General features: G+C 72.2%; 51 protein-coding genes, 1 tRNA gene and 2 pseudogenes (2 of these 54 running past the window's edge). 33 read left to right on the plus strand and 21 right to left on the minus strand.

Annotation, left to right across the window (positions count from 1 at the left end; genetic code table 11):
* Positions 1-1,076: the 5' portion of a class II 3-deoxy-7-phosphoheptulonate synthase gene (locus ACZ7M7_RS22820; RefSeq protein ID WP_472119725.1), read on the minus strand. The gene continues 538 nt to the left of window position 1, outside the view; only the first 1,076 of its 1,614 coding nucleotides appear in the window; the start codon lies at positions 1,074-1,076; the stop codon falls past the left edge of the window.
* A 270-nt stretch (positions 1,077-1,346) separates the two neighbouring features.
* Here ACZ7M7_RS22820 and ACZ7M7_RS22825 point away from each other — a divergent pair, with 270 nt between their 5' ends.
* The 7 genes from ACZ7M7_RS22825 (at position 1,347) to ACZ7M7_RS22855 (ending at position 8,099) form a co-directional block, all read left to right on the plus strand.
* On the plus strand, positions 1,347-2,918 hold the full coding sequence (locus ACZ7M7_RS22825) for a 4-hydroxyphenylacetate 3-hydroxylase N-terminal domain-containing protein (RefSeq protein ID WP_451172273.1): 1,572 nt from the start codon (positions 1,347-1,349) through the stop codon (positions 2,916-2,918).
* Positions 2,915-3,430 carry a flavin reductase family protein gene (locus tag ACZ7M7_RS22830; RefSeq protein ID WP_383623143.1) on the plus strand — a complete coding sequence of 172 codons (516 nt, stop codon included), beginning with the start codon at positions 2,915-2,917 and terminating at the stop codon, positions 3,428-3,430. The genes ACZ7M7_RS22825 and ACZ7M7_RS22830 overlap by 4 nt, the downstream gene beginning before the upstream one ends.
* A gap of 80 nt (positions 3,431-3,510) precedes the next feature.
* On the plus strand, positions 3,511-4,716 hold the full coding sequence (locus ACZ7M7_RS22835; RefSeq protein ID WP_472119729.1) for an FAD-dependent monooxygenase: 1,206 nt from the start codon (positions 3,511-3,513) through the stop codon (positions 4,714-4,716).
* A gap of 38 nt (positions 4,717-4,754) precedes the next feature.
* Positions 4,755-5,366 (plus strand): acyltransferase, encoded by a 612-nt coding sequence (locus ACZ7M7_RS22840; RefSeq protein ID WP_472119732.1) that lies wholly within the window; start codon positions 4,755-4,757, stop codon positions 5,364-5,366.
* 78 nt (positions 5,367-5,444) lie between these two features.
* Positions 5,445-6,206 carry an AfsA-related hotdog domain-containing protein gene (locus ACZ7M7_RS22845; RefSeq protein WP_383604279.1) on the plus strand — a complete coding sequence of 254 codons (762 nt, stop codon included), beginning with the start codon at positions 5,445-5,447 and terminating at the stop codon, positions 6,204-6,206.
* A gap of 28 nt (positions 6,207-6,234) precedes the next feature.
* The gene (locus ACZ7M7_RS22850) at positions 6,235-7,494 is read left to right on the plus strand and encodes a chorismate mutase (RefSeq protein WP_472119736.1); all 1,260 of its coding nucleotides are present in this window, start codon (positions 6,235-6,237) and stop codon (positions 7,492-7,494) included.
* Positions 7,491-8,099: a TetR family transcriptional regulator gene (locus ACZ7M7_RS22855; RefSeq protein WP_472119739.1), complete on the plus strand. Its 609-nt coding sequence runs from the start codon at positions 7,491-7,493 to the stop codon at positions 8,097-8,099. Before ACZ7M7_RS22850 ends, ACZ7M7_RS22855 begins: the two co-directional genes overlap by 4 nt.
* Here ACZ7M7_RS22855 and ACZ7M7_RS22860 read toward each other — a convergent pair.
* Genes ACZ7M7_RS22860 through ACZ7M7_RS22875 form a run of 4 tightly spaced genes read right to left on the minus strand, consistent with a single transcriptional unit; the run spans position 8,040 to position 11,981 of the window.
* Positions 8,040-9,092 (minus strand): LysR family transcriptional regulator, encoded by a 1,053-nt coding sequence (locus ACZ7M7_RS22860; RefSeq protein WP_472119742.1) that lies wholly within the window; start codon positions 9,090-9,092, stop codon positions 8,040-8,042. The two genes, ACZ7M7_RS22855 and ACZ7M7_RS22860, sit on opposite strands and share 60 nt — an antisense overlap.
* Positions 9,089-10,651: an MFS transporter gene (locus ACZ7M7_RS22865; protein WP_472119745.1), complete on the minus strand. Its 1,563-nt coding sequence runs from the start codon at positions 10,649-10,651 to the stop codon at positions 9,089-9,091. Before ACZ7M7_RS22865 ends, ACZ7M7_RS22860 begins: the two co-directional genes overlap by 4 nt.
* Positions 10,648-11,337 carry an O-methyltransferase gene (locus tag ACZ7M7_RS22870; protein ID WP_472119749.1) on the minus strand — a complete coding sequence of 230 codons (690 nt, stop codon included), beginning with the start codon at positions 11,335-11,337 and terminating at the stop codon, positions 10,648-10,650. Before ACZ7M7_RS22870 ends, ACZ7M7_RS22865 begins: the two co-directional genes overlap by 4 nt.
* Entirely contained in the window at positions 11,334-11,981 is a 648-nt protein-coding gene (locus ACZ7M7_RS22875) for a YczE/YyaS/YitT family protein (protein ID WP_472119752.1), read from the minus strand. Before ACZ7M7_RS22875 ends, ACZ7M7_RS22870 begins: the two co-directional genes overlap by 4 nt.
* 289 nt (positions 11,982-12,270) lie before the next feature.
* Between ACZ7M7_RS22875 and ACZ7M7_RS22880 the strand changes: the two genes are divergently transcribed.
* On the plus strand, positions 12,271-12,468 hold the full coding sequence (locus tag ACZ7M7_RS22880) for a response regulator transcription factor (RefSeq protein WP_472119755.1): 198 nt from the start codon (positions 12,271-12,273) through the stop codon (positions 12,466-12,468).
* A gap of 63 nt (positions 12,469-12,531) precedes the next feature.
* Here the strand turns inward: ACZ7M7_RS22880 and ACZ7M7_RS22885 are convergent, their stop codons facing one another.
* From ACZ7M7_RS22885 to ACZ7M7_RS22905, 5 genes are all read right to left on the minus strand, one after another.
* A complete protein-coding gene (locus tag ACZ7M7_RS22885) occupies positions 12,532-13,182 on the minus strand; it encodes a TetR/AcrR family transcriptional regulator (protein WP_472120249.1) in 651 nt (216 codons plus the stop codon).
* A gap of 83 nt (positions 13,183-13,265) precedes the next feature.
* Positions 13,266-14,468: an MFS transporter gene (locus ACZ7M7_RS22890; RefSeq protein WP_383604257.1), complete on the minus strand. Its 1,203-nt coding sequence runs from the start codon at positions 14,466-14,468 to the stop codon at positions 13,266-13,268.
* A 183-nt stretch (positions 14,469-14,651) separates the two neighbouring features.
* Positions 14,652-15,683 carry a lysylphosphatidylglycerol synthase transmembrane domain-containing protein gene (locus tag ACZ7M7_RS22895; RefSeq protein ID WP_472120251.1) on the minus strand — a complete coding sequence of 344 codons (1,032 nt, stop codon included), beginning with the start codon at positions 15,681-15,683 and terminating at the stop codon, positions 14,652-14,654.
* Between the two features lie 401 nt (positions 15,684-16,084).
* Entirely contained in the window at positions 16,085-18,424 is a 2,340-nt protein-coding gene (locus tag ACZ7M7_RS22900; RefSeq protein WP_472119758.1) for a hypothetical protein, read from the minus strand.
* A gap of 3 nt (positions 18,425-18,427) precedes the next feature.
* A tRNA-Pro gene (locus ACZ7M7_RS22905) sits at positions 18,428-18,499 on the minus strand.
* Between the two features lie 132 nt (positions 18,500-18,631).
* On the opposite strand from ACZ7M7_RS22905, the gene ACZ7M7_RS22910 reads away from it, so the two are divergent.
* The 3 genes and pseudogenes from ACZ7M7_RS22910 (at position 18,632) to ACZ7M7_RS22920 (ending at position 22,426) form a co-directional block, all read left to right on the plus strand.
* Positions 18,632-19,654, plus strand: a complete 1,023-nt coding sequence (locus ACZ7M7_RS22910; RefSeq protein WP_472119761.1) for an ABC transporter substrate-binding protein — start codon at positions 18,632-18,634, stop codon at positions 19,652-19,654.
* 70 nt (positions 19,655-19,724) lie between these two features.
* Positions 19,725-21,226 (plus strand): annotated as a pseudogene (locus ACZ7M7_RS22915) (glycoside hydrolase family 3 N-terminal domain-containing protein).
* Between the two features lie 168 nt (positions 21,227-21,394).
* Positions 21,395-22,426 carry an N-acetylglucosamine kinase gene (locus tag ACZ7M7_RS22920; protein ID WP_472119764.1) on the plus strand — a complete coding sequence of 344 codons (1,032 nt, stop codon included), beginning with the start codon at positions 21,395-21,397 and terminating at the stop codon, positions 22,424-22,426.
* A 68-nt stretch (positions 22,427-22,494) separates the two neighbouring features.
* On the opposite strand, the gene ACZ7M7_RS22925 is transcribed toward ACZ7M7_RS22920, so the two are convergent.
* Complete coding sequence (locus ACZ7M7_RS22925) at positions 22,495-23,379, minus strand: MurR/RpiR family transcriptional regulator (protein ID WP_427839420.1); 885 nt, start codon at positions 23,377-23,379, stop codon at positions 22,495-22,497.
* 130 nt (positions 23,380-23,509) lie between these two features.
* On the opposite strand from ACZ7M7_RS22925, the gene ACZ7M7_RS22930 reads away from it, so the two are divergent.
* Together ACZ7M7_RS22930 and ACZ7M7_RS22935 are read left to right on the plus strand one after the other, a co-directional pair.
* Entirely contained in the window at positions 23,510-24,274 is a 765-nt protein-coding gene (locus tag ACZ7M7_RS22930) for a sugar isomerase domain-containing protein (protein WP_472119767.1), read from the plus strand.
* A gap of 102 nt (positions 24,275-24,376) precedes the next feature.
* Positions 24,377-24,958, plus strand: a complete 582-nt coding sequence (locus ACZ7M7_RS22935) for an Rv1733c family protein (protein ID WP_383604237.1) — start codon at positions 24,377-24,379, stop codon at positions 24,956-24,958.
* A gap of 48 nt (positions 24,959-25,006) precedes the next feature.
* Here the strand turns inward: ACZ7M7_RS22935 and ACZ7M7_RS22940 are convergent, their stop codons facing one another.
* Together ACZ7M7_RS22940 and ACZ7M7_RS22945 are read right to left on the minus strand one after the other, a co-directional pair.
* Positions 25,007-25,756 (minus strand): DUF4142 domain-containing protein, encoded by a 750-nt coding sequence (locus ACZ7M7_RS22940; protein WP_383604234.1) that lies wholly within the window; start codon positions 25,754-25,756, stop codon positions 25,007-25,009.
* A 142-nt stretch (positions 25,757-25,898) separates the two neighbouring features.
* Positions 25,899-26,951, minus strand: a complete 1,053-nt coding sequence (locus ACZ7M7_RS22945; RefSeq protein WP_472119772.1) for an alpha/beta hydrolase family protein — start codon at positions 26,949-26,951, stop codon at positions 25,899-25,901.
* A 137-nt stretch (positions 26,952-27,088) separates the two neighbouring features.
* On the opposite strand from ACZ7M7_RS22945, the pseudogene ACZ7M7_RS22950 reads away from it, so the two are divergent.
* A pseudogene (locus ACZ7M7_RS22950) lies at positions 27,089-27,344 on the plus strand (ATP-binding protein); the annotation flags it as partial.
* Here ACZ7M7_RS22950 and ACZ7M7_RS22955 read toward each other — a convergent pair.
* The gene (locus tag ACZ7M7_RS22955; RefSeq protein ID WP_472119775.1) at positions 27,277-28,791 is read right to left on the minus strand and encodes an alpha/beta hydrolase; all 1,515 of its coding nucleotides are present in this window, start codon (positions 28,789-28,791) and stop codon (positions 27,277-27,279) included. The pseudogene ACZ7M7_RS22950 and the gene ACZ7M7_RS22955 sit on opposite strands and share 68 nt — an antisense overlap.
* A 151-nt stretch (positions 28,792-28,942) precedes the next feature.
* On the opposite strand from ACZ7M7_RS22955, the gene ACZ7M7_RS22960 reads away from it, so the two are divergent.
* The 10 genes from ACZ7M7_RS22960 (at position 28,943) to ACZ7M7_RS23005 (ending at position 40,498) form a co-directional block, all read left to right on the plus strand.
* Positions 28,943-30,199 carry an ATP-grasp domain-containing protein gene (locus tag ACZ7M7_RS22960; protein WP_472120253.1) on the plus strand — a complete coding sequence of 419 codons (1,257 nt, stop codon included), beginning with the start codon at positions 28,943-28,945 and terminating at the stop codon, positions 30,197-30,199.
* Positions 30,196-31,068, plus strand: a complete 873-nt coding sequence (locus ACZ7M7_RS22965; RefSeq protein WP_472119778.1) for a hypothetical protein — start codon at positions 30,196-30,198, stop codon at positions 31,066-31,068. The genes ACZ7M7_RS22960 and ACZ7M7_RS22965 overlap by 4 nt, the downstream gene beginning before the upstream one ends.
* Positions 31,065-32,150, plus strand: coding sequence for a PLP-dependent cysteine synthase family protein (locus tag ACZ7M7_RS22970; RefSeq protein WP_472119781.1), 1,086 nt, complete (start codon positions 31,065-31,067; stop codon positions 32,148-32,150). The genes ACZ7M7_RS22965 and ACZ7M7_RS22970 overlap by 4 nt, the downstream gene beginning before the upstream one ends.
* A complete protein-coding gene (locus tag ACZ7M7_RS22975) occupies positions 32,147-33,184 on the plus strand; it encodes a dipeptide epimerase (RefSeq protein ID WP_472119784.1) in 1,038 nt (345 codons plus the stop codon). Before ACZ7M7_RS22970 ends, ACZ7M7_RS22975 begins: the two co-directional genes overlap by 4 nt.
* On the plus strand, positions 33,168-34,430 hold the full coding sequence (locus ACZ7M7_RS22980) for an MFS transporter (RefSeq protein WP_472119787.1): 1,263 nt from the start codon (positions 33,168-33,170) through the stop codon (positions 34,428-34,430). Before ACZ7M7_RS22975 ends, ACZ7M7_RS22980 begins: the two co-directional genes overlap by 17 nt.
* A 311-nt stretch (positions 34,431-34,741) precedes the next feature.
* A complete protein-coding gene (locus ACZ7M7_RS22985; protein WP_472120255.1) occupies positions 34,742-35,563 on the plus strand; it encodes a class I SAM-dependent DNA methyltransferase in 822 nt (273 codons plus the stop codon).
* A gap of 24 nt (positions 35,564-35,587) precedes the next feature.
* The gene (locus ACZ7M7_RS22990) at positions 35,588-37,153 is read left to right on the plus strand and encodes an ABC transporter substrate-binding protein (RefSeq protein ID WP_472120257.1); all 1,566 of its coding nucleotides are present in this window, start codon (positions 35,588-35,590) and stop codon (positions 37,151-37,153) included.
* Positions 37,150-38,103 (plus strand): ABC transporter permease, encoded by a 954-nt coding sequence (locus ACZ7M7_RS22995; protein ID WP_383604212.1) that lies wholly within the window; start codon positions 37,150-37,152, stop codon positions 38,101-38,103. Before ACZ7M7_RS22990 ends, ACZ7M7_RS22995 begins: the two co-directional genes overlap by 4 nt.
* Positions 38,100-38,951 (plus strand): ABC transporter permease, encoded by an 852-nt coding sequence (locus ACZ7M7_RS23000; protein WP_472119790.1) that lies wholly within the window; start codon positions 38,100-38,102, stop codon positions 38,949-38,951. Before ACZ7M7_RS22995 ends, ACZ7M7_RS23000 begins: the two co-directional genes overlap by 4 nt.
* Positions 38,948-40,498, plus strand: a complete 1,551-nt coding sequence (locus ACZ7M7_RS23005; protein WP_472119793.1) for an ABC transporter ATP-binding protein — start codon at positions 38,948-38,950, stop codon at positions 40,496-40,498. The genes ACZ7M7_RS23000 and ACZ7M7_RS23005 overlap by 4 nt, the downstream gene beginning before the upstream one ends.
* 87 nt (positions 40,499-40,585) lie before the next feature.
* On the opposite strand, the gene ACZ7M7_RS23010 is transcribed toward ACZ7M7_RS23005, so the two are convergent.
* Positions 40,586-41,293, minus strand: a complete 708-nt coding sequence (locus ACZ7M7_RS23010; protein WP_472119796.1) for a DUF2470 domain-containing protein — start codon at positions 41,291-41,293, stop codon at positions 40,586-40,588.
* 64 nt (positions 41,294-41,357) lie between these two features.
* Entirely contained in the window at positions 41,358-42,722 is a 1,365-nt protein-coding gene (locus ACZ7M7_RS23015) for a hypothetical protein (protein ID WP_472119799.1), read from the minus strand.
* 113 nt (positions 42,723-42,835) lie between these two features.
* On the opposite strand from ACZ7M7_RS23015, the gene ACZ7M7_RS23020 reads away from it, so the two are divergent.
* Complete coding sequence (locus ACZ7M7_RS23020; RefSeq protein ID WP_472119802.1) at positions 42,836-44,116, plus strand: molybdopterin-dependent oxidoreductase; 1,281 nt, start codon at positions 42,836-42,838, stop codon at positions 44,114-44,116.
* Positions 44,116-44,553 carry a hypothetical protein gene (locus tag ACZ7M7_RS23025; RefSeq protein WP_472119805.1) on the plus strand — a complete coding sequence of 146 codons (438 nt, stop codon included), beginning with the start codon at positions 44,116-44,118 and terminating at the stop codon, positions 44,551-44,553. Before ACZ7M7_RS23020 ends, ACZ7M7_RS23025 begins: the two co-directional genes overlap by 1 nt.
* Positions 44,554-44,708: 155 nt before the next feature.
* Here the strand turns inward: ACZ7M7_RS23025 and ACZ7M7_RS23030 are convergent, their stop codons facing one another.
* From ACZ7M7_RS23030 to ACZ7M7_RS23040, 3 genes are read right to left on the minus strand one after another with little or no spacing between them, the layout of a single operon-like run.
* Complete coding sequence (locus ACZ7M7_RS23030) at positions 44,709-45,428, minus strand: FAD:protein FMN transferase (protein ID WP_472120259.1); 720 nt, start codon at positions 45,426-45,428, stop codon at positions 44,709-44,711.
* Between the two features lie 23 nt (positions 45,429-45,451).
* On the minus strand, positions 45,452-46,171 hold the full coding sequence (locus ACZ7M7_RS23035) for an FMN-binding protein (RefSeq protein WP_472119808.1): 720 nt from the start codon (positions 46,169-46,171) through the stop codon (positions 45,452-45,454).
* Between the two features lie 19 nt (positions 46,172-46,190).
* The gene (locus ACZ7M7_RS23040; protein WP_472119811.1) at positions 46,191-47,528 is read right to left on the minus strand and encodes a ferredoxin reductase family protein; all 1,338 of its coding nucleotides are present in this window, start codon (positions 47,526-47,528) and stop codon (positions 46,191-46,193) included.
* A gap of 152 nt (positions 47,529-47,680) precedes the next feature.
* Between ACZ7M7_RS23040 and ACZ7M7_RS23045 the strand changes: the two genes are divergently transcribed.
* From ACZ7M7_RS23045 to ACZ7M7_RS23055, 3 genes are read left to right on the plus strand one after another with little or no spacing between them, the layout of a single operon-like run.
* Entirely contained in the window at positions 47,681-48,379 is a 699-nt protein-coding gene (locus ACZ7M7_RS23045) for a response regulator transcription factor (RefSeq protein WP_383604185.1), read from the plus strand.
* Positions 48,376-49,845 carry a sensor histidine kinase gene (locus ACZ7M7_RS23050; protein ID WP_472119814.1) on the plus strand — a complete coding sequence of 490 codons (1,470 nt, stop codon included), beginning with the start codon at positions 48,376-48,378 and terminating at the stop codon, positions 49,843-49,845. The genes ACZ7M7_RS23045 and ACZ7M7_RS23050 overlap by 4 nt, the downstream gene beginning before the upstream one ends.
* A gap of 52 nt (positions 49,846-49,897) precedes the next feature.
* Entirely contained in the window at positions 49,898-50,908 is a 1,011-nt protein-coding gene (locus tag ACZ7M7_RS23055) for an NAD-dependent epimerase/dehydratase family protein (protein WP_472119817.1), read from the plus strand.
* Between the two features lie 31 nt (positions 50,909-50,939).
* On the opposite strand, the gene ACZ7M7_RS23060 is transcribed toward ACZ7M7_RS23055, so the two are convergent.
* Entirely contained in the window at positions 50,940-52,052 is a 1,113-nt protein-coding gene (locus ACZ7M7_RS23060) for a sensor histidine kinase (protein ID WP_383604177.1), read from the minus strand.
* Between the two features lie 2 nt (positions 52,053-52,054).
* Positions 52,055-52,810, minus strand: coding sequence for a response regulator transcription factor (locus tag ACZ7M7_RS23065; protein WP_472119820.1), 756 nt, complete (start codon positions 52,808-52,810; stop codon positions 52,055-52,057).
* A gap of 103 nt (positions 52,811-52,913) precedes the next feature.
* On the opposite strand from ACZ7M7_RS23065, the gene ACZ7M7_RS23070 reads away from it, so the two are divergent.
* The 4 genes from ACZ7M7_RS23070 to ACZ7M7_RS23085 form a co-directional block, all read left to right on the plus strand.
* Complete coding sequence (locus ACZ7M7_RS23070; protein ID WP_472119823.1) at positions 52,914-53,630, plus strand: glycosyltransferase family 2 protein; 717 nt, start codon at positions 52,914-52,916, stop codon at positions 53,628-53,630.
* Positions 53,631-54,126: 496 nt separating this feature from the next.
* Entirely contained in the window at positions 54,127-54,738 is a 612-nt protein-coding gene (locus ACZ7M7_RS23075) for a TIGR04282 family arsenosugar biosynthesis glycosyltransferase (RefSeq protein ID WP_472119826.1), read from the plus strand.
* Positions 54,739-54,908: 170 nt separating this feature from the next.
* Positions 54,909-55,685 carry a class I SAM-dependent methyltransferase gene (locus ACZ7M7_RS23080; protein ID WP_472120261.1) on the plus strand — a complete coding sequence of 259 codons (777 nt, stop codon included), beginning with the start codon at positions 54,909-54,911 and terminating at the stop codon, positions 55,683-55,685.
* Between the two features lie 153 nt (positions 55,686-55,838).
* A protein-coding gene (locus tag ACZ7M7_RS23085) for an ABC transporter ATP-binding protein (protein ID WP_472119829.1) crosses the window boundary here: on the plus strand, positions 55,839-56,469 show its 5' portion. Its footprint extends 560 nt past the window's final position; the window shows 631 of its 1,191 coding nt (coding positions 1-631); its start codon is at positions 55,839-55,841; its stop codon lies off the right edge, out of view.

The following is a 56,469-nucleotide window of genomic DNA, read 5'->3' on the forward strand; positions in this document are numbered from 1 at the left end:
GCGACCAGCGTCAGCCGGCCGGGCGTGCGCTGTGGATCGAGCCGGTCCAGCAGCCGCAGTACGTCGTCGACGGCGGCGTCCGGACCGAGCTTGACGCCGAGGGGATTGTGGACACCGGCGGCGAACGCCACGTGCGCGCCGTCGAGTTGGCGGGTGCGCTCGCCGATCCAGAGCATGTGCCCGGACAGGGCGTAGCGCCGCCCGGTGTCTGGGTCCGTGCGCACGAGGGCCGACTCGTAGTCGAGCAGCAGGGCCTCGTGGCTGGCGAACACCTCCGTGGTGCGCAGCGTCGAGGTGCTCATCCCGCAGGCCCGGATGAAGGCGAGCGCGGCGTCGATCTCGTCCGCCAGCCTCTCGTACCGACGTCCCGCGCCGGACAGGGCGACGAAGTCGCGGTTCCACTCGTGCACCCGGTCGAGGTCCGCGTGCCCTCCGGCGGTCAGTGCGCGCAGCAGGTTCAGCGTCGCCGCGGACGCGTGGTAGACGCGCCGCAGCCGGTCCGGATCGGGGGTGCGGGCCTCGGCGGTGAACTCCAGCCCGTTGACCGCGTCGCCCCGGTACGAGGGCAGGGTCTCGCCGTCGCGCGTCTCGGTGGGCCGGGAACGGGGCTTGGCGTACTGGCCGGCGATACGGCCGACCTTGACCACGGGCACCCCGGCCGCGTACGTCAGCACGGCGGCCATCTGGAGCAGGACTTCCAGCTTGCCGCGCACGGACTCGGCGCTCACCGAGTCCAGCGTCTCCGCGCAGTCGCCGCCCTGGAGCAGGAAGGCCCTGCCGAGGGCCACTTCGCCGAGCCGGTCGAGCAGCGCGTCGCATTCACGCGCGAACACCAGGGGCGGTGCGCAGGAAAGGGACGCGAGGGTGGCGTGCAGCGCGGCGGGGTCGGGCCAGTCGGGCTGCTGGGCGGCGGGGAGGGCGCGCCATGCCTCGGGTACCGCCCCGGGATTCGCCGACGCATTCGCTCCGGGAATGAGTGCGGGACCGGCCGCAGAATTCGCTGCGGCATCGGGTACCGGATTCGGCACGGCGTTCTGCACCGGATTCGATACGTCATTCGGTACCGCGTTCGGCATGGGCTTCGTTTCTGTTTTCGCTGCGGGGTTCTCTATGGCTTTCACGGATTTCACGGCGACAACCTCAACGCCTTCCGCTGACGACGGCACGGTGGGGGCAGGTGGTGGGCGCAGCCTGTCATGCGCGAAGTACCGGCGGGCAGTGCGTCGTTGTGGCTAGAAGGGCGGATCTACTACCCGAGTACTAGCCCCAGTGGCCGACTGTCGGCGCAGGTCGCGCTCCTGGAGCATTTCGGCAGGCGCAAAAGTCCGCTCGAAAGGTGATCCCGCATGAGCAACACCGTGAACCCGTCCGGATCCGTCTCCCGCCCACAGACCGGGGACGAGTATCTGGAGAGCCTCCGCGACGGCCGCGAGGTGCGGATCTACGGCGAGCGGGTGGCGGACGTCACCAGCCACCCGGGCTTCCGCAACAACTCCCGGATGGTGGCCCGGCTGTACGACGCGCTGCACGACCCCGAGCGCAACAGCGAGCTGGTCGTCCCCACCGACACCGGCAACGGCGGTTTCACGCACCCCTACTTCAAGGCCCCGTACACCACCGGTGATCTGCGCGCCTCCGCGCGGGCCATGACGGAGTGGGCCCGTATGACGTACGGCTGGCTCGGCCGCACCCCGGACTTCAAGGCCGCGTTCCTGTCCACGCTGGGATCGAACCGGGAGCACTACGCGCCGTTCGAGGACAACGCCGCCACCTGGTACCGCAAGGCCCAGGAGAACGTGCTGTTCATCGGCCACGGGATCGTCAACCCGCCGATCGACCGCAACCGGGGGCTCACCGAGCTCAAGGACGTCATGCTGACCGTCGACCGGGAGACCGACGCCGGCCTCGTCGTGTCCGGCGCCAAGGTCGTCGGCACCGGAGCCGCGCTCACCCAGCACATCTTCATCGGCAGCTACGGCGTCATACCGAAGGGCGCGAAGGAATTCTCCGCGTACTTCATCGTGCCGACGAACAGCCCCGGGCTGAAGGTCATCTCGCGGCCGTCGTACGAATTCTCGGCGGCCACCGTCAGCAGCCCCTTCGACCAGCCGCTGAGCAGCCGCCTGGACGAGAACGACGGCATTCTCGTCTTCGACCAGGTGCTGATTCCCTGGGAGAACGTCTTCTGCTACGACGTCGACAAGGCGAACAACTTCTTCTACGGCTCCGGATTCTTCTACCGGGCCATGTTCCACGCCTGCGTCCGCTTCGCCGTGAAGATGGACTTCCTCACCGGCCTGCTGGCCAAGTGCCTGGAGACGACGGGCACGTCCGAGTTCCGCGGAGTGCAGAGCCGGCTGGGTGAGGTGCTCGCCTATCGCAACATGTTCTGGGCGCTGGTGGACTCCATGGCCGAGAACCCGACCAAATGGCCCGACGGCACCGTCACCCCCAACGGCGAGACCGCGCTGGCGTTCCGCGTCCTGTCCTCCTCGATCTTCCCCAAGGTCCGCGAGATCTTCCTGCGGGACCTCGGCAGCGCCCTGATCTACAACAACTCCCACGCTGCCGACTGGTCCAACCCCGAGGTCCGGCCCTACCTCGACAAGTACGTCCGCGGCCTCGGCGTGGAGGCGGTCGACCGTGTCAAGCTGATGAAGCTGGCGTGGGACGCGGTCGGCACCGAGTTCGGTGCCCGCTGGGAGCTGTACGAGATGAACTACGCCGGCAACCACGAGCAGATCCGCTTCGAGGCACTGCACGCCCAGCAGGCGTCGGGGAAGTTCGAGGACTACAAGCGACTCGTCGACCGGTGCCTGTCGGAGTACGACGAGCACGGCTGGACCGTTCCCGACCTGATCAACCCCAAGGACACGACCGTGATCGGCGGCGGGACCCCCACCGAGGCCGGGCGGTGAGCAGCCGCGCCCTGCCGGACGCCACGCAACTGCGCAGTGTGCTCGGGCAGTTCGTGACCGGCGTGTGCGCGGTGTCCACCCGCTTCGACACCCCGTCCGGGGTCCGGCACGACGCCATCGCGGTGAACTCGTTCACCTCGGTGTCCCTCGATCCGCCCCTGGTGTCCATGTACCTGCGCGACGACTCCACGTTCCTGGAGCGGGTGCGCACGTCGGGACAGTGGGCCGTGTCGTTCCTCGGCAACCGGGCGCGGTCCCTGGTCGGTGTCCTGACCACACCCGCGGCCCGGCGCCCCGCCGTGGAGGACGCCGCGGACTGGACCGTCGGACCGCACACCGGCTGCCTGGTCCTGCCGGACGGGCCAGGAACGCTCGAATGCGCCCTGCACCTCACCCAACCCCTCGGTGACCACGTGCTCGTCGTAGGGCGGGTGCTCGGCGCCGTCGGCCGCGACCACGAGCCCCTGGTCTTCCACCGGGGCACCTTCACGGGGATCTCGCCGGCCCGGTGACCGTGTGCGGCCCCCGCGCACAGCGGTGTGCGGCACGGCCGCACACCGAACAGCCCGCACACAGAACAGGAGGAGGCGCCATGGCGCCCAAACGCCCGCACGTGGCCGTCGTCGGCGGTGGCATCGGCGGCCTGGCCGTCGCCATCGGACTACGGCGCCAGGGCATCGAGGTCGTCGTCCACGAGCAGGCCGGTGAACTGGCCCCCCACCGGGGCGCCGGCATCGCCATCGGCGCCAACGGCCACCGCGCCCTGAGGGACCTCGGTGTCGCGGGACGTCTGAGAGCGGCGGCCGTGGAGCCGGTGCGTGCCGACTTCCGGCACTGGCGCACCGGGCGGTCGATGGTGACGCACACCCTGACCGGCATGTACGAGGAGAGGTTCAAGGCGCCGTTCTGGACCGTCGAACGGGCGGCTGTGCAGCAGGCCCTGCTCGCCGAGCTGGGAGCGGACCGTGTCCAGCTCGGCGCGCGCTGCACCGAGGTGGCGCAGACCGGCGCCGGCGCCGTCCTCCGCTTCGCCGACGGCACCGAGAGCGAGGCCGACGCGGTCGTCGGCGCCGACGGCATCCACTCCGCCGTACGCGACAGCGTCTTCGGGCCGGACGAGGCCGTGTTCTCCGGCACCAGCGGATACCGCGCCCTCGTCCCGATGGACCGGCTCGGGCACATCCCCGAACTCGCCGAGCGGGTGCTGTGGCTGTGGCTCGGACCCGGCCGGCACTTCATCGCCTACCCGGTGGCCGACGGCGCGGCGCTGAACTTCCTCGCCGTCGTCCCCGACACCGAGTGGACGATCGAGTCCTGGTCCACCGAGGGCGACGGCGCCGACCTGCTTGCCGCCTTCGACGGCTGGCACCCGTTCGTCACCGAGATCCTTGCCGCGTGCGAACGGCCCGGCCGCTGGGCGCTGTACGACCGCGAACCCCGACGTACGTGGAGCGCGGGCCGGGTCACCCTGCTCGGCGACGCGGCCCACGCGATGCTGCCCCATCACGGCCAGGGCGCGAACCAGTCGCTGGAGGACGCGGTGGTGCTCGCGCACCTCCTCGGCCGCGCCGGCGCCGACGAGGTCGCGACGGCCCTGCGGTCGTACGAGCAACTGCGCCGGCCGCGCACCCGGCTGCTGCAGGCGGGCTCCCGCAAGAACGCCACCTGCTTCCAACTGCCCGACGGCGCCGAGGCCCGGGCCCGCAACGAGCGGCTCACGCGGCTGCCCGACGACCTCGCCTGGATCCACGGCCACGACGCACTCAGCCCGCTGCGCTCGGCGCCGACGCCGGTGTGAGCGACTCCGACGACCATCGACGAACGGTGAGAATGACCATGGCACGGACCTACTCCTTCGAAGGCAACGTCCCCGTCGTCCACCCCACGGCGTTCGTCCACCCGGACGCCGTACTGATCGGCTCGGTCGACGTCGGGCCCGGGTGCTACGTCGGCCCGCTCGCCAGCCTGCGCGGCGACTTCGGGCGCATCGAACTGCGCGCGGGCTCCAATGTGCAGGACGGCTGTGTGCTGCACTGCTTCCCCGGTGCGGACACGGTGGTCGAGGAGGACGGCCACGTCGGTCACGGCAGCGTGCTGCACGGCTGCCGGGTGGGGCGCGACAGCCTCGTCGGCATGAAGTCCGTCCTGATGGACGGCGTGGTCGTGGGGCGGCAGGCCTTCGTCGGCGCCGCCAGCTTCGTCAAGTCCCGCTTCCACGTGCCGGAACGGCACCTGGTGGCCGGCAGCCCGGCCAAGGTGCTGCGCGAACTCACGGCGGACGAGATCGCCTGGAAGGGCAACGGAACCCTCCAGTACCAGAAGCTGGCCCAGCGCTGCCTGACCGGCCTGCACCCGGCCGAGCCCGCGACCGCGCGGAGGCCCGACGAGGCCCTCGGCCACTCGGACGAGCCCGAGCACGTCACCCTGCACGACTACCGGGCCCGCTGAGGCGACTTCCCGGTCCCCCGGACGACTCCCGCGGCCCCACCGGCCGCGGTTCCCCACCCAGAGCCAGGAGGCACGATCATGACCAGCACGGCTACTTCCCGCCTCGTCGTCGGCGACCGGTTCCGCGACTTCGCCGAGGCCGTCGGGGCCGAGACGCTCACGGAACTCACCCACGCGCTCGACGCCGGTGACCTGGACACCGTGGAAGGTCCGGTGCACGTGGTCACCGGCCAGGGGATAGGGGAGTTCGAGCTCTCCTACCTCCAGGACGCGATCACCCGCCGGAACCTCGACGACCGGATCGTCCTGGTGCACTCCGCCGGGCGGCCGGCCCGCCGCCAGGAACTGCACAAGGCCCGCGAGGACAACGTCCTCGTCGCCGGACTCCGCCAGGTCGACGAGCGCACGTACGAGGCCGGGCTGCGCCTGCACGACCACAACGAACTCCTCGTCGACGTGCAGGACCGCGTCCATGTGCAGGGCATGGTGGCCGTCGAGGCCGCCCGCCAGATGTTCCTCACGGTGATCGAGCACTACTTCACCTCGCGCTGGCCGCAGCAGCGCTACTACATCGTCCTCAACTCCATGAACACCTCGTTCTCCAACTTCCTGTTCCCCGTCGGGGCCACGCTGCGGCTGACGGTGGACGAGTCCGACCTCTCGGAGCCCAGCAGGCTCACGGTCCGTACGACGGTGGAGGTGGAGCAGGCCGGACGGGTCGCCGCGAGTGTGACCATCGACGCCGCCGCCTTCGCCCCGGGACTTCTGGAGGAGAAGGAGCTCCGGCGCGCGAAGAGCGCCGTGGCGAGCACCATGGATGCGGCTCTCGCGGCCGTGTGACATGACACCGCCGGTACAGGACCCACGGGTGCACGACCCACGGGCGCGGCCCGCCGTGGACCGACCTCCGCGCCCGCAACGGCGGTTCGTCTATCTGGGGCCGCGCGGCACGTTCACGGAGCGGGCGCTGCGCTCGCTTCCCGAGGCCCAGGGTGCCCGGCTGACACCGGCCGCCACGGCCTCGCAGGCCCTGGCGCTGGTGGTCCGGGCAGACGCCGACGCCGCCATGCTTCCCGTGCACAACACGGTGGCGGGGATGGTCCCGGACACGCTGCGGGCGCTCGCCGAGTCGCCCGCGCCGAGCGTGCTGCGCGAGGTCGTGCTGGGCATCGAGTTCGCCCTGCTGGTCCGGCCCGGAACGCCCCTCGCCCGGATCCGTACGGTGAGCGGGCACCCGCACGCGCTGCGGCAGGTCGGCGGCTGGCTCAGCGGCCGGGTGCCACGGGCACACCGGCTGCCCGCGGCCTCCAACGCCGAGGCGGCGCGCCTGGTCCGGGACGGGGAGTGCGACGCCGCGGTGGCCGGAGAGTTCACCGCCGCCCCCTACGGTCTGCGGGTCGCCGCCTCCGGGATACAGGACACCGCGGGCGCCACCACCCGGTTCCTGCTGTGCGCGCGCTCCGGCGGGCGCGGTCTGCCCGACCTCGCGCCCGCCGACCGCACCTCGATGATCGGGCGGCTCGACGGGCGGCCGCAGGAAGCCGACGGGCTCCTGGCGGACCTGCGGCGCCACCCCTTTCTGCGGGCCGTGTCCCTGTATGCGGTGCACGACGGCGGGAGAGGGTCGCTCCTCTTCGCCGACTGCCCGGGCCGAGCCGACGAGCCGCCCACCGCACGCGCCGTCGGACTGCTCCGGCTGCGCGTACCGGGGCTGAGATCCCTGGGGTCGTACACGGCGGCGCAGGACCCGTCCCGGCCCCACGACCCGTGCCACCCCAACGACTTGTGCCACGTCTACGACTCGTACGAAGGGAGCAGGACGATGCCCACCGAGGCAGCCGACGAGACGACCACCGGGGCGCCCCGCCCCGCGCAGCCCACACCCGAGGACATCGCACAGCTGCGGGAGCAGATCGACGACCTGGACCGCTTTCTCATCGGCACGCTCAAGGAACGGCTGCGGACGTCCCGGGAGATCCAGCGCCTGCGCACCGGTCGTGGCGGAACGCACCTGGACGCCGGCCGCGAGCACGCGGTACGGGGCCGGTACGCCGAGGAACTGGGCGAGGGCGGCGCCGGACTCGCCGAGGCCCTGCTCCAGTTGTGCCGGGGGCGGTCGGCACGGTGAGCGCACCCCCGGGGGCGGCGCCGCCCCCGCCTCGTCGTCGCGGTCGTGAGGCCCTCCTCGCGGCCGCGACGGCGCTGTTCCACGAGCGCGGCTACGACGCGACGAGCATGAGCGACCTCGCCGACCGTCTCGGCGTCACCAAGGGCGCGCTGTACCGCCATGTGAAGAACAAGGCGGAGCTGCTGCACGCGGTGACGGCGCCGGCACGCACCAAGGTGCGGGCATTGCTCGCGGCGAGCGCGCCGCCGCACGGCCGGCCCGTGGAGACCCTCGCCGCACTGCTGCGCGCACTGGCCGACGCGGCGTCGGGCGACCCCGCGGGACATGCCCTTTTCTGGGGAACGCACCCTTGGACGGGCAGGGAAGACCCCGATGCCGTCTGCCGTGACGCGGTGGTCCGGCGGCTGACGGAGCTGCTGGAACTCGCCGCCGCCCAGGGTGACGTACGCGGTGACATCGCACCCGCACTCGCGGCCCGGCTGCTCCTCGGCGCCGTCGTCGGGCCCGGTGGTCCGTCGGACGCGCCGAGGGTGCCGCCGTCGGCCTCAGTCGTCGGTCTGCTGCTCGACGGTCCGGTCCGCCTCTCGCTCGCCGGGATCTCCTGAACCGCCCCGGACGGCGGGGCCCCCGGGAGTCTGCCGGGTGAGCGCCGCCCGTACGGCCTGCCTGAGCCACAGATGCACCGGCTCGGTGTCGTGCCGGGGATGCCACGCCTGACAGATGCTGATGGGCTCCGTCTCGACCGGGAGGTCGAACACCTCGACGCCCACGGCCCCGCGCGCGCTGCCGGCCAGCGAGCGGGGCATCGCTGTCACGAAGTCGCCGGCGGGGATCATCAGCAGCGCCTCGCCGTAGCTCGGCACGGCGGCCACGACGTCCCGGCTCAGGCCGCGGGCATGCAGGGCGGCATCGATCGGGCCCGTCATACGGCCCTTGCGGGAGACGCTGATGTGCCGCACCGACGCGAAGGCCTCCGCCGTCACCGCGCCGTCGAGGAGCGGATGACCGGCCCTTGCCACTCCTACGAACCGGTCGTCGAAGAGCGGCTCGATCCGCAGTTCGGGACTGGGCTCGTCGATGATGCCGACCTCGATGTCCACGGCGCCCTCCCGCAGCGGCGCGCTGCCGTGGGAGTTCTGCACGGTGAAGGTGAACCGGGCGAGCGGCACCTGGGTGCTCGCCCGGTTCAGCAGCACCGGCGCCAGGACCGCCGCGTAGGCCTCGTCCGCGACGATGGTCAGCGTCCTGTCGACCCGGGTGAGGTCCTGCTGCCTGCTCGGCGTGAGCAGTGACTCCGCCTCCCGCATCAACGCCCGTACCTTCGGCTGGAGTTCCAGTGCCCTGGGTGTGGGCACCAGACCGCGCCCGGCACGGACCAGGACGGGGTCGCCGAGGGCGCGGCGGATCTTGGACAGGGCGCGGCTCATGGCGGGCGGGGACAGCGCGAGCCGCTCGGCCGCCCCGGTGACGCTCCCCTCCTGGAGCAGGGCGTCCAGGGCCGGCAGCAGCCGCATGTCCACGGCCGGCCCGCAGGGGCCCGCAAGCCCGTCGGCCCACTCCCGGTCGTGGCCGGAGTCTTCGATGCCGGTGGCGCTCAATGCTTCTCCCGAGAAGAGTTCCGCTGTGCGTCGTGCGGACGCAGCCAGTTGACGACCAGCAGCGTCGCCAGCAGCAGCACGACGCCGATCACCCGCAACGACTCGGCCATGCCGGTGCTGAACGCCTCGCGCACCTGAGCGGCGAGCCGCGCGGCGTCGTCGGAGCCGAGGTGCCGCGCCCCGCGCAGGGTGGTCCCCAGGGCCTGCCCGCCGGCCGAGTCGTCCTGCAGATGCCGCAGCCGGGCGGGGAGGGCGTCGGTGAACCGGATGTTGAGCAGCGTGCCGAAGACGGCGAATCCGAGCGCTCCGCCGATCTCCCGGCTGAAGCTGTTGACGCCCGAGCCGACCCCGGCCTGCCGCGCGGGCACGGAGGTGACGACGGCGTTGGACAGCGGCGGATTGGACAGCCCCGAGCCGACACCGACCACGACGATGCACCCGGCGTAGAGCACATAGGGCGTGCCCGGTCCGCACAGGGAGAACAGCCCCAGTCCGGCGACCACGAGCAGCAGTCCGCAAGCGACGACGGGGCGGGCTCCGTGCCGGTCGGCCAGCCGGGCGGCACGCGGCGAGACGAGGAAGATCACGACGGCCAGGGGTGCCGTGCCCAGGCCTGCCAGCGCGGCCGGGTACTCCTTCACGTTCATCAGGTACTGGCCGTTGAGATAGAACACCGAGTACATCGCGATGAACGAGACGACGATGCCGAGGGTGCCCGCGCGCATGCCGGGACGGCGGAACACCCGGGGGTCCAGCATCGGTTCCGCTCGGCGGAGTTCGTGGCGGCAGAAGAGCAGGAGGAACGACGCTCCGGCGGCGAGGGCCAGGAGTACGGCGGGCGAGGCCCAGCCGAGTTCCGCGCCCTCGATGATGCCGAACAGCACGCAGAAGACGGCGACGACGAGGAGGAGCACCCCGCCCGTGTCGACGGGGTGGTGATGGCGTTCGACCCGGGGCAGGGACCTCGCGGCCACCGCGAGTCCGAACGCGGCCAGGGGAGCGGCGACCGCGAACAGGGCCTGCCAGTCGAAGTACTGGAGAACGGCACCGCCCACGACATTGCCCGCAACACCGCCGCCGCCGCTCAGCGCGGTCCACAGCGCGACGGCATGACCGCGTTTGTCGGCTGCGTAGCAACCGATCAGCAGCGGGAGGCTGTTGGGCAGGATCAGGGCGGCACCGGCACCGGTCACGGCTCGTGCCGCGAGCAGGAGGGGCACGGTGGGGGAGACGGCGGATCCGAGGGACCCCACGACCATCAGGGCCAGACCGGCGAGCAGGGCCCCCTTGCGGCCGAAGCGGTCTCCCAGGGCGCCGCTCGGGATCAGCAGACAGCCGAAGACGATGAGATAGCTGTCGACGATCCACAGGACCTGGGTCGGCGTCGGGTGCAGCGCGCTGGTGGCCAGCCGGCCGACCGCCAGGTTCACACTCGCGCCGAGGCCGAACACCAGCATGACGCACATCCCGAGGGCGGCGGCGGCCGTACGCGAACCGGGAAGTGCACCGCCCCGTGCGGCCGTGGACTGCACGGGGTCGGCCGACGGGGCGGCGGTCATGAGAGGGCCCGTTCGGACGGGCCCGTGTAGGTGGAGAGTTCGAGGCCCTGGCCGTCGGTGATGCCGAGGGAGACGTAGCCGTTGGCGGGATCGCGGACGTGGTCGAGATAGGGGCGGGCGCCGGCCGCGAACTTCTCGGTGTCGTCCGCGTGCACCAAGGCACCCGCACGGAGCCGGGGTTCGGCCGCACGGACGACGTCGAGATAGAAATCCACCCAGCCGTCCAGATAAAGGAAGTCGATCGGACGGGCGAACGAGGAGACCACGGCCACCGCCTCACCGGTGATGACTTCGGCGTATTCGTCGAGACCGGCGGACGTGAGATTGTCCCGGGCCGCCAGACACTTTCCGGCGTGCAGGTCCACGGTGTACAGCTTTCCCGATCCATTGTCGCGCAGGGCCGCCGCGATATGGATGGCCGTGAATCCGTACGAGGTGCCGAACTCGAATACGGTGTGCGGACGCATGGCGCGGACACAGGTGTAGAGCATCCGGCCGATGGTCGCCGGGGCGGCGTAGTAGCCGCCGGCGCACGCGGCCACGAGTTCCTCAGGAGTCCAGGGAATCTCTCGCTGCTTTATCTTTTCGAGCAGTTTCGGCTGTTCTGTTTCGTCGATCCGCAGTTGCTCGGACGCAATGTGATTCACCACGTCCTGAATGCGGGGCGAGAAAAGTGAGGAGGTCATGTCCGTACTTCCTTGAAGGGGCTTCCGAGGGTATCCGGAATATTGCTCCGGATCACCTTTGAATTGACTCTGATGAGGGGCTGGATGAGTAGATCCACCCCCACCAGAAAACAGATCGTCCCGATTCCCAGTGGTCCGCCCATAAGGAATCCGAGGGTCATGAGGGAGGCCTCAATGAGCCCTTTCGTCGTCCAGAAGGGCCAGCGCCATTTACTGGTCATGGTGAGGGCCAGCAGATCGATGGCCCGGATGCCGAAGCCGCTCATGATGATGAGGGCCGAGCCGTAGGCGCAGAGCAGGACCGCGCCCGCGAGGACTCCAGGGGAGGGAATCGGCAGGTCGCGAGCCGGGTCCGACCAGCGCAGCAGGTCGATGACGGTGCCGCAGAAGAAGAACGTGAACAGGGGGGACAGCAGGGGTCGGGTCCGGGTCCAGGCCGCCACGACGGCCAGGCAGATCGCGGCCACCGTGGCCTGGGAGAGGCCCACAGTGACGGGTACGTGCTCCAGCAGTCCGAGCGCGAACACGTCGAGGGGGTCGGTGCCCAGATCCGAGTGGATGAAGAGATAGGCGCCGGCGGAGAAGACGAGGCAGCCCGCCAGATAAAGTAAGTGATTGTTTCGCCGTTCGCGGTGAATGAGCATCGGCTCACCTCCGGGCTTCACTCTATTGACCACCCGGTTATTAATCCAGTGCGTTGTGTGCAACATACACTTTCACCGAATGGAATTTACCTCACCGCTAAGAATTTCAAGATACAACTTCAAGTGTGAGGTAACCCACGTTTGATGCCATGATTGAATCTCGGCCATATAATTATTCCGCAACGCGCAATCGTTGCCTGGGTGACTTATGACCATTGCATGACAGGGGGAACACATGTCTCGCGTATCCCGTCCGGGGTCCGAGGGGTTAGTGCCGAGGTCGGCTTCGATGCTCACACCGCGCGAGTGCCAGGTCCTTGACGGCATCAAGGAGGGATACTCCAACAGGATGGTAGGGAGGGTGCTCGGAATTTCCGAGCGCACCGTGAAGGTTCATGTGCACTCGATCTTCATCAAACTTGGCGCCGCTTCACGTACCGAGGCCGTCATCTCGGGAATCAGGAACGGTTGCATCAGCCTGCACTGAGCGTTGTATGTGAGAGTGGCCCCCGGCGCTTCCCGCCGGGGGCCACTCATGTGCAACGGTCCGTCAGGGGGACGCGGACGACGAGTCGCGGGCGAGGGTCAGCACGAGCCGGGCCGTGGTGTCCACGAGCTCCTGGTCGATGGCTGCGCCGAACACGAGCACGCGGTAGTACAGCGGGCCGAGCAGAAGGTCCACCAGGTGATCGAGGGTCCGTTCGTCCACGACCAGTTCGTGGTCGTGGGCGAGGAGCTCGCGCAGGCCGGTCACGTCGCGCTCGCGTTGCTCCTTCAGGAAGCCTTCCCGCAGCGACACGGCCGTGTCGCTCTCCAGTTGGGCCTGGCCGAGCAGGGCCTGGAGCACCTGGCCCGCCGGCTCCTCGAAGAAGTCGGCCACGCGCCGCAGATGGGACGCGAGGTTCTCCTCGGTGCTCGCGGACTCGTCCGTCCGCCACTCGAGGGCCTCGCGGGCGTCGTCGATGAGGGTGTCCAGAAGGATGTCGACCTTCGACTTCCACCAGCGGTAGATCGTCTGCTTGGCCACGCCGGCGCGCTGGGCGATGCCCTCGATGGTCAGGCCGGTGAACCCCCGCTCGACGAGGAGATCGTCGGCGGCGTGCAGAACCGCGAGCCGGACGCTCTCGCTGCGGCGTGGGCCGGTTCGGCTGATGACCGGGTTCTGTTCGCAGGCCGGCTTTGACTTCCGCGTGGCGCTGATGGTCCCGTCAACCTTTCAAGTCGTGCGTGTGGGGAGATTCTGGCACAGGGCCCCGGGGTGAACCGCTGTGCGGGGGAGTGGACTCAGGCGGTCTTCCGACCGGTGCGCACCAGGCTGAGCAGTACGCCGAGGGAGAGCGCGGCGACCACCGCGCTGAACGTCTCACCGGCGGGGCGCAGGCTGGTCTCGCGGATCAGGACGCCCACGCCGATCGCGGGCACGGCGAGCATCGAGTACAGGATGGCGAAGAACGTGGACACCGAGGCGCCGCGGTGCTGAGGAGCGCTGCGCGTGGTGATGCTGCCGATGCCGTGGCCGACGGCGATGCCGGTCGCCAGTCCGTTGACGGCGGCGCCGACGAGCAGGGGGGCCAGGGTGCCGGTGGCCATCGAGGTGGCGATCAGACCCGCGGCGACGATCAGGCCCAGGCAGGACGCGGGCAGGGCGGTGGCCGGCTTGAGGGTGCGCACCAGGAGCTGTCCGAGGGCGGTGCAGGCGAAGGCGACGAAGACCACGAGGCCGGTCAGCGCGTGGCTGGTCTCGTGCAGCACCGTGCCGAGGAAGAGGCCGGTCACGGCCGTCAGAACGCCGAGCACCGCGAAGCCCGAACCGGCCGCCATCGCGGAGCGCAGGAAGTCCGAGCGGATCTCGCTCGGCACGTGCAGCGGCTGGAACTGGAGAGAGAAGCCGGACCGGTGGGCGGAGCTCTCCCCGTTCACCATGACTCCGAGCATGCCGATGGCGGCCAGCGCGAGCATGACGACCCAGGGAGTGCGCAGTGGGGAGGGGGCGGCGTCGGCCAGGATGCCGGCCAGCAGCGTGCCGCAGGCCAGGCCGCCCATGTTGGCGAACAGTGCGACCGTGGCGGGCTTCACGCGGGCGTCCGGCCCGAGCCGTTCGGCGAGGGAGGCGGTGGCTGCGCCGGTCACCAGGGCCGCCGAGAAGCCCGAGATCACACGGGCGACGAGTATGGCCCCGAGGTTCTCGGCGATCAGGAAGACGGCCGCGGCGCACACGGACAGGAAGGTGGCCGCGATCAGTACGGGGCGGCGTCCCACCTGGTCCGAGAGCCGGCCGAAGACCAGCAGCCCGAGGACGACGCCGAGCGCGTAGACGGCGAAGACCACGGTGACGGTGAAGGGGGTGAAGCCGAACTCCTCGCCGTAGAGCGGATAGAGGGGGGTCGGTGCCGTGGTGCCCGCCATGGTGATCCATAAGGCGAAGGCCACGCTGAACACGGCGAGCCCGCCGCCCTTCACCCTCTCTGGTGCGTTGGTCCGGTCCATGGCGCGGACGGTCGGATTCCCCACGGGTGTGGCCTCTCATGAGCGGTTGTGAACAGGAGACGCACACAGGTCAGAGACGAGACTTACCGTTGCGTCTACTCAAGAGACTAGACTAGTCGTCGCGTCTATTCAATGGGCTGCGAGGATGCCGGGCGGCTGCGGCGGGCGCCCCCGGCGGGTGGGTCAGAGAAGCTTGCGCTGGACCATGACGGAGAGCACCAGGGCGCCCGGCAGCAGGGGCACCCAGACCGTCAGGACGCGATAGCCGATGACGGTGGCCGCGGCCAGGCTCATCGGGGCGCCGAACGTGACCATCGTGAACACCAGGGCCGCGTCCACGGGGCCGATGCCGCCCGGCGCCGGGACCGCGCCGACCGCGGTGCTGGCGAGGAGGAGTGCGAGGGTCACCTGCGTCCACGACAGCGGCAGACCCAGCGCGAAGCCGACCGAGGCGATCACGCTGGCCTGGAGCAGCGGGGTGGCGGCGGCGCCGCCCCAGAGGGCCAGCACGCGGCTGGGCCGGGTGTGCAGGATCCGCGCGTCGGTCAGGGCGGTGCGGACGAAGCCGAGGAGGGGGCGGCGCAGCGGTCGTACGGTCGTCACGAGCACGCCCGCCGTGACGAGGGCGGCCGTCACGCCTCCGGCGACCAGGAGCAACGTCCGCTCGTCCGGGACGAGTTCGCCCAGGTGCAGCAGCTCGGGGAAGGCCACGAGGAAGCCGAGCAGCACCACCGTCTTCGCGATCGGCTTGACCAGCGAGTACAGCGCGAGTGAGGCGGTGGCCCGGGCCAGGGGTATGCCGCAGTACTGCAGGAAGCGCAGGGTGACGGCGTGGGCGCCGATGCTGGCCGGCAGTACGTGGTTCGCGGCGCCGGCGGCGAACTGCGACGCGACCAGCAGGCCCGGCGGCAGGCGTTCCGGTATGGCTCCCTGGCGGACGACCGAGGCGGTCACCCAGCCCATGCACGTGAAGAAGAAGCCGGCCAGCAGCCACCAGGGGTCGGCGGAGGCGAGCCGGCGAGCGCCGTCCTGGACGGTGTGCCAGTCGGTCACCGCCCATGCCCCGATCAGCAGGAGCGGGAGCAGCGTCAGCACGTGGCGGACGAGGCGTGCGGGGGAGAAGCGGGGGCGGGGACGGACGGACGTGGGGGTGGCGGCGGGTACGGGGCAGGCGGGCAGCGGTCCGGGGAGATCGCTGAGCGGGAGCGAGGACACGGCGCGGTCGTCCTTCCGCGTCCCACCCGCGCGGACGCGGGCGGACGGCTTGAGGGCGAGGCAGGAGGGGACGTGGGAAACGTGCCCTTCCGGCATGACGCGGCGGTGTCCGGAAGCCGAAGCGACGTCGGCGGGCGGGCGACGCGACCGGGGATGCGGCCCTGCCGCCGCTCGCGCCGAGGGGCTCGCGGGGCTGCTGCGCCGCCCCACGCCGCCGGCATGAGCCGAACGACAGGCCCTGGGCCGTGTCCGCAAAGTCCCGCCTGCCCCGCGACGCCCGGCACGCCGAGAGCACGCACCGGACGCCGCGGGGCCCGCCCTCCGGGCGGACGACGGGACTTTGCGGACACGACCTAGCCCCCCGCTCCCGCGCTCGCCCCGCCTCCCGGGCGCCCCGCCCCTCACCGCATCCAGTGCCGTTCCGTGCTCCACCCCAGGAACCGGCGTGCGCGCCCCTCGTTCGCCGTGCCGTCCGTGTCGAAGCTGCCGCCGTCTGCGACCAGGGCCAGGCCCGTCAGGGCGGGTGCCAGTCGCGACCTGACGTGGGCGGGGTGGCGGGCCGTCTGCTCGTCCAGGGCGGCGAGGAACCGCCGGAGTTCGTCGGGCGGACACAGGGACAGGGCGAACAGCATCTGGCGCCAGGCGTACGCCGCGTCCTTGATGGTGGGGAGGGGACGCTTGTTGTTGTGCACCTGTGCGGTCAGCCGGCACACCGTGTCGAGACAGCGGCGCGCCAGGTCGGACCAGCCGGGCTGTGGGGCGATGCCTACCCGGTGGACCAGCGTGGCCAGGTTGTGCGTGGTGAGGATCTGCGCCTGCTCGATCACCTTGCCGTTCGCCGCCACGGACCAGAACTCGGAGCCGGACGCCGTCCCGGCCCGTTCCGTGCACAACCGCGCGAAACCGGGAGACGTACGGGCGCCGTAGGAACGGCTGAGCGCCGCGCCCGTCTCGGCGATCGCGAGGTTGCGGATCGAGGCGTAGTCGATGCCGTAGTAGTGCTCGTACAGCGTGCCGCGGAGCAACTCGCCCGCGAGTCGCGCCGACTTGAGGAACTTCGGGCCGAACGTGCCCATGAAGATGTCGGCGGCCAGCTCCTCCACGAACGGGGCGCCCAGGTCGCACTGGCGGGCGAGCACGCCGAGCTCGCGGATGAGCGGGTTGGGCAGGATCGTGCCGGGGAAGGCCTGCACCGCCAGCTCGCCCAGCTGCCGCAGCACGGTGAGCGCACCTTCCTCGTCCGGCTTGCCCAGGACTGCGGCGCGCTGCCCGGACACCGCCCGCACCCAGGGCAGTTCCTCGACTCGGACCTGCCGTTCCAGGTTGAGCAGGAGCAGCGAGCGGCGGTTGCGGAACGCGCGGTAGTTCGCGGCCATCAGCGCCCGCAGCGTCTCGTCGCCGTACGCCTGCGCGGTGGCGGTGGCGACCAACTGCGGTACCAGCTCGGCCAGGACCTCAGCGGAGGGGACGACGCCGCGCTCCACCAGCGTGCCGATCGGCGCGCTCAGCGCGGACTCGACCACCTGCCGGATCACCGGCGGGATCTCCGTCCCCGTGGGCAGGCCGGTCTCGTGTTCCTCCTGCTCCGTCACGGGCGTCAGCAGCGGGGTGACCTCCGTGATGCCGGTGTCCTGGGGCAGTGCGGCGAGTCGGCGCAGCATCAGCTGGGCCAGTGCGTGGTGGGACGGGAGCGCCGCCTGGCGCGCCTGCTCCCGGCGCAGCGCAGTGTGCGGTGCGGAGCCGGGCAGGCCGCGTCGCCGCACCATGGAGTCCACCGCGTGCCGCAGCAGACCGAGCCGGCGCGCGTCCAACGGCCGTCCGGCGACGGTCTCTTCCAGTGCGCCGCGCAGAATGCCCAGGTTCTGCTTGGGGCTGCGGTGCTTGGTGCAGCGGGTGTGGTCCGCGGCCAGCAGCCGGTAGCGGTCCAGCAGGGCGGCAGTGCGTGCCAACCAGTCGGCGTCCGGCGCGAGTTCGAGCACCCGGCCGTTCCTTGCCGTCTCCAGCCAGTGGACGAGCATCTCGTCGCCGAACGGCTGCCATACGGCGAGGGCTTCGCGCTGGGTCTCCACGGCGGCGCTGGGCCGCCGACGTATCAGGGAGTCGACCGAGTCGGAGACGGTGTACCGGTGGACGGGCGCGGTCGCCTCCGCCGTGCTGCTCGCCGGCGCGGGGCCGTCCGTCGACGCAGCGCCCTCCACCGGCCGGGGCAGAAAGCGCAGTTGGTCGGCGAACGGCTCCAGTTCGGCCGCGAGATCCAGCGCCGCGTCCGTCTCCCCGTGCCGCACCAGCCAGGCCATCGTGAGCAGCGCGGCCTCCTCGGGCACGCCGATCTGGTAGTGGCCGCTGTCCAGCCGGTCCCACAGCCAGGCGAGTCCCGCGTCGGTGAGGCAGTGGGCGAAGAGCGCGCGCCGCTCGGCCGGTACCCCGAACTGCCGCGCGGCCTCGGTCTCGTACGGCTGGAGCGGGCCGCCCGCGCTCGTGGTGCCGGTGGCGAAGCCGCCCCGCACCACCTCGAGGGTCACCCAGGCCGGCAGCCCCGCCACCGGGGTGCGCGCCCCGGCCGTCAGCCGCCCCGCGGCCATCCCCGCGAGGACCGCCCGCCAGCGCCGCCCGCGCTCCTGCGCCCGACGCCGGGTGTCGGCGTCCTCGTGGGTCAGCGCGGTCGTGAAGGCCTTGGCCAGCTGGGCCGCCGGGTAGGCGGGGGCCGCGGTGCGGGGCTGCTGCTCAGCGTTGTCGTCCATAAGCCGACGTGGCAGGTTCCGCCCCTGCGCCCTCCGGGTCCCGAGCCCGGTGCTCTGCTGCTGAGCTACACGCCGATGAGGGCTGAGGTTAGGTGCCGGGTTGATCAACGGACAACCGTATTTCCGGGGCTACGAGCGCACCGGCTCTTGACCCGAAAATGACTTAGGTTAGCCTTCCCTTAATTTCATTGAAAGGGGAGGTCGACCATGGCCCCAGTCCCAGCCATGTCCCGCCGCCGACTGCTCACCGCGGGCGGCGCTCTCGGTCTCGGCTCGCTGCTCGTCGCCTGCGGCGGGGACGGGGACGCCGAGGGTGAGGCGCGCGAGGCGGGCGGTGGTCCCTGGTCCTTCAAGGACGACCGCGGGCGTACGGTCTCCCTCGACAAGGCGCCCGAAACGCTCGTCGCCTTCGTCAGCGCCGCGGCCGCGCTGTATGACTACGGCATCGAGTGCGACGGCGTCTTCGGGCCCACCGAGCCGGTCGACGGCAAGCCCAACCCCCAGGCCGGCGACATGGACGTGGCGAAGCTGACGAGTCTCGGTACGGACTGGGGGCAGTTCAACGTCGAGAAGTACGCGGCGCTGGGGCCCGATCTGCTGATCAGCAACATGTTCCCGGCTCCCGACCTCTGGTACGTCCCGCAGGAGAGCCGGAAGAAGATCGAGGCGCTCGCGCCCAGCGTCGGCATCAGCATCGCCCGCACCTCCCTGCTGAACCCGCTCAAGCGCACCGCCGAACTCGCCGAGGCGCTCGGCGCCGACCTGAAGGCGAAGAGGGTGACGGACGCCAGGGCCCGCTTCGACAAGGCGGTCGAGACCCTGCGCGCGGCGGCCGCGGCCAACAAGGGGCTGAAGGTCATGGCCATCACCGGCGACAACGAGCAGTTCTACGTCGCCGTCCCCGACTCCTACGTCGACCTGAACTACTACAAGGACCTCGGCGTGGAGTTCGTCGAGGGGAAGAAGTCCGACGAGTGGGGCTTCTGGGAGTTCCTGAGCTGGGAGAACGCCGACAAGTACCACGCGGACCTGATCATGGTCGACAACCGCTCCTCGTCGATGAGCGAAGAGCAGCTCGCCGCGAAGGCGACCTGGCGGCAGCTGCCCGCGGTCAAGGCGGGGCAGACCGTGCCGTGGGCCATGGAGGAGCGCTTCAGCTACGCCGGGTACGCGCCCGTGCTCGAACGGCTGGCGGAAGCCGTGGGGAAGGCGAAGAAGCTGTCCACGTGAGGGCCTGCTGCTGAATCAGCCATCCATCGCAAGGTTGACTTTAGGCTGACCCAGCCAGAGCATTGCCGGGGTGAGCCACTTCGAGCACGCGTCACCGCGGTCGGCCGGCCTCCCCGCCGACCTGGACGAAGCCGCCCACCGCTGTCTCGTCGCCGGGTTCGACGGCGCCACGAGCGTGCCGGACACGCTCAAGGAGCTCATCGACCGCGGCCTCGGCGGGGTCATCCTCTTCACCCGCAACGTCCGTGACGCGCGGCAGGTGCGCCGCCTCACGGACGAGCTGCGCGCGATACGCCCGGACCTCCTCGTCGCCATCGACAACGAGGGCGGCGGCATCGGCCACCTGGTCGATGCCGGCGCTCCGGACGTCCCCGGCTCCTACGCCCTCGGCGTCGTCGACGACCCCAACCTCACCGCCCGCTGCGCCGACGCACTCGCCGGACACCTTGCCACCCTCGGCATCACGGCCTCCTACGCCCCCGTGGCCGACCTCCAGCAGCGCCCCGACAACCCGATCGTGCGCACCCGGTCCTTCGGCGCCGACCCCGAGCTCGCCGCCCGCCACGTGCGCGCCTGGATCACCGCCACCGAGGCCCGCTCCATCGCCTCGTGCGCCAAGCACTTCCCCGGCCACGGCGGCACCGCCACCGACAGCCACCACGGCATGGCCGTCGACCCACGGCCGTACGACGAACTGCGCGCCGATCTCGAACCGTTCCGCGCGGCGATCGCGGCGGGCGTGCCGATGCTGATGAGCGCCCACGTGGTGTTCCCGGCCCTGGACCCCAACCGCCCCGCCACGCTCAGCCGCCGCGTCCTGGGCGACCTGCTCCGCCACGACCTCGGCTTCGACGGCGTCCTCGTCAGCGACGCGCTGGAGATGAAGGCCATCGCCGGCCGGTACGGCGAGGCGGCCGGCACGCGCATCGCACTCGCCGCCGGTGCGGACCAAGTGATCGTCGCCGTGGGCGACTTGAACGTCACCTCGACTGCCGCGACGCCGTGCTCGACGCGCTGCGGACCGGTCAGCTCGCCGAGGAGCGGATCGAAGAGGCCGCAGGACGGGTGCGCCGGCTCGCCGAGCGGTACGCGACCCCCGCGGCCGACGTGGCCGACTGGGACTCGGGCGCCGGACCGGAGGCCGCCCGCCGGGCCGTACGGAGCCGGGGCGTGCCGTCCCCCGTCCGCGGCGCCCATGTCGTCGACCTGTTCCCGCCGCCGCACCCCGCCCTCAACTGGGGCGGCCAGGACCTGCTGACCGGTATGCGCGCGGTCGACCCCACGGCCACGGGCACGGCGGTCACCGGGGAACCGGCGGACCCGGCCGGATTCGTCGACGGCATGCTGCGCCGCTGCGGATCCGCCCCGCTGGTCGTGGCCACCTGCGACGCCGGGCTGCACCCCTGGCAGGTTCGGCTGCGGGACGCCCTGCTGGAGCGGCGGCCGGACGCGGTGCGGGTGGACACCGGGCTGCCGGAAGGCGGTGCGCTGTGCTCGTACGGGCGGGGCCGCGTGAACCTGCGGGCGGTGGCCGAGGCGCTGGCGGGCGTCACCGGCGGCACCGGGAGCTGACGGGCCGACGGTACTCAGGACGGCCGTACGGCCTCAGCAACCAGAGGTGGAAGACACCCCAAGTGGAACGTGTGGATGAGATCCTGCACGGGCCGGGCCCGCTCTTGCGGGCTCGGGGCCGGGCCTCGGCCCGGTCCGTCACGGATGTACCAACCGCCATGGTCGTCGATGAACAGTGATGTGAACCAGAATTCGCCCAAGAGGGCGCATGCATACGTCGTCGGCCTGGACGCCGGTGGCACCCGCACCCGCGCCGTCCTGGCGCCCCTCGGCGACGGTGAGCCCGCGGGCGAGGGCGTCTCCGGCCCCGGCAACGCCCTGACGGTCCCCGGACCGCAGCTCACCGAGCACCTCGCCGAGGCCCTCGCGCACGCCGTGCCGGCAGAGCTGCGTGGCCAAGTCGTGGCGGTGGCGGGCGGGTTCGCGGGCGCCTCACGGACCGCCCCGGACGAACCGGGCCGGGTCAAGGCGCACGCCGCCCTCACCGTCGCGCTGAGCAGGCTCGGCATCAGCACCGACACGGTCGAGATCCACAGCGACATCGAGGCCGCCTTCGCCGCCGCGCCCGGCAACCCCGCCGACGGCCTGGCCCTGGTGGCCGGCACCGGCGCGGTCGCGGCGCGCATCACGGCACGCGTGTGCACCGAGACCGCCGGCGGCGACGGCTGGCTGCTCGGCGACGACGGCAGCGGCTTCTGGATCGGGCGCGAGGCGGTACGGATGGCGCTGCGCATGGCGGACGGACGGGGCGGGCCGACGGCGCTGGCCGCGTCGGTGGGGCGGGAGCTGGAGGTGCCGGAGGACGTTCTGCCGGGGGAGTCTCCGGACCCGTACGCCGGCGGAACCTGGACGAGGGCCCGGCGGGAGGCCTACCGCATGCACCTGCTCCCCGCCGTGATGGACCGGCCGCCGGTCCAACTGGCCGGGCTCGCACCGCTCGTCGCCGAGGCAGCCCGGCACGCGGACGCCGTCGCCGCGGGCATCCTCGAAACGGCCGCCGACCACCTCACGGCCACCGTCCGCGCCCTCGAACCCCGGCCCGGCGAACGCATCGTCGTCACCGGCGGCCTGCTCGGCGAGGACGGCCCGCTCACCGAACCGCTCACCGCCGGGCTCCGCCTCCTCGGCCTTACCCCCGACCGGGTGGCCGACGGCTCACTGGGTGCCGTGTGCCTCGCCCGTCTGGGGTACGGGAGTTGAGCGGCATCGGCGCGCACCCGCACCGCGCCGGCCTGCGGGCGCTCGTGGCGAGCCCCGTCCCGCCAGGTTCAGCGGGCCCGGCGACTCTTCACCGCGTGCTGCGGGGTGATGTGGTCCGTCAGGGCGAGTGAGGCGCTGGCGCGCTGGTAGGAGACCTGGCCGACCCGGACGTAGAGGCAGTCGACGATCATCAGGACGGAGTGCCTGCCGCCGATGCTGCCGGTGCGGAAGCTGGTCTCCGAGGTGGCGGAGATGAGCCGGATGCCGGCGGCCTTGGCCAGTGGTGAGCGCGGGTCGGTGGTGATGGCGATGGTGGTGGCGCCGCGCTCCTTGGCCATCTCGAACGGTTCGAGGGTCTCGCGCGTGGCACCCGAGTGGGAGATGCCGATGGCCACGTCGGCCGGGGTGAGCAGGGCCGCCGAGGTGGCCGCGCCGTGCACCTCGGTCCAGCCGCGGACCTGGCAGCCGATGCGGAACAGCCGTGTCTCCGTCTCCTGGGCCACGGCGCCGCTGCCGCCCACGCCGTACACGTCGATGCGGCGGGCACGCGCCAGGGCCTGGGCCGCCCGCTCCAGCGCGTCGAGGTCGATCCGTTCGATGGTCTGCTGGATGGCGCGCAGGTCCGCACTGCCGACGACCTGGACGACCCGTTCCAGGCTGTCGTCGGGCGAGATGTCGGGACCGATCTCGGCGCTGCCCCAGTCGGAGACCTCGCCACGGCCGCGCTCCTGGGCCAGCTCGATCAGCAGATGCTGGTAGGAGTCGAGCCCGATGGCCCGGCAGAACCGGGTCACCGTCGCCTGGGAGGTGCCCGTGCGGCGGCCCAGCTCGGCGGCCGAGCAGTGGGTGACGGCGGCCGGATCCTCGAGGATCAACTCGCCGACCTTCCGCAGGGAACCGGCCAGCCGGGGCAGCTCGGTGCGGATCAGTGTGGTGACGTCCGTCGGGGGCATACGGGGAAGGTATCAGCCACCGATTACCGAACAGGTTGAATACCAGGACCGAAATGATTCGATGATTCATCAATGCAGTCATGCAGGGTGGTTCAATCCAACTTTGCCATCCCTGAGTGGGGAGTGACGCGTGTCCGACGAGTCCGTGAGCGCCCAGCGCTTCGTGCGCGAGAGCATGACCGTCCTCGACCGCCTGACCGAGTCCGCCCGCGACGACGTGGCACGCGCCGCCGGGCTCATCGCCGACTGCGTACGAGCGGACGGCGTCATCCAGGCCTTCGGTACCGGTCACTCCCAGGCGACGGTCCTCGAAGTCGCCGGCCGGGCGGGCGGACTGGTGCCCACCAACCGGCTCGGCATCGCCGACCTCGTCCTGTACGGCGGGGCCCCGCCCGGCGTCCTCGACGACCCGCTCCTGGAGCGCGAGCCCGGAGTGGCCGCCCGGATCTACGACCTGGCCGCCCCGCACGCCCAGGATCTCTTCGTCATCATCTCCAACTCCGGCGTCAACAACGTCATCGTGGAGATGGCCCTGCACGCCAAGGAGCAGGGCCACAGGATCCTGGCCATCACCTCCCTCGCCCACACCCGGGCCGTCCCGGCGGGCCACGCGAGCGGCAAGAAGCTCGCCGACCTCGCGGACGTGGTCCTCGACAACGCGGCCCCGCGCGGCGACGCACTGCTGGAGCTGCCGGGCGGCGGCGCGGTGTGCGCCCTGTCCACGCTCACCGGCGTGATGCTCGTGCAGATGGCCGTGGCGGAGGCGGCCACCCTGCTCATCGCCGCCGGGGAGCGCCCGCCGGTGTACGTCTCGGCCAATGTGCCGGGAGGGTTCGAGGGCAACCTGGAGCTGGAGAGGCGGTATGCCGGACGGATCCGGCGCACCGCGAGCTGATCACTTCTGCATGGTGCATTCGACTGGTGGCCGAGCGCGCGCGCCCGACGCCACGTGGGCGCACACTGGAGGAGTGCTGTCGGTGCTCAAGGGGGTGTCGGCATGGCTGCGTCTGGATGTTCGAGGGTGCGGCTGTGGCGGTGGCGGCGCAGCCCGCTGAGGCGGCGCAGCGACGTCATCGAGGCCTGGGTCGTGCTGTGCGGGTGGCTGTTCGCGGTGGGCGCCGCCCTGTTCGCGGGCATCGCTGCGGCGGACGCGGTCGTGGCCTCCGCGGAGCAGCAACGGGCCGAGAGTCGCAAGGTGACGGCCGTACTCGTCATGGACGCGGAGGATCCCGGGGCCTCGCGGGTCACCACCGACCATCTCGTGTGGACCACCGTCCGCTGGACCGACCCGGACGGCACGACCCACACGGACGAGGCGCGGGTACCGCCCAAGTCGCAGGCGGGCAGCAAGGTCGAGGTGTGGACGGACCGCAAGGGCGTCATCGCCAATGAGCCGCTCTCCGAGAGCGAGATGCAGCTGCACTCGGTCGCCGGAGGCCTCCTGGCCGGGGCGGCCGGCGCAGGCATCGTGCTCGGGTCGACCTGGGTGGTAAGGCTGGGGCTGGAGCGGCGCCGACTGGCGGAGTGGGACGCGGAGTGGGAGCGGCTGGACACGCCGTGGGGGCGCAAGACGGGCTGATGCCGCGTGACAGCGCCCCGGAGGAACTCCGGGGCGCGGCAACCGCTCCTACTTGACGTCCGCGCTCGGCAGCGCCGACGGGGACGCGGTGTTCAGGTCCTCCAGGCCCTTCGGGATCGCCAGTGTGAGGACCGGCGAGCCCGGCTGCGGCGCGGGCGGCGTCATCTGGTCCTTCGGGAGCTTCGGCGGCGAGGTCTGCTGGAAGTTGTTGGCGTCGAAGTTGACCATTCCCGTCTTCTCCAGGATGGTCATGTGGTCGAGCACGGTGTCGTTCGCCAGGTCGGCCAGCTGACGGACCAGGCTGTTCTGCGTGGTGCCCCGGATCTTCGCGATCGCCGGGAAGATCTGCCCGTGCGTCACCCGCATGATCGCGACACCCGTGGCGTCGAACTCCTTGCCCGTCTTGGAATCCACCGTCGCCACGAACTGCTGCTGCTGCGGACTGGCCTGGTTGGGCAGCGTGATGTTCAGCTCGGACGCGAGCTTGCGGCAGGCGAGGTCGAGCCGGGCGTGTCCGACGACCAGGTGCTCGCCGGCCTCCTTCATCTCCGGGGTCGTGCCCCGCTGCATCGCCATCATGCCCAGCGGGTGCTCCCACAGGCCTGCCGCGCGGACCTTGACCACGAAGTCCCGGTCGGCCTCGGTCAACGGCCCGTACTGCGTGTTGGCGATGACTCGGTCCTGGTTGGCGGAGGTGCTCTCCACGCCCAGCATGGCCGGGTAGGCAAGGGCGGAGAGGGTCAGGACGAGGGCGCCTCCCACGAAGACGGTTCCTACCATGCGGCGCGAGAAGGGCATCGTGCCTCCAGAGATGAACGGCTGCTACGCCAGGAGGTACGGACGGGACGCGCGAAACAATCACCGCCGCGCGAAAAAACTTGCGGTTCGCTGTGCGTGGTGCGTCACACGCGCCGCAACACGAGCGGGGCTTGAGCGGGTCTCAGCCCAGGTGGCGCTCGAAGAAGGCCGTCGTCGCCTCCATGGAGTCCGGCCACCGCGGCCCGAACGTGTGCCCCTCGCCCCGGTACGTCCGCAGCTCCACGTCCTTGCCCGCCGCCTCGAACGCCGCGACGGTCGTCCTCGTCCAGGCCAGGGGGCAGGTGTCGTCGGCGGTGCCGTGATGGATCAGCAGGGGCTCGGTGACCCGGTCGACGTAGGTGACCGGCGAGACCTGCCGCCAGAACTCGGGGTTCTCCTCGGGGGTGCCGTGCGCGGCCTCGATCTCGGCGACGAGCGGGTCGCCCTCGGGGCGCTGGAAGTGGTCGATGTTCTGCTCGGGGCGCGAGCTGACCGGCGCGAACACGACGGCGGCGTCGACGAGGCCGGGCGCCACGACCAGCGTGTTGTACACGACCCCACCGCCCATCGACCGCCCCATCAGGCCGATCCGGTCGTCGTCGACGTCCGGGCGGGCGGCGGAGCGCAGCGCGTGGACGGCGGCGATGACGTCCTCGGTGTAGCCGAGGCGGAGGTTCACGTCGTTGTCGGGGTCGTCGTCGGAGCCCGCGTGGTTGCGGTAGTCGGTGTGCAGGACGACGTAGCCGTTGCGGGCGAGGAGGTCCTGCTCCCGGGGCATGCCCTGGCCGGTCACGTACACGTCCGGGTCGATGTAGCCGTGCGCCAGGACCAGCGCGGGGAAGGGGCCCTTGCCGGTGGGGACGTTGATGATGCCGGAGATCTTCAGGCCGCTGGACCGGTAGGTGACGGCGTACTGCGTGTAGGCGTCGGTGCGGACGCGTACGGCACCGAGGCGGAGGTCGGAGCCGCGGTGCTCGCGCTGGATCAGGGCCGGGAGGGAGACGGGGTCGGCGGGGGTGGGGGAGGGGGTGAGCGTGGCGGCGCTCGGGCTGCCGCCACCTGCTCTGCTCGACGCCGGGGGATCCGTACGCGCCGGCTCGTCGCCGTCACCGCCGCTACCGCTGCAGCCGACGGCGGTCACGAGCGCCAGCACCAGCCCGACGGCGGGACGGGCCACGAACCGCGGGTACCGCATGCGGCCAAGTATCCCGCGCTCCGACACGGTTGGCTCCCGCAGCGGCGGGCCCGGTGCCACGGTGTTCCGGGCGCCCCGGTCACCGCATCGGAGTGCCGGAAGGGTTCACGGTTCGAGCCCCGCGCAGCGGCATCGTCCTGGCGTTGACCACCGAACCGGTCGCCGGTGAACTCATCCCCGACGCCATCCGCCACGCCACCGGCCCCGTCCAGCTCCGCCTGCTCCGCGACCGCGCGCTGGCCTGCGAGGTCTCCGACGGCAGCGGCCTGTTCCTCGTGCCCGGCTCACCGAGCGCCGGGGGACGAGGTACACGCCAACGGGAAGATCACTTGGACGGAGCAGCCGCTGCCGGGACCGGCAGTCCCGGTCCGGCGCAGCGCACGTCCACCGTAGGCACCTCCCCGTCGACGAGATAGCCCGCCACCGCCCGGTCCACGCAGGCGTTGCCCCGGCTGGCGAACACTCCGTGCGAGTAGTCGTCGTCGAGCGTCACCAGCCGGGAGCCGGGCAGCAGTTCACGCAGTTGCCGGGCGCCGTCGATGGGGGTCACCGGGTCGTGCGTCGAGGCGACCAGCAGGACGGGAGGGGCGGCCGGACTGCCCAGTGAGGTGTGCCGCGCGGGGCGGTGGTGCCAGTACGCGCAGGCCGACGCCTCCATGCCGGTCAGGACCGGCTGCGGGTCGGTACGTCGTATGCGCCGTACGTCCGCCACGACCTCCCGGGGCGTCGGCCCCGGACCGTCCGCGCACTTCACGATCCGGTTGGCCGCCTCGTAGTTGCGCGACTCCGGACTGTCGAAGGCGGCTGCGGGCCCCAGCCCGGCCACGCTCCCGTCCGTCAGGTAGCCGTGCATCCCGTCGGCGAGGCCCGTCCAGCGTTCGGTGCGGCCGAGAGCGCGATAGACGGCGCGGTCGAACTCCGCCGCACCGAAGCCGCCGACCGGATGTGAGCCCAGGCCCTGGCGAACGCGCAGATACGAACGCCGGACGGCGCCCGCATCGCCGCCCAGCCCGAAACGTTCGGCATGCGCGGCGGTCCAGCCGAAGAACGTGTCGCGGGCCCGCAGCATCGCCCGGCTCTGGATCACGTCGAAGTCGTACCAGTCCCAGGGCCCGACCACGCTGTCCAGCACCATGCGGCCCACCCGGTGCGGAAAGCGCGCCGCGTACGCCGCGCCCAGGTAGGTGCCGTACGAGACACCGAGGAAGCTCGTCCGCGGCTCGCCCAGCGCGGCGCGGATCGCGTCCATGTCGTACGCCGTCTGCTCGGTGGACAGGTACGGCAGGATCGGATCGCCCGCGCCCGTCGCGCAGTCGTCGGCCAGGCGGCGCAGTGACGTGAGGTACGACCGCTCGGCCGGCGGGGTCGTCGGCACCGGATCGGCACCGGGAGCGGCGAAGAGACCGCCCATCGCTCCGCAGCCGACCGGCGCGCTGTGGCCCACCCCGCGCGGGTCGAAGCCGATGACGTCGTACGAACGCCGCACGCTCGCGGGGAGTTTGGCGCGCTTGGTCACCGCGTAGGGGAGCCCGGAGCCGCCCGGGCCGCCGGGGTTCACCAGCAGAATGCCGCGCCGCTCGGCGGGGGTGCCGGAGGCGGGGACGCGCGAGACGGCGATCTCGATGCCCGGGCCGGACGGGTGCCTCCGGTCGAGCGGGACGGTGAGGCGGCCGCACTCCACGCGGTCGGGTGCGGGCGGCGCCGGTACGGAGTCCGGGCAGGCACCGAAGCCGAGGGGGGCCGTTCCGGCCGTGGCCCCGGCGGGGCCGGCCGTGGGGAGCAGGGCTGCCGCGGCCACTAGGGCGCACAGCAGGGCGGTGGGGCGGGGCAGGGCGGTCAAGGTCTCTCCGATTCTCCGAAGCGAGGTAAGAACGGGCTAGCAAATGAAAATGATTATCGATAGCGTGTGCCAGTCAAGTCCGGCACCCCTCCCGTCGAGGGGCCCTCCGGGCTGCCCTGCCGTCTGAATCCACGTCATGAAAAGGGGAGTTGTGGCTCATCTGCTGGTGGTCGAGAGCTGGGTCGGATCGATGAGCAGGCTGCTGCCACGCGCCATCCGCGAGGGCGGGCACGAGTTCACCTTCCTCACCCGTGACCTGCATCACTACCTGCGCTCGGCGCCCGAGGGGGCGGCGCATCCGCTGCTCGGCGCGCGCAATGTGATCACGACCGACACCAATGACCTCGACGCGCTGCTGCCCGAGGTGGAGCGGCTGCACTCGGTACTGGGCTTCGACGGGGTGATCACCTCCTGCGACTACTACCTGCCGACGGTGGCGCGGATCGCCGGACGTCTGGGTCTTCCCGGGCCCGGCCCCGAAGCGGTGGAGAACGCCTGCCGCAAGGACGCCACCCGCCGGGTCCTCGCCGACGCGGGCCTGCCCGGACCACGCTTCGCCGTGCACGAGGAGTGGGCCGACCTCGTGCGGGCCGCGAACGAGATCGGCTACCCGCTGGTCGTCAAGCCGGTCGACCTGTGCGCGGGCATGTTCGTGCGTCGTGTGGACGACGAGGGTCAACTGAGCTCTGCGGTCAGGGCCTTGGCCGACTTCCCGGTCAACGCCCGCGGCCAGCGGCGCACCCCCGCCGTCCTACTCGAAGAGCTCCTCGACGGCCCCGAGGTGAGCGTCGAGACCGTGTCGTACGCCGGCGCAGTGCACCTGGTCGGCGTCACCGACAAGAGCCTCGGCGGAGCGCCCGCCTTCATCGAGACCGGCCACATGTTCCCCGCCGCCCTGTCGCTCGCCGACATCGAGGCCGCCGAGCAGACCACGCTCGGCGCCCTCAAGGCGCTCGGGCTGACGGACGGGGTCGTGGCGCACACCGAGGTCAAGCTGACCTCCGCCGGACCGCGTGTGGTCGAGGTCAACCCCCGCCCCGCCGGCAACCGCATCACCGAACTCGTCCGCCACGTCACCGGCATCGACCTCGCCGCCGCCTTCGTGGACGTCGCCCTCGGCCGCAGGCCCGACCTCAGGCGCACGGACACCGGGCTGCGCAGCGCCGCCATCGGCTTCCTCGTCCCGGAGCGGGCGGGCACGCTCGAGGCGCTCGACGGACATCAACTCAGCGACCTCCCAGGCGTGTTGGAGGTCCAGCTCGCCGAGCCCGGCAAGGTGGTCAAGACGGCCGGCAGCAACAACGAGTACCTGGGCCACGTCATGGCCGGCGACCCCGACGGGCCCGGCGCCCGCGACCGCGTCGAAGGCCTGCTGGCCGGGCTGCGCGCGGGGCTGGTGATCCGGTGACCACCGTCAACGCCTCGCCGGCGGCGCTGAGCCGGACGTACGACGACCTGGTCGCCCACGTCCGCGCGGGCGCGCTGGGACCGGACCCCGGCACGCAGCGGATCGCCGTCGCCTTCACCACCCGGCAGGCCGTACGGCACGACGGGCGGGGCACCGGCTACCGCAACGAGGTGCTCAGTCTCCGGCTCGCCGAGGCCGTCGGGTCATGCGCCGTCGAGCCGGGCGAACTGCCCGACGGCGCGCTCGACGACTGCGTCGGTGCCGACGTGGCACGGCTCCTCGATCATCCGGCGCCTGCCGTGCGGGTGGCCGCCCTCGACGCCTACCTGATGCACATCACCCCGCACACCCCGGACCACGGGGCGCGGCCGGTCGCCCTGCCCGCGGGGTCGTCGCTGGAGAAGTCCACGGCGCGGGCGAGGGCGGTGGTCGAGCTGCTGGACCTGCCGGCCGGAAGCACCGCGCTGGTGGTGGGGGTCGTCAACTCCCTGCTGGGGGCGCTGCGTTCGCGTGGCCTCGGCTATGTCCCGTGCGACCTCAAGGGCGGCGCCACGGAGTGGGGCGAGCCGGTCGTCGCCGACGCGCTCACCGCGGCCGGGGGCTGCGACGCGTTGCTGGTGTCCGGGATGACCCTGGGCAACGGCACCTTCGAACCGCTGCGGCAGCACGCGCTGCGGCACGGCAAGCAGCTGGTGATGTTCGCGCAGACCGGCAGCGCCGTGCTGCCCCGCTTCCTGGGGCACGGCGTGAGCGCGGTGTGCGCGGAGCCGTACCCGTTCTTCTGGCTCGACGGCGGACCCGGGATCGTCCATCGGTACAGGTCCACCGACGTCGTCGATGGACACAGCTGTCCGGGCGGTGAGCGATGACCCCCAGCACCGCCACCGTCGTACGGCCCACCGCCCGCCCCGAGTTGCTCGCCCTGCTCGGCCGCACGCCCGTCGTCCGGGTCGGCGCCGACCTGCCGCACGCCCACCCCGGATTCTGGGCCAAGCTCGAAGGGCTCGCGGCGGGCGGCATGAAGGCACGGGCCGCCGTGGCGATGCTGCTCGGCGCACGGGAGCGCGGCGAACTGCGTCCCGGCGCCCCGGTGGTGGAGTCCACCTCCGGCACGCTCGGCATCGGACTCGCCTTCGCGGGACAGGCACTCGGTCATCCCGTCGTCCTGGTCGGCGACAGCGAACTGGAGCCGTCCATAAGGCAGTTGCTGCGCGCACACGGCGTCCGCCTGGAGATCGTCGACCGCCCCGCCGCACAGGGCGGCTGGCAGGCGGCCCGGCTCGGCCGACTGCGCGAACTGCTTGCCGAACTCCCCGGCGCCTACTGGCCGGACCAGTACAACAACCCCGACAACACGGCCGGCTACGCCTCCCTGGCCGCGGAGCTCGCCGCCCAGCTCGACCACCTGGACATCCTGGTGTGCAGTGTCGGCACGGGCGGCCACAGCGCCGGCATCATCGGCCCGCTGCGCCGCCACTGGCCCGCGCTGCGGCTCATCGGCGTCGACGCCACCGGCTCCACGATCTTCGGCCAGCCCGCCCGGCCCCGCCTGATGCGCGGCCTCGGCAGCAGCATCCACCCGCGCAACGTCGCCTACGACGCCTTCGACGAGGTCCACTGGATCGGCCCCGCCGAGGCCGTGGACAGCTGCCGTCGGCTCGCCCGGGGCAGCTTCGTCAGCGGCGGCTGGAGCACCGGCGCCGTCGCCCGGGTCGCCGCCTGGGCGGCCTGCGTGCACCCGGGGGCGGTCGTCGCCACCGTGTTCCCCGACGGGCCGCACCGCTATCTCGGCACCGTCTACGACGACGACTTCATCGCCGCCCACGGCCTCGACCTGGCCGGCGCGGCCGCCCGGCCCGTGGAGATTCCGCACCCGTACGCCGCCGAGGCGAGCGGATGGGTGCGCTGCGCGCGGGTGGCCGATCCGCTCTCCCTCGGAAGGACACCGTGAAGGTTCACCTGCGCACCGTGCGTCTCGAACTCGCCGAGCCGCTGCGTATCTCCCGCTCCACCATGACCGCCCGGGACGCCGTGTGGCTGGGTGTGGAGCACGAAGGAGTGACCGGATACGGCGAGGCCGTCAGCAGCGTGTACTACGGGCTGGATGCCCACACGCTCGTACGGCTGATCTCGGCAGTCGATCTGGAACGGTTCGCCGATCCCGAGAGCGCCCTTCATGCCCTGCCCTCCGGTGGCGTGCCGCCCGCCGTCACCGCCGCCGTCGAATCCGCGCTCCTCGACCTCGTCGGCAAGCGCGCGGGCCTCCCCGTCCATCGCCTCCTCGGTACGACGGCACCTCCCGTGGCGGCCACCGCGCGCACCATCGGCATCACCTCGCCGATCCGCGCGGCCGCCGAGGCCCGCCGGCTGGCCGCGAGCGGCTTCGAGATCGTCAAGGTCAAGGCGGGCACCCCCGACCCCGAGGACGACGTCGAACGCGTACGGGTCATCCGCGACGCCGCTCCGCGTGCCCGGCTGCTCCTCGACCCCAACGGCGCCTGGAGCCCGGCACAGGCGGCGGCCCTGCTGCCCCGTTTCGCCGACCTCGGCGTCGAGGCCGTGGAGCAGCCCCTCGCGCCCGGCGACCCGGACGCGCTGGGCGCCCTCGCCGAGAAGTCGCCGCTGCCCGTCATCGCCGACGAGGACGCCGTGTCACTGGCCGACGTCCGACGCCTGGCCGGGCGCGTCCACGGCGTCAACGTCAAGCTCGCCAAGTGCGGAGGCGTCCACATGGCCCTGCGCATCGCCGAGGCGATCGAGGGCAGCGGGACCGACCTGATGCTCGGCTGCCTCACCGCCAGCACCCTCGGCCTGGCGCCCGCCGTCCACCTGGCCGGCCGCGCCCGCTGGACCGACCTCGACGGGCATCTGCTGCTCGCCCACGACCCGTGGCACGGGATCGGCGGCGCGGACGGCTTCGTACGGGCAAGCACCCGTCCCGGCCTGGGGGTCGAGGAGGTGACGGCACATGAGGACGTGGCATGAGATGCGACGCTTCCCGCTCGCCGTGCAGCTGCTCCTCGTCAACCAGCTCGGCGTCAACATCGGCTTCTACCTCCTCATCCCCTACCTCGCCACGCACCTCGGCCAGAACCTGGGCATGTCGGCGGCCGTCGTCGGTGTCGTGCTCGGCGTGCGCAACCTCAGCCAGCAGGGCCTGTTCATCATCGGAGGCTCGGCGGCGGACCGGCTGGGAGCGCGGGGCGTCATCATCGCCGGGTGCGCCCTGCGGACCGTCGGGTTCGCGTTGTTCGCGCTGGGGGACGGGCTGCCGGTGCTGCTCGCCGCGTCCGTGCTGAGCGGGCTCGCGGGGGCGCTGTTCAACCCGGCCGTGCGGGCGTATCTCGCGCAGGAGGCGGGAGAGCGGAAGGCGGAGGCGTTCGCGCTGTTCAACGTCTTCGCGACGACAGGCGCGTTGATAGGCCCGTTGCTGGGCAGCGCCCTGCTCCTGGTCGACTTCCGCACGTCCGCGCTGACCGCCGCCGGGATCTTCGCGGTGCTCACGATCGCCCAGGCTCTCGTCCTTCCGGCGCGCAAGGTCGAGCCCAGCGGGAGCGGTGTCCTCGGGGACTGGCGCGAGGTACTCGGCAACCGGGCCTTCCTGGCCTTCGCCCTCGCCATGGTCGGCATGTTCACCCTGGAGAACCAGCTCTACCTGCTGCTGCCCGACGGGGCCCGCGAGGCCACCGGCTGGGACGGAGCGGCGGGCATCGTCTTCCTCGTCGGCACGGTGGCCAACCTGGCGCTCCAGCTGAGGATCACACGAAGCCTCAAGTCCCGCGGCAGCAGGGCGGGTTGGATAGCCGTCGGCCTCGCGGTGATGGGCCTGGCCTTCCTGCCGCCGGCCCTGGTCGCGGGGACGGGATCCGCCGGGTGGCTCGACGCGATACCCGTGCTGCTCGGCGCACTGCTGCTCTACCTCGGCGTCATGGTCGCCTCGCCCTTCGTGATGGAACTGATCCCGCGCTTCGGCCGCCCCGAGCTGACCGGGACCTACTTCGGGATCTTCTACGTCGTCTCCGGCATCGCCGCGGCCGTCGGCAACGCCGTCGTCGGCTGGGCCATGGACGCGGGGGAGAGCGGTGGCCGTGCCTGGCTGCCCTGGGTGTGCTGCGTGCTCGTCGGGCTGGCCTCGGCCGGAGGCGTGGCGTGGCTGCAGCGGCGTGGAGCACTGCCGGCGAGTCCCGCGGCGGCGGCTTCGGTGCGGGACGAAGAGAGGAGCAAGGCGTGAGTGCGGCGCGGGGAGTCGATGTCGAGCGGCGTGGGCAGGGGGAAGCAGACACGGAGCGGCCGGCGGGCGGCGAGTGGCCGGCCGGCCGGGGGCAGGACGCTGCTTTCGGTGAGCCGGGCGAACGGCAGCCCGGCGCGGCCGTCGCGGCGGGGGGAGAGCGGGCAGCTGGGGGCCAGGGCGCCGCTTCCGAGCGAGTCGGTCTGGACGGGCCTGTGGCTGACGCCGCAGCAGGCGGAGGTTGTGACTCCGCCGGGGGCGATGCGGCTGGACACGCTGCCCCCGTCCCCGGCAGCCGTCCGCGCGACAAGGACATCCCCGCCCCCACCACCCCCGCCGACCACCGCAACCTCCTCACCGACAACCCCGCCCTGTACGAGGCCCGCTTCCCCGATCCCGACCGGCTCGCCGGGCGCTGGGCCGAGGACTGTCTCCGTCGCCACGGCGCCGGGCCGCGGGTGCTCGACATGGGCTGCGGCACCGGGCGCGACGCCGCCCACCTGCACTCCGTCGGCCGTACGGTGACCGGCGCCGACCTCTCCCGGGCGATGCTGGCGTACGCCCGGGCCCGGCATCCGGCACCGGCGTACGTACGGGCCGACCTGCACAAGTTCGACCTGGGCCGGGCTGCCTTCGACGCGGTCGTCTGTCTGGACAGCTCCCTGCTGTACTGCCACACCAACGACCAGCTCGACGGCTTCCTCGCCTCCTGCCGTCACGCCCTCGCACCGGGCGGCCTGCTGGTCGCGGAGATGCGTAACGGCGCCTACTTCCTGGGCCGCACGGACCTCCTCGACTCCCCGTCCGGCAACGCCTTCACCTGGCAGGGCGTCGCCTACCGGTCGACCACCACCCTGACCGTCGACCGCACGGACCAACTCCTGCGCCGTACCCGCGTATGGACCGCCGATGAGGGCGGCGTCGACGCGGCGCCCGTCGAGCAGCACTCCGCGTGGCGACTGCTGTTGCCGCACGAGCTGCGCCACTTCCTCGCCGCGCACGGCTTCGAGGTGCTCGAACTGCACGACGGCCCCGGCCCCCGCACCGAACCGCCCTGGCAGGACGGCCGGTTGCCGGGCACCGCCACCGACGCGGACCGGCTGCATGTCGTCGCCCGCCGTCGGCACACCCACTGACACGAAGGACACGAAGGAACAATGATGTACGACGAACGCTTCCCCGGTCTGCGCCGCCGCGGCTTCCTCGCCGCCGCCTCAGGCACCGCCGCCCTCGCCCTCGTCGGCTGCGGAGGCGCCACGGACGACAAGGCGGCAGGCGCCTCCGGCACTCCCAAGCGCGGCGGACGGCTGCGTGCCGCGTTCGCCGGGGGCGGTGCGAGCGAGACCCTCGACCCGCACCTGGGCAACCTCTTCGCCGACGTCGCCCGATCCAAGGCCCTCTTCGACAAGCTCGCCGACTACGGCGCCGACCTCTCCGCCCAGCCCCGCCTCGCCGAGAAGTGGGAGGCCAACAAGGCCCTCGACCGCTGGCAGGTCACCCTCCGCGAGGCCACCTTCCACGACGGCAGCCCCGTCACCGCCAAGGACGTCCTCTACAGCTACCGCCGAATCGCCGACCCCAAGCAGGCGTTCCGCGCCAAGGCGTCCCTGGAGCCCATCGACCTCGACGCCAGCCGGGCGAACGGCGAGCGGAGCATCGAGTTCGTGCTCAAGCGGCCCACCGCCGAATTCCCCAACGTCCTGGCCGCGTTCGGCGCCTTCATCGTCCCCGAGAACGCCACCGAGTTCGACGACAGGCCGATCGGCTCGGGCCCCTTCCGGTTCGTTTCCTTCGCGCCGGGCCGCTCGGCCGTGTTCCGCCGCTACGACGGCCACTGGGACGGCGCCCCGCTCCTCGACGAGATCGAGTTCGTCGTCGCCAACGAGGAGTCCGCCCGCGTCAACGCCCTCCTCGGCGGCCAGGTCGAGTACGCGCACGAACTCAACCCGACCACCGCCCGCGCCCACGAGGGCGGCGGCCGGATCGAGATCGTGCGGCTGCGCAACAGCGCCATGCAGGCGTTCTGCATGAAGACCGACCGGGCACCCTTCGACGACAAGCGGGTCCGCGAGGCGTTCTTCCTCATCGCCGACCGCCAGGAACTCGTCGACGGCGCGCTGTCCGGCGCGGGCGAGATCGGCAACGACCTGTTCGGCAAGGGATACGAGTACTACGCCGCCGATCTGCCGCAGCGCACCCAGGACCTCGACAGGGCGCGCGCCCTGCTCAAGCAGGCCGGCGCCGAGAAGCTCAAGGTCACCCTGGACACCTCGGCCGTCGCCGCCGGGTTCACCGAGGCGGCCGGCATCTTCCGCGACCAGGCCGCCAAGGCGGGCGTCACGATCGACGTCAGGATGGGCAGCAAGGACTCTTACTGGAGCGACATCCTCGACGGCGGCACCCTGTGCTGCTACCGCTCCGGCGCCATGCCCATCGAGTCCCACATTTCCCAGCGGCTGCTCACCGACTCCACCACCAACGCCACCAAGTGGCAGCACAAGGACTTCGACGGCCTCTACCAGCAGGCCCAGTCCCTCCGCGACAAGGCCGAGCGGGCCGCCGTTTACGAGCGTATGCAGCGCCGTCTGTACGCCGAGGGCGGCTTCCTCATCTGGGGCTTCGCCGACTGGATCATCGGAACCGCCCGCACGGTGAAGGGAGTGGAGACCAAGGCCCCCGCCAACACCCTCGACTGGGCCCGCTTCGACAAGGTGTGGCTCGCGTGAGCGGACTGCGCTCCTTCGTCGCCCGGCGGCTGCTGCTCGGCGCCGCGCAGACCCTGGCCGTCGTGCTCCTGGTCTTCGCACTCACCGAGGCGCTGCCGGGCGACGCGGCCGTTGCCCTGGCGGGCGACCAGCCGGACCCCGCGCGTATCGCCGCGATCCGTGAGGCGCTGGACCTGGACCGGCCGGCGTACGAGCGGCTGGCCGACTGGGCGACGGGCCTGGTGCACGGCGACCTCGGCACGTCCCTGACCTCCGGCCGCCCGGTCACCCGGTACATCGCCGACGGCTTCGGGCCGACCCTGCTGCTGGCCGCGCTCACGCTGACGCTCCTCGTCCCGCTCGGCTTCGGCCTCGGCGTGCTCGCCGCCCGCCACGAGGGACGGCTCGTCGACCGGCTGGTCAGCTCGGTGACGCTGGCGGTGTACGCGGTCCCCGAGTTCGCCCTCGGGGTCCTGCTGGTGACGGTCCTCGCGCTCGAGCTGGCCTGGCTGCCGCCGACGGCGGTCGGCTACGGCACCGACCTGCTCGCCCATCCGGCGGCGCTGGTACTGCCGGTGCTGGTCCTGCTGTGCCGCCCGGTGTGCTCCCTGTCCCGCCTGGTCCGGGCGGGCATGGTCGACGCCCTCGCCTCCCCCTACGCCGTCCACGCCCGCCGCTACGGCGTCCCCGGCGCCCGTGTCCGCTACGCCCACGCGCTGCCGAACGCCCTCGCCCCGGCCGTGCAGCAACTCGCCCGCACCGTCGACTGGTTGCTGTGCGGAGTGATCGTCGTGGAGGCCCTCTTCGTCATCCCGGGCCTGGGCACGGTCCTCCTCAATGCCGTGGCCGAACGGGACGTGCCCGTGGTGCAGGGGCTGGCCGTGGTGTTCGGCGTGCTCACGGTCGTGCTCAACCTCGGTGCCGACCTGGTGGCCCACCGGCTCACGCCCCGCGCGGGGGTGGCCGCATGACGACGCCTGTCGGCCGCCGTAGCCGTTTCGCGTTCGGCCTCGCCATCGTCGCCGTCCCCCTCCTCCTCGCCCTGCTCGGACCGCTGTTCGCCGGTGCCCCCGGCCCCCGCGCCACCTCCTTCACCCTCGGCGACGGCCACTGGCTCGGCACCGACTTCGTGGGCCGTGACGCCTGGCGACAAGTCCTGCTGGGCGGCCGTACGGTCGTCCTCACCGCCCTTGCCGCGACCGCGCTCGCCTACCTCGTCGCCGTCCCGGTCGCGCTGATCAGCGCCCTCACCCGCCTGCGAGGGCTGGAGGAACTGCTGATGCGGCCGCTGGACGTGCTGCTCGCCGTGCCGTCGCTGCTGCTGATCCTGCTCGTGGCCTCCGTGCTGTCGCCGGGAGCGACCGGGCTTGCGCTGCTCGTGGCGCTGGTGAACGTGCCCGACGCGGCCCGGATCGTGCGGGCGGCGGCGGGGGAGGCGGCCGTGCGTCCCGCGGTCGAGGCGCTGCGCATGCAGGGGGAGACCAGGTGGCGGATCGCCGTCGGCTACGTCGGCCGTTCGGCGCTGCGCACCCTCGCCGCCGACGCCGGGATCCGCCTGACCGGCGTGCTGTATCTGGTGTCGACGGCCGCGTTCCTCGGGGTCGGCGTCGCCCCGGACGCCGCCGACTGGGCCGTCATGGTCGACCGCAACCGCACCGGCCTGCTGATCCAGCCCTGGGCCGTGGTGGTGCCCGCGCTGCTGATCGTGGCCCTGACGATGGGCACCAACCTGCTCTTCGACGCCGCGCTGGAGAAGACCGCGCGGCACAAGGCCGTACCGGAGAAGAACGCACTTGAGCAGAAGGGACCACGCCGGTGAGTCGGGCAGAGCATGCGGCGGTCGCCGAGATCCGCGATCTCCGCGTCGAGATCGACGGCCGCGCGATCGTCGACGGCGTACACCTGCGTGTGCTGCCCGGGAAGGTGACCGCGCTGGTCGGCGCCTCGGGCAGCGGGAAGACCACGACCGGCCTGGCGCTGCTGGGGGAGTACCCGCGCGGCGCCCTGGTCACGGGTGAGGTGCGACGACCCGGGGACGGCCCGGTGGGTTACGTCCCCCAGCACCCGGCCGCCGTCCTCAACCCGGCCCGCCGCGTCAGCGCCCTCCTCGACGACCTCGCCCGCCACCGGGTCCGCCACCTGCCCCGCGCCGAACGCCGCCAGGCGGCCCGGGCACTGGTGCTGCGAGCCCTCTCCGACGCGCAACTCCCGGACGCGGACGGGCTGTTGTCGCGCCACCCGCACCAGCTCTCCGGCGGCCAGCAGCAACGCGTCGTCCTCGCCCAGGCCTTGCTGCTCGGCGCCCGCGTCGTCGTCGCCGACGAACCCACCACCGGCCAGGACGCGTTGACCAAGAGCCGTATCGTCGAGCAGCTGGCGGCGGTCGCGGCACGGGGCATCGCGGTCGTCCTGCTCAGCCACGACCTCGACGTGGTGGGTGCCCTCGCCGACGAGGTCCTCGTCATGCGTGCGGGCCGGGTCGTCGAGTCGGGGCCCGCGGAGCGGCTGTGGACGGCGCCCCGGCACGAGTGGACCCGCCGGCTGTTGGCCGGACAGCGCGTGGACCCGCAGGTCGGGACGAGCACGGATGCGACACAACCAGTCCTGGAGGTACGGGACTTGGTGGCCGTGCACGATCGCAGGACTGTCGTGCTGCGCGCCCCGCACCTCGTCCTCCACCCCGGCGAGTGCCTCGCGGTGGTCGGCCGTTCCGGCAGCGGCAAGACGACGCTCGCCCGCTGCCTGGCAGGCCTGCACCGGGACCAGGACGGGCAGATCCTGCTCGACGGCACGCGGCTCCCGCGCAGCCTGCGGCACCGCAGCCGTGCCCAACTCGCCGCCGTGCAGTACGTCTTCCAGGACGCCCGCGCCGCCTTCGACGAGTACCGGCCCGTGCTGCACCAGGTGGCACGTACGGCGATACGCCTGCGCGGCGCCGACGAACGGACGGCGACGGAGGAGGCGTCCGCCACCCTGAACCGCCTCGGCCTGCCCGAGAACCTGGCCCGCCGTCGCCCCGGCGAACTCTCCGGCGGCGAACTCCAGCGCGCCGCCCTGGCCCGGGCCCTGCTCGCCCGCCCCCGCGTGCTGATCTGCGACGAGGTCACCTCCGGCCTGGACACGGTCACCCGGCGGGGCATCCTCGACGTCCTGGCGGGCCTGGTCGGCGAGGGCGACGGACTGTCCCTCGTCCTCATCACCCACGACCTGGACACCGCACGGCCGGCTCACCGGATCGCCGTACTGGACGCGGGTGAACTGGTCGAACAGGGGTCGGCGCAGCGGATTCTGACGGAGCCTCGGCATCCGTTCACTCGCTCGCTCATGCGGACGACGGAGCGTCCGGAAACGGGGAGTCGGCTGTGAGAGCCGACCTCCGGGCACCGTCGCGGAGGAGACGGGAAGGCCTCCGCGAAGGGCCCGGAGGCCGGCAGCAACGGGTCGCGCCCGCGCCTACGACCTGGTCGGCAGGCGCCGGTGGCGCGGGCGGGCGGTGGCCCGGGCGAGCAGCGTGTGGATCTGGCGCACCGCATCTCCCGGGTGGGTGGCCGGGGTTGCGAAGGGCAGGCGGACGTCGTGGTGGGAGTCCGCCGTCTCCAGCCGGAGCACCAGGCCGTGCCGGTCGAGCCGCAGCGGCCGAACGCCGGTCGCGCCGAGCTGCTCCCTGGCCGGCAGCAGCCGGGCGAGCGGGGCGACGGTGTCGGCGTGGGCCGCGTCGAGCCGGCCCAGCATCTCCGCCTCGTGGGTGGCCAGAGGGTCGGGGGAGGCGAGGGTCAGCTCGTCGAGGCCGATGAGGGCCGTGCCGTCGTCCTCGGTGAGCACGGCCCGGGCCGGGTGGAACACCAGGTTCTTCGGGCCGAGCGCGCTGAGCCAGCCGCCCAGCGTCAGCCGGGAGCGCACCCTTTCGCGTACGGCGACGGCGGCGACGTCGGTGAACTCCACAAGGGCGGCCAGATCACCGTGCGGCGCCACGGCCAGCTCGGCGGCCAGGTGGCCGTCCGGCGGGTTGTGCAGGAGCAGCCGTGCGGCGGCGTCGACGGTGTGCAGGCCGATCAGTTCGATGCGGTGGCTCTGCGTGGTGACGGTCAGCGAGCCGGCCGCCGCCAGCACCGAGCGGGCACGCTCGGCGGGCGTCGGCTCAGGGCAGGTGGCAGCAGACATGGGAACCTTTCGAGCCGGTTGGCTTCCTACTTAGGTAAGCCTAACCTATCTTTGCTTCGAGTGGTCACCAACCCGTCAGCAGCAGGTGGTTGACGAGCAGGGCAAGCACCGCCTGTCCCGCCAGCCAGGCCCGCGGCCAGCTCAAGAAGGCGCAGGCCGGCAGTAGCCACAGGGCGAACGGCAGCCAGATCCGCTCCGTTTCCGCCTTGCTCATCCCGGACAGGTCGGCGGCCAGTACCGCGACGAGCGCGCCGAGCACCAGCACGCCGAGGCGGAACGCGGCCGTCCCCCGCTGCCGGACGACCACCACCCCGGTCCGCCGCAGCCCCGCCGCCGTCGCCAGGCCCACCACCAGCACCTGGCAGGCGAGGTTGGCCCACACCCAGTAGGCCTGCGGCCGGGTGCCGCCGGCGCCCTGGTTGTAGCGGGTGACCAGCAGGTCGCAGGCCTCCCACCAGTAGAAGCCCAGCGCGGTGAACACCGCCGGCACCACCAGGAACCCGGCGAACGCGAAGGGCAGCGGCCGGATGCGCTCGGAGCCCAGGAACAGCACCGCCGCCGCGATCACGACGAAGAGCGTCAGGCCGTACGACAGACAGACCGTGAGGCCGAACAGTAGGCCCGAGGCCAGGCCGGTCCAGCGCGGCCGGTGCCCCGTCACCGCCAGCGCGAGCAACGCCACCGCCCAGGCCGCGACGGCCGCGAAGTAGCCGTCGGCGGAGGTGCCCATCCACACCGCGCCCGGCGCCAGCGCCAGGAAGGGCGCGGCACGGCGGGCGAGCTTCTCGTCGGCGAGGGTGCGCACGGTGACGAGAATGCCGACGGCGGTCGTGGCCCCGACGGCGATGCACCAGACCCCGGCCCATGCGCCGCCGCCCAGGCCGATCCGGTCCAGCTGGACGAAGGTGAGGGTGGCTGCCGGGGGGTGTCCGGCGACGTGCGCGGGCCAGTGGTCCGGTGAGCCGAGCAGGATGTGCCCGGTGAAGTCCCGCAGTGTCGCCGGGATGTCCTGGAAGCGGTCGATGACCTGGAGATACTCGTAGCGGGTCGTCAACCGGCGGGCGATGCCGCGCTGCCAGCCGTCGACCAGCGCGAGCGAGAAGGTCCACGCCAGGCCCGCGCCGTAGACGGCGAGCAGCAGGCGGCGCCACGGCAGCCGGGCGGCCAGGACCGGGCCGTACGCCACGACGGCGACCGCGACGGCGATCGCGGCCGGAGTGCCCGGGCCGACATGCGGGCCCCAGTCCGCCAGGAGCGGCGGCCAGTTGACGAAGAGGGTGCCGTCGCGGGTCTCGATCGCGGTGCCGACCAGGGCGGCGAGAGCGAACAGGAGCGCGGCGGCCGCGGCCGCGTACAGATCGCGGCGCAGGTCCCTGCGGGCGTCGGGGAGCGCGTCGGGGCGGGAGTCGGGCAGGAGATCGCTGGTCACGTCTGCACGCTAGGACGCGGCGGGTCCACCGGACGCGTGACAGGCGCGGACGTCAGAGTTTCGTCATGGTTCGCGACGGCCTTTGCGGCCCTGGTCAGGCCTACGGTCGGAACATGGCACGGTCTCCGAATTCGCCCCGCTCCCCCTTCTCCCCCGCCTTCTGGCGCAGCCCGCTGCGCGGCCCGTGGCTGACGTCGGTCCTCGGCGTCGTGCTGCTCGGCGGGATCACGGTGCTGTTCGTGACGGGGCTGGTGTCCTACGCCGCCTACAACCCGAACCTGTCGCCGGTGAACGACAAGACCCCGGACAAGGGGATCCTCGGTTTCTACCTCTTCTCCTGGCCGACCGACCCGCACTGGCTGTACCGCCTCAACCAGGGCGTCCACGTCACGCTCGGCATCACCCTGATCCCCGTGCTCCTGGCCAAGCTGTGGTCGGTCCTGCCGAAGCTCTTCACGCTGCCGCCGGCCCGGTCGCTCGCGCACGCGCTGGAGCGGATCTCGCTGCTGCTGCTGGTCGGGGGCGCGCTGTTCGAGTTCGTGACGGGCGTGCTGAACGTCCAGCTCGACTACCTCTTCCCAGGCTCCTTCTACACCCTGCACTTCTACGGGGCGTGGGTGTTCATCGGCGCGTTCGTCGTGCACGCCGTGCTGAAGACCCCCATGGCGCTGCGGAACCTGCGCCGCATGCGGGAGCAGAAGGGGGAGGGGCCCGAGGAGGGGACGGGGGAGGAGGACAGGGAGCTGATCGCGCCGAGTCCCGCCGAGCCGACCGTCTCGCGGCGCGGCGCCCTCTGGTTCGTCGGCGGCGGCTCGCTGCTGCTGTTCGCCACGACCGTCGGACAGAACTTCGACGGTTTCCTGCGCCGGACCGCCCTCCTCGCCCCGCACGGCGGTGCCGAGCCGGCCGGCGGCCCGGGCGGCTTCCAGATCAACAAGACGGCCGCGTACGCGGGGGTCCGGGAGGCCGACACGAGCGACGAGGCGTGGCGGCTGGTCGTCGAGGGCCGGGACGGCCGGACGGTCCGCCTCAGGCGTGCCGACCTGCTCGACATGCCGCTGTACAGCGCGGCGTTGCCCATCGCCTGCGTGGAGGGCTGGTCGACGTCCGACCAGTGGTGGCGCGGCGTACGGCTGCGGGACCTCGCGGCGCTGGTCGGCCACGACCAGGACTCGCCCGACGTCCTGGTGGAGTCGCTGCAGCAGCGCGGCGCATTCCGGCGGGCCGCCCTGCGGGCCAACCAGGTCGCCGACTCCCGTTCCCTCCTCGCCCTGTTCGTCAACGGCGAGGACCTGACCCCCGACCACGGCTACCCGGCGCGGATCATCGTGCCTGCGGCGCCCGGTGTGCTGAACACCAAGTGGGTGGCGCGGATGAACTTCGGAGACCTGTGATGCGACGCCCCAAGCTCATTCCGATCGGCAGCCCCCTCCAGATCCTCCTCCTCGCCTGCTCGTTCGCGCTCGCCGGATACGCGGGCGTGCGGCTGCTGGACGGGGACTGGTTCGGCATCGTGGTGTGGTTCGTCGGCGCGGCGATCCTGCACGACCTGGTGCTGGTGCCGCTGTACGGGGCGGCGGACCAGGCACTCCTGCGCGGGTTCGAGGCGGCCGGGGCGCGGAAGTGGATGCCGTACGTCCGCGTCCCGGCCGCCCTGTCCCTGCTGCTCCTGCTGGTCTGGTTCCCGCTGATCACCGGCAGCGTGGCCGACCGCTACGCCGCCGGCACCGGCCTGTCCACGGACGGCTTCCTGGCCCGCTGGCTGCTGATCACCGCCGCACTATTCGGCGGCTCGGCGCTGCTGCTCGTGCTGCGACGGCGCAAGGGCTAGGCCGTGTCCGCGTCCCGCCTGCCCCGCGACGCCTGGCGCTCTCCCACTCTCGGCTTCGCTCGAGCGCAAGGGGCTCCGCCCGGCACGCCGAGAGCACGCACCGGACGCCGCGGGGCCCGCCCTCCGGGCCGGCGACGCGACTTTGTTGACACGATCTAGGCCGCCCGCGCCGCAGCCGCCGCCACCGGGAAGCCCTCCGTGCGGAGGACCCGCCGCCCGGCGTCCACCGCGAACACCTCGCAGCCCGGCCGCGCGGCGGCCCACTCGACGCCCTCGGTGCCCATCGCGAACGCGGCGGTCGCCACGGTGTCCGCCACGGTCAGGGAGGACGCCACGACGGAGAGGGACAGCAGCCCCGTCGCCGCCCGCCCGGTGCGTCCGTCGATGATGTGGTCGCCGCGCTCGTAGCGAGCGGACGTCGCGACGGCGCCATCCGTGAGCTCGGCGACCGTGCACACCTGGTCGGCCCGCTCGGGGTGCCGTATCCCCACCCGCCAGGGCCCGCCCGCGGCGACCACGTCACCACCGGCGTTCAGCACGAAGCGTCGCGCCCCCGCCGCCTTCAGCAGCTCGGCGGCCCGCTGCACGGACCAGCCCTTCACGACCGCGCACGGATCGAGCCCGCGCCCGGGCAGCCGTACGTCGAAGGCGCCGCCGGTGGCGACCCGGTACTCCTCGCACAGCCCCAGCACCTCGTCGAGGTCCGCGCTGACGTCATGCCGCGCGACCTCGCCCCGGTCCAGCCGGCAGACCTCGCTGTCGGCCTTGAACGGACTGAACCGGGCGTCGACCTCACGCAGCCACGCGAACACGGCATCGGCCGCCTCCTCGCCGACGTGCTCGTCGTCGACCCGCAGCGAGATCGGGAACCCCATGACGTGTGCGACTCGGTGCACGATCAGCCCTTCGCGTCGATGGCGGCCTGGAGGGATTCCTTGTAGCCGTCGCTGGTGATGGTGGCGCCGGAGACGGTGTCGATGTCCGTGCTCTGGGCTTCGAGGGTTTCGGCGATGAGCTTCGGGACCGCGGCCGTGGTCTGCGGGTGGTTCGGCTGCTGGAGCATCCTGACCGACGCGATCTTGTCGCCGTCGAAGGTCACCTGGACCTGGACGGGACCCTTGTCGGTGTTCACCGTCGAGCCGTCGAGCGTCCGCGACTGCGAGGCGGCGGACGCGGACGCCGACGGCGAGGACGTGGCCGCCGACTCCGCGTTGGCGTCGATGGCGGCCTGGAGGGATTCCTTGTAGCCGTCGCTGGTGATGGTGGCGCCGGAGACGGTGTCGATGTCCGTGCTCTGGGCTTCGAGGGTTTCGGCGATGAGCTTCGGGACCGCGGCCGTGGTCTGCGGGTGATTGGGCTGCTGGAGCATCTTCACCGACGCGATCTTGGTGCCCTGGAAGGTCACCTGGACCTGCACGGGGCCCTTCTCGGTCTGCACCGTCGTGCCCTTGACGACCGTGCTGCCCGAACCCGAACCCGAATCCGAGCCCGACGCGGCGGAGGACGATGCCGAGGGTGTCGGGGCCGGCGTGGCGGCCGTGCCGAGCGACGGCTCGTAACGCCAGACCGGGATCAGGCCCGCGATGCTGAGGACCAGGACAGGTATTGCTCGCTTCACGATGTCTTCCCTGTCCCTCTCAGCCGGCCAGGCTGAATCGCTCGAAGTGGACCTGCTCCTTGGGCACGCCCAGCTCGCGCAGGCTGCCGATCACCGCGTTCATCATGGGAGGCGGGCCGCACAGGAAGACGTCCCTGTTCGTGATGTCGGGGACCAGCCGCTCCAGCTCCGCCGGGGCCAGCCGGTCCGGCGTGACCGGGCCCGTGACCAGATGCAGCTCGGCGCCCTTGGCGTGGGCGAGTTCCGCCAGCTCCCCGTACAGGACCGCGTCCCGGTCCGAGCCGACCCGGTAGATCACGACCGCGTGGCCGTGCAGCTCCTCCAGCAGCGCCCGGATCGGGGTGACACCGACGCCGCCCGCGATCAGCACGGCCTCCGGCCGGGTGCGGTGCATCGTGGTGAACGCGCCGTACGGGCCCTCGGCGAACACCCGCGTGCCGACCTTGAGGTGCCTCAGGGATGCCGAGCCGTCGCCGGCCGCCTTGGCCGTGAGCCGCAGCCGGTTGCCGTCGGGCGCGGCCGAAAGGGAGAACGGGTTGGCCTGCCACCAGCGGTCCTTCGTCAGGAACCGCCACAGGAAGAACTGGCCGGCCCGCGCGGGCAGCCTGTCCAGGTCACGCCCGGTGATGTACACCGAGACCACGTTGTCGGACTCGGGGACCACGGCCGACACCCGGAACTGGTGGCGCCAGTTCCGCCACAGCGGCAGGACCAGCCGGCCGACGAACACCGCGCCGAGCGCCACGCCCCACACCGCGTACCAGTACGCAGTGGCGGCGGACGAGGCAGTGAAGGACGTACCGACCGCGACCTGGTGCGTGAACGCCAGGACCACCGCGACGTAGGTGTACAGGTGGATGAAGTGCCACGTCTCGTAAGCCAGCCGGCGCCGCGCGAACCGGGCCGAGACGACACCGATCACGATGATGATCCCCAGCGCGACGACGGCGCGCAGCACGCCCTCGACCGTCTCGGCGAGGTCGATCAGCTGGTTCACCGGGTCCAGCGAGGACGACTCGGCGTAGCCGAAGGTGATGAAGACCGCGTGCGCCAGGAGCGCCCACAGGACGCTGAAGCCGGTCCAGCGGTGCCAGGAGGTCAGCCGGTCCATGCCGATCCGGCGGTCCAGCCACGGCAGCCGGGCCACCAGCAGCAGCTGGAACGCCATCAGCAGCGCGCCGAACAGGCCGGTCAGCCGGCCGAGCACGATCAGCGTGTTGGAGGCGAAGCCGGCGGCGAAGAAGAAGTAGAGCACCACGGCCACGTTCGCGGCCAGCACGGCGTACAGGCCCGTGCGGGCGACCACCCTGGGGCGTATCGCCGTGGGGGGCGCAGGGGGCGATTGGACGGTCGTCACGGGCGACAGCTCCTTGATCTCGTCTGTGGATACCGAGCTTGTCGGGCGGGTGCTGTCGAAAAGCTGTCGTACTTCTTTCAACTGGTTATCGATGTGGTCCCGGGCCCACACCCGGCTCATGGGATCGGTGCCGGGTGCCGCAGTATGAACGGGTGGAGAAAGTACGCCTGCTGGTCGTGGACGACGACCCGCCCATCGCCGACCTCGTCGCGACGGTCGCCCGCTACGAGGGCTGGGAGGCGGTCACCGCGAACTCCGGCGAGGAGGCGCTGCGGCTGGCCGCCGAGTTCCACCCGGACATCGTGGTCCTGGACCTGATGCTGCCCGACGTGGACGGCTTCGGCGTCCTGGACCGGCTGCGCGGTGCCGGGAAAATGGTGCCCGTGGTGTTCCTGACGGCCCGCGACGGGGTCGCCGACCGGGTGGCCGGACTGACCCGGGGCGGCGACGACTACCTGGTCAAACCGTTCGCCGTGGAGGAGCTCATGGCCCGGCTGCGCACCGTCCTGCGGCGCAGCGCCGGCCCCGGCTTCCAGCGTTCCGTCCTTCGGGTGGCGGACCTGACGATGGACGAGGACACCCGCGAGGTCCGCCGCGGCGACAAGCAGCTCACGCTCACGCCGACCGAGTACGAGGTACTGCGCTACCTGATGCGCAAGTCGCCGACCGTGCTCACCAAGGCGCAGATCCTCGACCATGTGTGGGAGTACGGCTTCGGCGGCCGCTCGAACGTCGTCGAGCTGGTCGTCAGCCGGCTGCGCCGCAAGCTCGACGAGTCCGACGACGGCAGGGGGCCGCTGATCCACACCGTGCGAGGCTTCGGATACGTGATCCGGCAGGCAGCCGAGTGACAGGGCGGCTGCGGCGGGCGTACCGCGGGATGCGACTCGGCACCCGGCTGGCGCTGGGCCTCGGAGTGCTGGCGCTGTTCGTGTTCGGCGTCGTCGGCACGGCCCTGACGACGTACATGCGGGACTACCTGTCGGCCCAGCTCGACACCCAGCTGGCGCAGGGGCAGATCGCCCAGTCCAAGAGCATCGCGGACTATGGCACGCTCTCGGGCAAGAAGTACTACAGCTGGTTCTACGCCGTGTACGACGTGTCGGACGGCAAGCCCGTACTGCGTCGGCCGGAGGACCCCGCCGACCTGCCGCAGGACGTCGACGACTTCACCTCGCTGGCCAAGGCGCAGACCGGCGCGCACACGGAGATCCTGCGTACCGAGCACCTGAAGGGCAAGGGCGAGTACCGGCTGCGGGCCTGCGAGGTCGAGCCCGGCGTGGTGCTGGTCAGCGCCGCGCCCATGGAGGACATCGAGGACACCGTGGGCCAGCTGATCACCATCCAGGCGGTCACCTTCGGACTCGCGCTGCTGGCCCTCGTGGTGTTCGGACGCGGGATGCTCGGGCGCGGCCTGAAGCCACTGAGCGACATGGCCCACACCGCCCGCGGCATCACCTCGCACGACCTCACCGACTCGGCCCAGCTGCCCGTACGGCACGACCGGCGGGGCGGCGGGCCCGAGGTGGAGGAGCTGCGCACCGCGTTCAACACGATGCTGGAGCACATCGACGACTCCCTCGCGGTGCGCGCGGAGGCCGAGCAGCGCCTGCGCCGCTTCGTGGCGGACGCCTCGCACGAGCTCCGTACGCCGCTGATGTCGGTACGGGGCTACGCCGACCTCTTCCAGTACGCCGCGGCCAACGCCCCCGAGGAGCGGGACAGGCACCTGGCCCGGCTGCGTGCCGAGGCCGCCCGCATGGGCTTCCTCCTCGACGACCTGCTGCTGCTCGCCCGCCTGGACGCCGCCGAGGTGGAGACGCCGCTGCGGATGCAGGGCGCGGACCTGGTGGACCTGGTCGAACAGGCGGCGGACGCCTTCCGCGTCACCCACGCCGACCACCCCCTGACCGTCGCCCCCGGCCCCGGTTCCCTGAAACTCCGCCTCGACCCCCAGCGCATCCGTCAGGTGCTGGACAACCTCCTCACCAACGCGGCGATCCACACGCCGACCGGGACGCCGGTGTCCGTCGCGGTCTCGGTGGCGCAGACCACCGCCGCCGTCCGGATCACGGACGCCGGCCCCGGCATCCCGCCCGCCGACCGGATACGTGTCTTCGACCGCTTCTACCGGGTCGACAAGGCCCGCAGCCGCGACCGGGGAGGCAGCGGACTGGGACTGGCGGTGGCGCAGTCCCTGGTCCAGGCACACGGGGGGCGCATCGAGCTGAGCAGCCGGCCGGGGGAGACGGTGTTCACGGTGACGGTTCCGCTGGTGGTGGACGGGAGGCCGGAGGCAGGTCTTACGGACCCGTGACACGACCGGCGCCGGGCGGCCGAAGCGGCCTCCGGGGCTTTAGCTTTGCCGCATGCGCGTACTGGTCACCGGCGGTGCCGGTTTCATCGGGTCCCATGTCGTCGAGGCGCTCAAGGCGCACGGGCACGAGCCCGTCGTGTACGACGTCCGTTCCGACCCCGAGTCGGACGTACGCAACCCCTACGCCGTCCGCCACGCCCTGACCGGCGTGGACGCCGTGTGCCACCAGGCCGCGATGGTCGGCCTCGGCGTGGGCTTCGCCGACGCCACGGAGTACGTCTCCCGCAACGACCTGGGCACGGCCGTACTGCTGACCGCCATGGCCAACACGGGCGTACACCGGCTGGTCCTGGCCGGTTCGATGGTGGTGTACGGCGAGGGACGTTACGAGTGCGAACGGCATGGCGTCGTACGGCCCGGCCCGCGTGCCGTGGCCGATCTCGACTCGGGCCGGTTCGAGCCGCCCTGCCCGGAGTGCGGCGCCGACCTCGCCCCCGGGCTGGTGGCGGAGGACGCCCCGGTCGACCCGCGCAACGTGTACGCGACGACGAAGCTCGCCCAGGAACACCTGGCCGCGGCATGGGCACGCGCGACGAGCGGCACGGCGGTGTCCCTGCGCTACCACAATGTCTACGGACCGGGCATGCCCCGCGACACCCCCTACGCCGGCGTCGCCTCCTTCTTCCGCTCGGCGCTCGCACGCGACGAGGCGCCGCGCGTCTTCGAGGACGGCCGCCAGCGGCGGGACTTCGTCCACGTCCGGGATGTGGCCGCCGCCAACGTGGCCGCGCTGGAGGCGGGTTCGGCAGCCCTCCCGGAGGGCGCGCTCACGGCGTACAACACCGGCAGCGGCGATCCGCACACCGTCGGCGAGATGGCGCACGAGCTCGCCGAGGCGTACGGCGGTCCCGAGCCGATGGTGACCGGGGAGTACCGGCTGGGCGACGTACGGCACATCACGGCCGACTCGGCGCGGCTGCGTGCGGAGTTGGGCTGGAAGCCCGAGGTGGCGTTCGCCGACGGGATGGAAGAGTTTGCGATGGCCGGTATGCGACGGGCGTAGGCTGCCTCGGACCGGTGGTGCTGCCCGCCTTTCAGGAAGCGGCAGCGGGCAGCACCACCTCGAAGCGGCACCCCCCGGGGACGTTGCGCACCGAGGCCCGTCCGGCGTGCGCCTCCACGATGCCCCGCACGATGGCGAGGCCGAGCCCCGCCCCAGCCGGCGGCGTACGTGCATGGGTGCCGCGCCAGCCGGTGTCGAAGACCCGCGGCAAGTCCTCGTCGGGGATGCCGCCGCAGCCGTCGGTGACGGACAGCACCACGCCCTCGGCGGAGCGTTCGGCGGCGAGGGCCACGGTGCCGTCGGCGGGCGTCCGGCGGATCGCGTTCACCAGCAGATTGCCCAGCACCCGGCTCATCTCCTTGCCGTCCACCTCGACGGGCACCGGTTCGATCCGCTCGCCGACCAGCCGTACCCCGCACTCGCGGGCCAGTGGATCGGCGCCCGCGAGCGCGTCGCCGACCAGGTCGTACAGGGAGATCCGGCTCGTGCTCAGCGCCAGCGTCCCCGCGTGGATGCGGGACAGTTCGAAGAGGTCGCCCACCATGCCGTTGAGCCGCTCGACCTCCATGCGGATCTGCTTGAGATAGCGGTCGGGATCGACGGCGACCCCGTCCTCCAGTGCCTCCGCCATCGCGCGCAGGCCGGCCAGCGGGGTGCGCAGATCGTGGGAGATCCAGGCGACGAGTTCACGCCGGGAGGACTCGAGCGCCCGCTCGCGCTCGCGTGATTCGGCGAGCTTGGCGCTGGTCGCCTCCAACTCGCGGCTCAGGGCGGCGAGTTCGGCGGTGGCGGCGCCGTCGGGCGAGGTGAAGTCGCCGCCGTCGCCGAAGGACCGGGCGGCGAGCGCGAGGGCGTGGCTGCGGGCGGCGACCCAGCGGCCGAGCAGCAGCGCGGTGACCAGGGAGACCACGGCGGCCATGGCGACGACGGTCGTGACCACCGACAAGTCGTGCCCGTTGAGGAACATCGCCTGTGCGACGGCGAGCGTGCCCGCGAGCATCGCGGTGATGCCGACGCCGGCGACCACGGTGAGGTGCACGATGAGCGAGCGGCGCCGGATCAGCAGCAGCACGCACGCGCCGAGCACGCCGGCCGCGGCGGCGCCGAGGAAGGCGACGAGGGCGATCAGGAGGGTGTCGCGCATGGTCACGCCTCCCCGTCGGGGGCGGGGGCGGCGGTGCCGGTCGCGTCGAAGCGGTAGCCGACGCCCCACACGGTCTGGATGAGCCGGGGCCTGGCCGGGTCGTCCTCCACCTTGCCACGCAGCCGGCGGACATGGACGGTGACGGTCGACAGGTCGCCGAAGTCCCAGCCCCACACCTCACGCATCAGGTCCTCGCGGCTGAAGACCCGGCCGGGGTGCCGCAGGAAGAACGTGAGGAGGTCGAACTCGCGGATGGTCAGGGCGAGTTCGGTGTCATTCTTTGCGGCACGGCGAGCCGCCGGGTCGAGCGAGAGGCCGGCCGCGCGGACGGTGCCCTGCGGCCGCGCGGGGCCGGGGCGGGTGCGGCGGAGCACCGACTCGACGCGCAGGACGAGTTCGCGGGGGCTGAAGGGCTTGGTGACGTAGTCGTCGGCGCCGACCTCCAGGCCGAGGATGCGGTCGTCCTCGTCGCCGCGTGCGGTGAGCATGATGACCGGCACGGGCCCCTGGCCGCGCATCCGGCGGCACACCTCCAGGCCGTCCATGCCGGGCAGCATCAGGTCCAGGACGACGAGGTCCGGCCAGTGCGCGGCGGCCCGGGCGAGGGCGTCGGGGCCGTCTCCGGCGCGGTCCACGACGTATCCGGCGCGGTCGAGGTAGCCCGAGACGACTTCGGCGACGGTGGGGTCGTCGTCGACGACGAGAACCCTGGCCCCTTGCCCGGCCCCGGCCTGCGGGTACGGCTGTTGCTGCTCCATGCCGCAAGCCTCGCACCCCGGGCGCGCGGGTGCCGCCGCCGGCGCCTGACGTCCTTGTTTCGTAAGGAGCCGTAGTCCGAAATGCCCGTTTCTGGCTCGTAGGGTGAAAGCCGTGACGACCCCATCCGCAGCAGCGAATGAACCCTGCACGGCGTCCGTCGACGTCGTGCTTCCCTGTCTCGACGAGGCCGAGGCCCTGCCCTGGGTCCTGGAGCGGGTCCCGCCCGGCTGGCGGGCGCTCGTCGTGGACAACGGCTCCACGGACGGCTCGGCCGCCGTCGCCCGCGAGCTCGGCGCGACGGTCGTGCACGAGGAGCGGCGCGGCTTCGGCGCCGCCTGCCACGCGGGGCTGACGGCCGCCACGGCCGACATCGTCTGCTTCTGCGACTGCGACGCCTCGCTCGACCCGGGCGACCTGATGCCCTTCGTACGCCGGATCGTGGCCGACGAGGCCGACCTGATCCTGGGCCGACGCCGCCCCGCGTCCCGCGGCACCTGGCCGCTGCACGCCCGCGCCGGCAACCTCGCCCTCACCCACCTCCTCCACCGTCGCACCGGCCTGCGCCTGCACGACCTGGGCCCCCTCCGCGCCGCCCGCCGCGACCGCCTCCTCACCCTCTCCCTCACCGACCGCCGCAGTGGCTACCCCCTCCAGATGGTCGTCCGCGCCGCCGCCGCGGGCTGGCGCCTCGCCGAGTACGACGTCCCGTACCTGCCCCGCACGGGTGCGTCGAAGGTGACGGGAACTTGGCGGGGGACTTGGCAGGCGGTGCGCGATATGAGCCGGGTGTTGCGGGAGGGGACGGGGGTGTGGGGGTGAGTGCAGGGGGCGGCGGGCGCCGCGGGTCCGGCGCCGGGGTCGATGGGTCCGGTTCTGGAACCGGGGCCGGCGGGCGCGGCGGGGCCGGTGTTGAGGCCGGCGGTCGGAGCGAGGCCGGTGTCGGGGCCTACGGGCGCAGTGGGTTCGGTGTTGGGGTCGGCGGGCGCGGCGAGTTCGATGTGGTTCCCGACGCGTGGGCCGGGTCCGGTGCCGACGTCGACGGGCGCGGCGGATTCGGTGTCGATCCCGACGGGGCCGGTGCCGAGCCCGGACCGGCGAGGCAGGGCGTTCGTCGAGCTGGACCGGTGGGGCAGGAGCGTCGTCGAGCTGGACCGGCGCACGGGGACCGTTGCCGACTCTCACCGGCGCAGCGGGGCCTACGCCGAGCCCGGCCCCGGACCAGGACCGTTACCGAGTCTCCTGCCCGTGCCGAAGCCAAGTCCGCCCACCACTCCCGATCCCGACCCGGCGCCGGCCCGTCGAAAGGAACCCGCTCGTGACCACGCTCCTCGTCATCGCCAAGGAGCCCCGACCTGGTCGGGTGAAGACCAGGCTGACCCCGCCCTTCACGCCCGAGGAGGCGGCAATGCTCGCGGAGGCCGCCCTCGTGGACACACTGGACGCCGTGGCGCGGACGCCGGCTCGGCGCCGGGTGCTGGTCCTGGACGGGACGCCGGGCCCTTGGGTGCCGCCCGGTTTCGATGTCGTACGGCAGTGCGCGGGCGGCCTCGACGAACGGCTGGCCGAAGCCTTCGCGGGGTGTGACGGCCCGGCGCTGCTCATCGGCATGGACACCCCGCAGGTGACGCCGGAGTTGCTGACCGTGGACTGGTCGGGCTGCGACGCGTACTTCGGCCCGGCCGTGGACGGCGGCTTCTGGGCACTCGGCATGGCCGAACCGGACCCGGAACGGCTGCGCGGCGTCCCGATGTCGACGCCGCAGACCGGCGAAGTGCAGCGGGCCCGGCTCTCGGGTCTGCGCGTGCGCGACCTGCCCTGCCTGCACGACGTCGACACGGCATCCGACGCCGACCTGGTTGCCACAGCGGCACCGGGCGGCCGTTTCGCAGCAGCGCTGGCGCACCTCACCCCGCCGGTGGACCGATGAGCGCCCCGCACGAGACGGCGACGGCAAGGGTCGCCCGCCAGGCGGGGCCGGCCACGATCCGCCAACCGGACACCGGCACCGGGCAGTTGGCACTGGGTGTGATCCACCAAGAGGGCACCGGGACCGACGGCCGTTCGGCAGGCCCCCCGGTCGAGGTCCGCACCCCGCAGTTGCGCCCCGGCGCAGCCCACTCAACGGCCGCCGGCCACCGGACACCGACCCGCCCCGAGGCGCCAAGAGCCGCCGCCACAGAGGGCGTCGGCGTCCGCCCTCGGGCCACCCCCTCCGACCCCGCATCCTGGTCCGCCGACGCCTATGCGCGTGCCCTCCGCGCCGGTCAGGGGCCGCTCTTTCTGCGTCGCGCCGACGGCTGGCTGTTGCCGCTCGACGTGGAGCGATGGTGTGCGGAGGCCGATGCGAGGGACATGGAGGTGCTGCGGCGTTGCGAGGGGACGGTGCTGGATGTCGGGTGTGGGCCCGGGCGGCTGGTGGCGGCGTTGGCGCGGCAGGGGCGCCGGGTGCTCGGCATCGACGTCAGTGAAGTCGCCGTCGCGTGCACCCTGCGGGCCGGGGGACCGGCGTTGCGCCGCTCCGTCTTCGACTCGCTGCCCGGCGAGGGCCGCTGGGGCACCGCCCTGCTGATCGACGGCAACGTCGGCATCGGCGGCGACCCGGCGGCACTGCTCGACCGGATGTCGCAACTCCTCGTCCCCCGCGGCCTGTTGATCGCCGAGACCGTGCCGGACCTGGACCTCGACGAACGCGTCCACGTCCACGTCACCGACGCCGACGGCACCACCGGCACCCCCTTCCCCTGGGCCCGCCTCGGCAACCCCGCCCTGGTGCGGCACGCGGAGCGCGCCGACTTCGGCACCGTCGGTCAGTGGGTGGCGGGCGGCCGTTCCTTCGTGGCCCTGCGCAGCGGCGGAGTCGGCAGGCGCCACTGACGGTGCTGCCCCTGTAGTGCAACGTTCCCGCCCGCGCGGAGCCGGTCCGGTCCACAGTCCCGCAACATCGGACGTCTAGACTCTCCCCTCAACGGCCCGGACCCGTGGTCAAAAGCGGGCGAAATCTGCCAGACCCGAAGGGTATTCGGCGTTTTGATACGGATAGATTCAGTCACCAAGCGGTATCCGGACGGCACGGTGGCGGTCGATCAACTCTCCCTGGAGATACCCGACCGCTCGATCACCGTCCTCGTCGGACCGTCGGGCTGCGGCAAGACGACCACCCTGCGGATGATCAACCGGATGGTCGAGCCCAGCGAGGGCACCATCCTCCTCGACGACGTGGACATCCAGCAGCAGCCGGTCAACACCCTGCGCCGGTCCATGGGGTACGTCATCCAGAACGCCGGCCTCTTCCAGCACCGCACGATCATCGACAACATCGCCACGGTGCCCCGCATGCTCGGCTGGGGCAAGGAGAAGTCCCGGGCGCGGGCGCGGGAGCTGATGGAGCGGGTCGGGCTCGACGGGGCGCTCGCCAAGCGGTACCCGTACCAGCTCTCCGGCGGCCAGCAGCAGCGCGTCGGCGTGGCCCGGGCGCTCGCGGCGGATCCGCCGGTGCTGCTGATGGACGAGCCCTTCTCGGCCGTCGACCCCGTGGTCCGCAAGGGCCTGCAGGACGAACTCCTCCGTATCCAGGAGGAGTTGGGCAAGACCATCGTCTTCGTCACCCACGACATCGACGAGGCCGTCAAGCTCGGCACGATGGTCGCCGTGATGCGCA

This window comes from Streptomyces sp. NPDC111606, assembly GCF_055656945.1.

Bases quoted from the DNA above. Each gene is read 5' to 3' on its own strand.
- ACZ7M7_RS22825 (WP_451172273.1), top strand. From the start codon at position 1,347: ATGAGCAACACCGTGAACCCGTCCGGATCCGTCTCCCGCCCACAGACC.
- ACZ7M7_RS22835 (WP_472119729.1), top strand. From the start codon at position 3,511: ATGGCGCCCAAACGCCCGCACGTGGCCGTCGTCGGCGGTGGCATCGGC.
- ACZ7M7_RS22840 (WP_472119732.1), top strand. From the start codon at position 4,755: ATGGCACGGACCTACTCCTTCGAAGGCAACGTCCCCGTCGTCCACCCC.
- ACZ7M7_RS22845 (WP_383604279.1), top strand. From the start codon at position 5,445: ATGACCAGCACGGCTACTTCCCGCCTCGTCGTCGGCGACCGGTTCCGC.
- ACZ7M7_RS22865 (WP_472119745.1), bottom strand. From the start codon at position 10,651: ATGACCGCCGCCCCGTCGGCCGACCCCGTGCAGTCCACGGCCGCACGG.
- ACZ7M7_RS22870 (WP_472119749.1), bottom strand. From the start codon at position 11,337: ATGACCTCCTCACTTTTCTCGCCCCGCATTCAGGACGTGGTGAATCAC.
- ACZ7M7_RS22875 (WP_472119752.1), bottom strand. From the start codon at position 11,981: ATGCTCATTCACCGCGAACGGCGAAACAATCACTTACTTTATCTGGCG.
- ACZ7M7_RS22880 (WP_472119755.1), top strand. From the start codon at position 12,271: ATGCTCACACCGCGCGAGTGCCAGGTCCTTGACGGCATCAAGGAGGGA.
- ACZ7M7_RS22890 (WP_383604257.1), bottom strand. From the start codon at position 14,468: ATGGACCGGACCAACGCACCAGAGAGGGTGAAGGGCGGCGGGCTCGCC.
- ACZ7M7_RS22900 (WP_472119758.1), bottom strand. From the start codon at position 18,424: ATGGACGACAACGCTGAGCAGCAGCCCCGCACCGCGGCCCCCGCCTAC.
- ACZ7M7_RS22910 (WP_472119761.1), top strand. From the start codon at position 18,632: ATGGCCCCAGTCCCAGCCATGTCCCGCCGCCGACTGCTCACCGCGGGC.
- ACZ7M7_RS22920 (WP_472119764.1), top strand. From the start codon at position 21,395: ATGAACAGTGATGTGAACCAGAATTCGCCCAAGAGGGCGCATGCATAC.
- ACZ7M7_RS22925 (WP_427839420.1), bottom strand. From the start codon at position 23,379: ATGCCCCCGACGGACGTCACCACACTGATCCGCACCGAGCTGCCCCGG.
- ACZ7M7_RS22935 (WP_383604237.1), top strand. From the start codon at position 24,377: ATGGCTGCGTCTGGATGTTCGAGGGTGCGGCTGTGGCGGTGGCGGCGC.
- ACZ7M7_RS22940 (WP_383604234.1), bottom strand. From the start codon at position 25,756: ATGCCCTTCTCGCGCCGCATGGTAGGAACCGTCTTCGTGGGAGGCGCC.
- ACZ7M7_RS22945 (WP_472119772.1), bottom strand. From the start codon at position 26,951: ATGCGGTACCCGCGGTTCGTGGCCCGTCCCGCCGTCGGGCTGGTGCTG.
- ACZ7M7_RS22970 (WP_472119781.1), top strand. From the start codon at position 31,065: ATGACCCCCAGCACCGCCACCGTCGTACGGCCCACCGCCCGCCCCGAG.
- ACZ7M7_RS22980 (WP_472119787.1), top strand. From the start codon at position 33,168: ATGAGGACGTGGCATGAGATGCGACGCTTCCCGCTCGCCGTGCAGCTG.
- ACZ7M7_RS22990 (WP_472120257.1), top strand. From the start codon at position 35,588: ATGTACGACGAACGCTTCCCCGGTCTGCGCCGCCGCGGCTTCCTCGCC.
- ACZ7M7_RS23000 (WP_472119790.1), top strand. From the start codon at position 38,100: ATGACGACGCCTGTCGGCCGCCGTAGCCGTTTCGCGTTCGGCCTCGCC.
- ACZ7M7_RS23010 (WP_472119796.1), bottom strand. From the start codon at position 41,293: ATGTCTGCTGCCACCTGCCCTGAGCCGACGCCCGCCGAGCGTGCCCGC.
- ACZ7M7_RS23020 (WP_472119802.1), top strand. From the start codon at position 42,836: ATGGCACGGTCTCCGAATTCGCCCCGCTCCCCCTTCTCCCCCGCCTTC.
- ACZ7M7_RS23025 (WP_472119805.1), top strand. From the start codon at position 44,116: ATGCGACGCCCCAAGCTCATTCCGATCGGCAGCCCCCTCCAGATCCTC.
- ACZ7M7_RS23030 (WP_472120259.1), bottom strand. From the start codon at position 45,428: ATGGGGTTCCCGATCTCGCTGCGGGTCGACGACGAGCACGTCGGCGAG.
- ACZ7M7_RS23055 (WP_472119817.1), top strand. From the start codon at position 49,898: ATGCGCGTACTGGTCACCGGCGGTGCCGGTTTCATCGGGTCCCATGTC.
- ACZ7M7_RS23060 (WP_383604177.1), bottom strand. From the start codon at position 52,052: ATGCGCGACACCCTCCTGATCGCCCTCGTCGCCTTCCTCGGCGCCGCC.
- ACZ7M7_RS23065 (WP_472119820.1), bottom strand. From the start codon at position 52,810: ATGGAGCAGCAACAGCCGTACCCGCAGGCCGGGGCCGGGCAAGGGGCC.